62 protein-coding genes, 2 tRNA genes and 1 pseudogene (2 of these 65 only partly in view) are annotated in these 55,789 nt (G+C 59.9%); 11 read left to right on the top strand and 54 right to left on the bottom strand.

Annotation, left to right across the window (positions count from 1 at the left end):
- Positions 1-1,538 carry the 5' portion of a ComEC/Rec2 family competence protein gene (locus QMG56_RS15460; protein ID WP_375713708.1) on the bottom strand. Its footprint begins 616 nt before the window's first position, so the window shows 1,538 of its 2,154 coding nt (coding positions 1-1,538); it begins with the start codon at positions 1,536-1,538; its stop codon lies beyond the left edge, outside the window.
- A gap of 16 nt (positions 1,539-1,554) precedes the next feature.
- Between QMG56_RS15460 and gltX the strand changes: the two genes are divergently transcribed.
- Together gltX and QMG56_RS15450 are read left to right on the top strand one after the other, a co-directional pair.
- Complete coding sequence (gene gltX, locus QMG56_RS15455; RefSeq protein WP_281823164.1) at positions 1,555-3,009, top strand: glutamate--tRNA ligase; 1,455 nt, start codon at positions 1,555-1,557, stop codon at positions 3,007-3,009.
- Positions 3,010-3,030: 21 nt separating this feature from the next.
- Positions 3,031-4,317 (top strand): citrate synthase, encoded by a 1,287-nt coding sequence (locus QMG56_RS15450; RefSeq protein ID WP_230189331.1) that lies wholly within the window; start codon positions 3,031-3,033, stop codon positions 4,315-4,317.
- Positions 4,318-4,371: 54 nt separating this feature from the next.
- On the opposite strand, the gene QMG56_RS15445 is transcribed toward QMG56_RS15450, so the two are convergent.
- The 4 genes from QMG56_RS15445 to QMG56_RS15430 all read right to left on the bottom strand — a co-directional run bounded on the left by QMG56_RS15445 (position 4,372) and on the right by QMG56_RS15430 (position 8,486).
- Entirely contained in the window at positions 4,372-5,712 is a 1,341-nt protein-coding gene (locus QMG56_RS15445; RefSeq protein WP_281823163.1) for a sensor histidine kinase KdpD, read from the bottom strand.
- Positions 5,709-6,803, bottom strand: coding sequence for a DUF2336 domain-containing protein (locus QMG56_RS15440; protein WP_281823162.1), 1,095 nt, complete (start codon positions 6,801-6,803; stop codon positions 5,709-5,711). Before QMG56_RS15440 ends, QMG56_RS15445 begins: the two co-directional genes overlap by 4 nt.
- Before the next feature lie 80 nt (positions 6,804-6,883).
- Positions 6,884-8,080, bottom strand: a complete 1,197-nt coding sequence (locus QMG56_RS15435; protein WP_281823161.1) for a hypothetical protein — start codon at positions 8,078-8,080, stop codon at positions 6,884-6,886.
- A 97-nt stretch (positions 8,081-8,177) separates the two neighbouring features.
- Positions 8,178-8,486: an Hpt domain-containing protein gene (locus QMG56_RS15430; protein ID WP_230189274.1), complete on the bottom strand. Its 309-nt coding sequence runs from the start codon at positions 8,484-8,486 to the stop codon at positions 8,178-8,180.
- A gap of 83 nt (positions 8,487-8,569) precedes the next feature.
- Here QMG56_RS15430 and QMG56_RS15425 point away from each other — a divergent pair, with 83 nt between their 5' ends.
- Positions 8,570-10,885 (top strand): hypothetical protein, encoded by a 2,316-nt coding sequence (locus tag QMG56_RS15425; RefSeq protein ID WP_281823160.1) that lies wholly within the window; start codon positions 8,570-8,572, stop codon positions 10,883-10,885.
- On the opposite strand, the gene QMG56_RS15420 is transcribed toward QMG56_RS15425, so the two are convergent.
- From QMG56_RS15420 to QMG56_RS15285, 28 genes are all read right to left on the bottom strand, one after another.
- Positions 10,886-11,152, bottom strand: coding sequence for a DUF1467 family protein (locus QMG56_RS15420; RefSeq protein ID WP_230189272.1), 267 nt, complete (start codon positions 11,150-11,152; stop codon positions 10,886-10,888).
- Positions 11,153-11,161: 9 nt separating this feature from the next.
- Entirely contained in the window at positions 11,162-12,799 is a 1,638-nt protein-coding gene (locus QMG56_RS15415) for a ribonuclease J (RefSeq protein WP_230189271.1), read from the bottom strand.
- 79 nt (positions 12,800-12,878) lie between these two features.
- The gene (locus QMG56_RS15410; RefSeq protein ID WP_281823159.1) at positions 12,879-13,649 is read right to left on the bottom strand and encodes a type III pantothenate kinase; all 771 of its coding nucleotides are present in this window, start codon (positions 13,647-13,649) and stop codon (positions 12,879-12,881) included.
- 34 nt (positions 13,650-13,683) lie between these two features.
- The gene (locus QMG56_RS15405; protein ID WP_375713709.1) at positions 13,684-14,388 is read right to left on the bottom strand and encodes a biotin--[acetyl-CoA-carboxylase] ligase; all 705 of its coding nucleotides are present in this window, start codon (positions 14,386-14,388) and stop codon (positions 13,684-13,686) included.
- Positions 14,389-14,390: 2 nt separating this feature from the next.
- Positions 14,391-15,842 carry an NADH-quinone oxidoreductase subunit NuoN gene (gene nuoN, locus QMG56_RS15400; protein ID WP_281823158.1) on the bottom strand — a complete coding sequence of 484 codons (1,452 nt, stop codon included), beginning with the start codon at positions 15,840-15,842 and terminating at the stop codon, positions 14,391-14,393.
- Positions 15,842-17,401 (bottom strand): NADH-quinone oxidoreductase subunit M, encoded by a 1,560-nt coding sequence (locus tag QMG56_RS15395; RefSeq protein WP_281823157.1) that lies wholly within the window; start codon positions 17,399-17,401, stop codon positions 15,842-15,844. The genes nuoN and QMG56_RS15395 overlap by 1 nt, the downstream gene beginning before the upstream one ends.
- Positions 17,401-19,515, bottom strand: a complete 2,115-nt coding sequence (gene nuoL, locus QMG56_RS15390; protein WP_281823156.1) for an NADH-quinone oxidoreductase subunit L — start codon at positions 19,513-19,515, stop codon at positions 17,401-17,403. Before nuoL ends, QMG56_RS15395 begins: the two co-directional genes overlap by 1 nt.
- Before the next feature lie 10 nt (positions 19,516-19,525).
- A complete protein-coding gene (nuoK, locus tag QMG56_RS15385; RefSeq protein WP_104953388.1) occupies positions 19,526-19,831 on the bottom strand; it encodes an NADH-quinone oxidoreductase subunit NuoK in 306 nt (101 codons plus the stop codon).
- Positions 19,828-20,439, bottom strand: a complete 612-nt coding sequence (locus QMG56_RS15380) for an NADH-quinone oxidoreductase subunit J (protein WP_230189266.1) — start codon at positions 20,437-20,439, stop codon at positions 19,828-19,830. The genes nuoK and QMG56_RS15380 overlap by 4 nt, the downstream gene beginning before the upstream one ends.
- A 32-nt stretch (positions 20,440-20,471) precedes the next feature.
- On the bottom strand, positions 20,472-20,951 hold the full coding sequence (gene nuoI, locus QMG56_RS15375) for an NADH-quinone oxidoreductase subunit NuoI (RefSeq protein ID WP_230189265.1): 480 nt from the start codon (positions 20,949-20,951) through the stop codon (positions 20,472-20,474).
- The gene (gene nuoH, locus QMG56_RS15370; protein ID WP_281823155.1) at positions 20,948-22,003 is read right to left on the bottom strand and encodes an NADH-quinone oxidoreductase subunit NuoH; all 1,056 of its coding nucleotides are present in this window, start codon (positions 22,001-22,003) and stop codon (positions 20,948-20,950) included. The genes nuoI and nuoH overlap by 4 nt, the downstream gene beginning before the upstream one ends.
- A gap of 46 nt (positions 22,004-22,049) precedes the next feature.
- A complete protein-coding gene (gene nuoG, locus QMG56_RS15365; protein WP_281823154.1) occupies positions 22,050-24,062 on the bottom strand; it encodes an NADH-quinone oxidoreductase subunit NuoG in 2,013 nt (670 codons plus the stop codon).
- A gap of 1 nt (position 24,063) precedes the next feature.
- Positions 24,064-25,362 carry an NADH-quinone oxidoreductase subunit NuoF gene (gene nuoF / locus QMG56_RS15360; RefSeq protein WP_281823153.1) on the bottom strand — a complete coding sequence of 433 codons (1,299 nt, stop codon included), beginning with the start codon at positions 25,360-25,362 and terminating at the stop codon, positions 24,064-24,066.
- Between the two features lie 120 nt (positions 25,363-25,482).
- Positions 25,483-26,148 (bottom strand): NAD(P)H-dependent oxidoreductase subunit E, encoded by a 666-nt coding sequence (locus QMG56_RS15355; RefSeq protein ID WP_281823152.1) that lies wholly within the window; start codon positions 26,146-26,148, stop codon positions 25,483-25,485.
- 107 nt (positions 26,149-26,255) lie between these two features.
- A complete protein-coding gene (locus QMG56_RS15350; protein ID WP_281823151.1) occupies positions 26,256-27,491 on the bottom strand; it encodes an NADH-quinone oxidoreductase subunit D in 1,236 nt (411 codons plus the stop codon).
- Positions 27,491-28,378, bottom strand: coding sequence for an NADH-quinone oxidoreductase subunit C (locus QMG56_RS15345; protein WP_281823150.1), 888 nt, complete (start codon positions 28,376-28,378; stop codon positions 27,491-27,493). The genes QMG56_RS15350 and QMG56_RS15345 overlap by 1 nt, the downstream gene beginning before the upstream one ends.
- Before the next feature lies 1 nt (position 28,379).
- The gene (locus QMG56_RS15340) at positions 28,380-28,922 is read right to left on the bottom strand and encodes an NADH-quinone oxidoreductase subunit B family protein (RefSeq protein ID WP_230189259.1); all 543 of its coding nucleotides are present in this window, start codon (positions 28,920-28,922) and stop codon (positions 28,380-28,382) included.
- Positions 28,913-29,287: an NADH-quinone oxidoreductase subunit A gene (gene ndhC / locus QMG56_RS15335; RefSeq protein WP_281823178.1), complete on the bottom strand. Its 375-nt coding sequence runs from the start codon at positions 29,285-29,287 to the stop codon at positions 28,913-28,915. The genes QMG56_RS15340 and ndhC overlap by 10 nt, the downstream gene beginning before the upstream one ends.
- Positions 29,288-29,396: 109 nt before the next feature.
- Positions 29,397-30,209 carry an inositol monophosphatase family protein gene (locus QMG56_RS15330; protein ID WP_281823149.1) on the bottom strand — a complete coding sequence of 271 codons (813 nt, stop codon included), beginning with the start codon at positions 30,207-30,209 and terminating at the stop codon, positions 29,397-29,399.
- A 219-nt stretch (positions 30,210-30,428) separates the two neighbouring features.
- Entirely contained in the window at positions 30,429-30,995 is a 567-nt protein-coding gene (gene efp, locus QMG56_RS15325) for an elongation factor P (protein ID WP_230189256.1), read from the bottom strand.
- A 42-nt stretch (positions 30,996-31,037) separates the two neighbouring features.
- Positions 31,038-31,625 (bottom strand): M23 family metallopeptidase, encoded by a 588-nt coding sequence (locus tag QMG56_RS15320; RefSeq protein ID WP_281823148.1) that lies wholly within the window; start codon positions 31,623-31,625, stop codon positions 31,038-31,040.
- A 3-nt stretch (positions 31,626-31,628) separates the two neighbouring features.
- Positions 31,629-32,705 (bottom strand): L,D-transpeptidase, encoded by a 1,077-nt coding sequence (locus tag QMG56_RS15315; RefSeq protein ID WP_281823147.1) that lies wholly within the window; start codon positions 32,703-32,705, stop codon positions 31,629-31,631.
- A 74-nt stretch (positions 32,706-32,779) separates the two neighbouring features.
- Positions 32,780-33,478 carry a thiamine phosphate synthase gene (gene thiE / locus QMG56_RS15310; protein ID WP_281823146.1) on the bottom strand — a complete coding sequence of 233 codons (699 nt, stop codon included), beginning with the start codon at positions 33,476-33,478 and terminating at the stop codon, positions 32,780-32,782.
- A 63-nt stretch (positions 33,479-33,541) separates the two neighbouring features.
- Positions 33,542-34,435: a fructose bisphosphate aldolase gene (locus QMG56_RS15305; RefSeq protein ID WP_230189253.1), complete on the bottom strand. Its 894-nt coding sequence runs from the start codon at positions 34,433-34,435 to the stop codon at positions 33,542-33,544.
- An 82-nt stretch (positions 34,436-34,517) separates the two neighbouring features.
- The gene (locus QMG56_RS15300) at positions 34,518-35,723 is read right to left on the bottom strand and encodes a phosphoglycerate kinase (RefSeq protein ID WP_281823177.1); all 1,206 of its coding nucleotides are present in this window, start codon (positions 35,721-35,723) and stop codon (positions 34,518-34,520) included.
- A gap of 67 nt (positions 35,724-35,790) precedes the next feature.
- Entirely contained in the window at positions 35,791-36,801 is a 1,011-nt protein-coding gene (gap, locus tag QMG56_RS15295) for a type I glyceraldehyde-3-phosphate dehydrogenase (RefSeq protein ID WP_230189252.1), read from the bottom strand.
- An 18-nt stretch (positions 36,802-36,819) separates the two neighbouring features.
- Complete coding sequence (gene tkt / locus QMG56_RS15290; protein ID WP_281823145.1) at positions 36,820-38,787, bottom strand: transketolase; 1,968 nt, start codon at positions 38,785-38,787, stop codon at positions 36,820-36,822.
- Complete coding sequence (locus QMG56_RS15285) at positions 38,784-38,969, bottom strand: hypothetical protein (protein ID WP_281823144.1); 186 nt, start codon at positions 38,967-38,969, stop codon at positions 38,784-38,786. The genes tkt and QMG56_RS15285 overlap by 4 nt, the downstream gene beginning before the upstream one ends.
- A 55-nt stretch (positions 38,970-39,024) precedes the next feature.
- Here QMG56_RS15285 and QMG56_RS15280 point away from each other — a divergent pair, with 55 nt between their 5' ends.
- From QMG56_RS15280 to QMG56_RS15265, 4 genes are all read left to right on the top strand, one after another.
- Entirely contained in the window at positions 39,025-39,213 is a 189-nt protein-coding gene (locus QMG56_RS15280) for a hypothetical protein (RefSeq protein ID WP_281823143.1), read from the top strand.
- Positions 39,206-39,541 carry a cell division protein ZapA gene (locus tag QMG56_RS15275; RefSeq protein ID WP_281823142.1) on the top strand — a complete coding sequence of 112 codons (336 nt, stop codon included), beginning with the start codon at positions 39,206-39,208 and terminating at the stop codon, positions 39,539-39,541. Before QMG56_RS15280 ends, QMG56_RS15275 begins: the two co-directional genes overlap by 8 nt.
- 186 nt (positions 39,542-39,727) lie before the next feature.
- Positions 39,728-40,318 carry a 5-formyltetrahydrofolate cyclo-ligase gene (locus QMG56_RS15270; protein WP_281823141.1) on the top strand — a complete coding sequence of 197 codons (591 nt, stop codon included), beginning with the start codon at positions 39,728-39,730 and terminating at the stop codon, positions 40,316-40,318.
- The gene (locus QMG56_RS15265) at positions 40,315-40,551 is read left to right on the top strand and encodes a DUF2842 domain-containing protein (RefSeq protein ID WP_230189247.1); all 237 of its coding nucleotides are present in this window, start codon (positions 40,315-40,317) and stop codon (positions 40,549-40,551) included. Before QMG56_RS15270 ends, QMG56_RS15265 begins: the two co-directional genes overlap by 4 nt.
- Positions 40,552-40,627: 76 nt before the next feature.
- Here the strand turns inward: QMG56_RS15265 and QMG56_RS15260 are convergent.
- Together QMG56_RS15260 and QMG56_RS15255 are read right to left on the bottom strand one after the other, a co-directional pair.
- A tRNA-Asp gene (locus QMG56_RS15260) sits at positions 40,628-40,704 on the bottom strand.
- Between the two features lie 43 nt (positions 40,705-40,747).
- The gene (locus QMG56_RS15255) at positions 40,748-41,908 is read right to left on the bottom strand and encodes an AI-2E family transporter (RefSeq protein WP_230189246.1); all 1,161 of its coding nucleotides are present in this window, start codon (positions 41,906-41,908) and stop codon (positions 40,748-40,750) included.
- A 134-nt stretch (positions 41,909-42,042) separates the two neighbouring features.
- On the opposite strand from QMG56_RS15255, the gene QMG56_RS15250 reads away from it, so the two are divergent.
- Complete coding sequence (locus QMG56_RS15250; RefSeq protein WP_281823140.1) at positions 42,043-42,510, top strand: hypothetical protein; 468 nt, start codon at positions 42,043-42,045, stop codon at positions 42,508-42,510.
- 56 nt (positions 42,511-42,566) lie between these two features.
- Complete coding sequence (locus QMG56_RS15245; protein WP_281823139.1) at positions 42,567-43,346, top strand: SDR family oxidoreductase; 780 nt, start codon at positions 42,567-42,569, stop codon at positions 43,344-43,346.
- Between the two features lie 3 nt (positions 43,347-43,349).
- Here QMG56_RS15245 and QMG56_RS15240 read toward each other — a convergent pair whose 3' ends face one another.
- The 4 genes from QMG56_RS15240 to thyA form a co-directional block, all read right to left on the bottom strand.
- Positions 43,350-44,636: a dihydrolipoamide acetyltransferase family protein gene (locus QMG56_RS15240; protein ID WP_281823138.1), complete on the bottom strand. Its 1,287-nt coding sequence runs from the start codon at positions 44,634-44,636 to the stop codon at positions 43,350-43,352.
- A 6-nt stretch (positions 44,637-44,642) separates the two neighbouring features.
- On the bottom strand, positions 44,643-45,647 hold the full coding sequence (locus QMG56_RS15235; RefSeq protein WP_281823176.1) for an alpha-ketoacid dehydrogenase subunit beta: 1,005 nt from the start codon (positions 45,645-45,647) through the stop codon (positions 44,643-44,645).
- Positions 45,648-45,685: 38 nt separating this feature from the next.
- Complete coding sequence (locus tag QMG56_RS15230) at positions 45,686-46,960, bottom strand: 3-methyl-2-oxobutanoate dehydrogenase (2-methylpropanoyl-transferring) subunit alpha (RefSeq protein WP_281823137.1); 1,275 nt, start codon at positions 46,958-46,960, stop codon at positions 45,686-45,688.
- Positions 46,961-47,061: 101 nt separating this feature from the next.
- Complete coding sequence (gene thyA, locus QMG56_RS15225) at positions 47,062-47,994, bottom strand: thymidylate synthase (RefSeq protein WP_281823136.1); 933 nt, start codon at positions 47,992-47,994, stop codon at positions 47,062-47,064.
- A gap of 90 nt (positions 47,995-48,084) precedes the next feature.
- Between thyA and QMG56_RS15220 the strand changes: the two genes are divergently transcribed.
- Together QMG56_RS15220 and QMG56_RS15215 are read left to right on the top strand one after the other, a co-directional pair.
- Entirely contained in the window at positions 48,085-48,492 is a 408-nt protein-coding gene (locus QMG56_RS15220; RefSeq protein ID WP_281823135.1) for a JAB domain-containing protein, read from the top strand.
- Positions 48,493-48,608: 116 nt separating this feature from the next.
- Positions 48,609-48,685: transfer RNA gene (locus QMG56_RS15215), tRNA-Pro, on the top strand.
- 85 nt (positions 48,686-48,770) lie between these two features.
- Here QMG56_RS15215 and QMG56_RS15210 read toward each other — a convergent pair.
- From QMG56_RS15210 to QMG56_RS15145, 15 genes and pseudogenes are all read right to left on the bottom strand, one after another.
- Positions 48,771-49,751 (bottom strand): site-specific integrase, encoded by a 981-nt coding sequence (locus tag QMG56_RS15210; protein ID WP_281823134.1) that lies wholly within the window; start codon positions 49,749-49,751, stop codon positions 48,771-48,773.
- A gap of 14 nt (positions 49,752-49,765) precedes the next feature.
- Positions 49,766-49,912: pseudogene (locus QMG56_RS23505) on the bottom strand (excisionase family DNA-binding protein); the annotation flags it as partial.
- 5 nt (positions 49,913-49,917) lie between these two features.
- Positions 49,918-50,157 carry a hypothetical protein gene (locus tag QMG56_RS15205; RefSeq protein WP_281823133.1) on the bottom strand — a complete coding sequence of 80 codons (240 nt, stop codon included), beginning with the start codon at positions 50,155-50,157 and terminating at the stop codon, positions 49,918-49,920.
- On the bottom strand, positions 50,147-50,389 hold the full coding sequence (locus tag QMG56_RS15200) for a hypothetical protein (RefSeq protein WP_281823132.1): 243 nt from the start codon (positions 50,387-50,389) through the stop codon (positions 50,147-50,149). Before QMG56_RS15200 ends, QMG56_RS15205 begins: the two co-directional genes overlap by 11 nt.
- Positions 50,390-50,527: 138 nt before the next feature.
- Positions 50,528-50,812: a hypothetical protein gene (locus QMG56_RS15195; RefSeq protein WP_281823131.1), complete on the bottom strand. Its 285-nt coding sequence runs from the start codon at positions 50,810-50,812 to the stop codon at positions 50,528-50,530.
- Between the two features lie 192 nt (positions 50,813-51,004).
- Positions 51,005-51,241 (bottom strand): hypothetical protein, encoded by a 237-nt coding sequence (locus QMG56_RS15190; protein ID WP_281823130.1) that lies wholly within the window; start codon positions 51,239-51,241, stop codon positions 51,005-51,007.
- Between the two features lie 68 nt (positions 51,242-51,309).
- Positions 51,310-51,516 (bottom strand): hypothetical protein, encoded by a 207-nt coding sequence (locus QMG56_RS15185; RefSeq protein ID WP_281823129.1) that lies wholly within the window; start codon positions 51,514-51,516, stop codon positions 51,310-51,312.
- Positions 51,516-52,175, bottom strand: a complete 660-nt coding sequence (locus QMG56_RS15180) for a hypothetical protein (protein WP_281823128.1) — start codon at positions 52,173-52,175, stop codon at positions 51,516-51,518. Before QMG56_RS15180 ends, QMG56_RS15185 begins: the two co-directional genes overlap by 1 nt.
- Positions 52,172-52,873, bottom strand: a complete 702-nt coding sequence (locus QMG56_RS15175; RefSeq protein ID WP_281823127.1) for an exonuclease domain-containing protein — start codon at positions 52,871-52,873, stop codon at positions 52,172-52,174. The genes QMG56_RS15180 and QMG56_RS15175 overlap by 4 nt, the downstream gene beginning before the upstream one ends.
- Positions 52,870-53,643 carry a lambda exonuclease family protein gene (locus QMG56_RS15170; RefSeq protein ID WP_281823126.1) on the bottom strand — a complete coding sequence of 258 codons (774 nt, stop codon included), beginning with the start codon at positions 53,641-53,643 and terminating at the stop codon, positions 52,870-52,872. The genes QMG56_RS15175 and QMG56_RS15170 overlap by 4 nt, the downstream gene beginning before the upstream one ends.
- A gap of 3 nt (positions 53,644-53,646) precedes the next feature.
- Complete coding sequence (locus QMG56_RS15165; protein ID WP_281823125.1) at positions 53,647-54,732, bottom strand: hypothetical protein; 1,086 nt, start codon at positions 54,730-54,732, stop codon at positions 53,647-53,649.
- An 80-nt stretch (positions 54,733-54,812) separates the two neighbouring features.
- Positions 54,813-55,115 carry a hypothetical protein gene (locus QMG56_RS15160; RefSeq protein WP_281823124.1) on the bottom strand — a complete coding sequence of 101 codons (303 nt, stop codon included), beginning with the start codon at positions 55,113-55,115 and terminating at the stop codon, positions 54,813-54,815.
- A 112-nt stretch (positions 55,116-55,227) separates the two neighbouring features.
- Positions 55,228-55,524 carry a hypothetical protein gene (locus QMG56_RS15155; protein WP_281823123.1) on the bottom strand — a complete coding sequence of 99 codons (297 nt, stop codon included), beginning with the start codon at positions 55,522-55,524 and terminating at the stop codon, positions 55,228-55,230.
- Between the two features lie 5 nt (positions 55,525-55,529).
- Positions 55,530-55,784 (bottom strand): hypothetical protein, encoded by a 255-nt coding sequence (locus QMG56_RS15150; protein ID WP_281823122.1) that lies wholly within the window; start codon positions 55,782-55,784, stop codon positions 55,530-55,532.
- On the bottom strand, positions 55,777-55,789 hold the final stretch of the coding sequence (locus QMG56_RS15145; RefSeq protein ID WP_281823121.1) for a hypothetical protein. 260 nt of this gene lie beyond the right edge of the window; 13 of the gene's 273 nt are visible here — the last part of the coding sequence; its start codon lies off the right edge, out of view — the gene reads right to left on this strand; the stop codon is at positions 55,777-55,779. Before QMG56_RS15145 ends, QMG56_RS15150 begins: the two co-directional genes overlap by 8 nt.

Genomic DNA, 55,789 nt, shown 5'->3' with positions numbered 1-55,789 from the left:
GGTTGCGCGGCAACTGCATGCGCCACGAACAGCAACAGCCGAAGCGAATGTTCTACGACCCACCAGGCCGGGGCACCCAAGCCGAGACCGAATGCACGCCCCATGCCATCCATCAGCAGCGCCAGCGCCTCGAACGGCATGACGATGAATGTGGTCAGCGGAATGGCCACCAGATTGGCCAGCGACCCCAGCATCCCCGCCTGATGAAAATGGAACAGCGCTATCGGAGCAAGTACGATTTCCACTGCGATGCCGGTCAGGAACAACACCAACACGCCGCGCGCCAAACGCAGCGGCCAAGCTTCATCGCGGCCATGCGTAAGGGCACGAAAACGGGGATGCTCCGCCAACGCAACAATAGAGACAACGGCCGCAAAGCTCATTTGAAAACTCGGCCCCACCAATGATTCGGGCCAGAGCAGCAAAACGAATACCGCACCCGCCGCGATCAATCGCAAGGTCAACGCCTCGCGCCCGAGCGCAAGGCCACCCAGCACCAGCAATGCCGATACGCAGGACCGCACGGTCGGGACATCCGCGCCCGTCATCAGCGTATAGGCGATCCCGGCACCGGCCCCGCCCAGCGCAGCGATCAGCATCAGCGGCCACCGCGACGCGGCCCTCCGGCTCAGCGCCAGCAGCCGGAAAATCAGGAAAATCACTGCGCCAATAAAAGCCGTTACATGCAGACCGCTGATCGACAGGAGATGCGCCAATCCGCTGCGGCGCATCGCATCTGCATCGGCTTCGCTGATCGCCCCACGGTCACCAGTCGCCAGCGTGGCTGCGATTGCGCCAGCCCCGCCCGCCATCTGCGCCTGAATATGGCTCGACAGCCTTTGCCTGACAGGTGGCAAGGAGGAATCGCCAGCCTGCGCCACTGTTATCGGTGGAACGGCGCGCCCGGTCGCACCGATACCCTGAAAATAGGCTTTCTGTGCAAAGTCATAGGCTCCCGGCACGGCGGGCGGTGCCGGGGGCATCAGCCTTGCACGGAAACGGATTGTTGCCCCCGCGGCAATACCTTCACGCCAATCCTTGTTCACGACATTGATGCGGATCTTTGCAGGCAGATCGTCGCGCGCCAACGGCCGGAGAATCAGCCGCGTCATCTCCTGCGCCGGCAGTGGCTCCACGGACTGCACCTTCGCCGTAATCTCGACAAAGGCGGGACGGGCAATGGGTGGCGTCCCGGCGATCATGGCCTTTCCCCAAACGATCAGGCACCCGGCACAAGCCAGCAATCCGGCAGCGATAACGATCCGCCTGATCCTCCCTCCTTCCGGCAAGAAAGCGCCGCCCAACGCCACGGCCAGCGCCACGCAGCAAAACGCTGCCCATGCCATCGGATCGGGTAAAACGAACCATGCGGCGATCCCGCTGCCGAGCCCCACCGGCAGCCAGAGCGGGACATGCTCGCGCTCCTTTTCCAGCCAGCGCTCCATTGTATCGAGAACGGCTGTCCCATAGCGCTGCAATCCCGCGTCATCGCGGGTTTGTCCCGGCTCAAAAGCCATGCTAGGGGGCGTCGCAGTCATAGTTTGTACATCTGGAATGTCGGGGAATCATTGCGTGAGCGCAACTGCTGAAAATACTTCTGTCGTTACGCGCTTTGCTCCTTCTCCAACCGGATTCCTGCACATTGGCGGCGCCCGTACCGCACTGTTCAACTGGCTGTTCGCTCGGCATCATGGCGGCAAGTTCCTGCTGCGGATCGAAGACACCGACCGTGCGCGTTCGACCGAACCGGCGATTGCGGCCATTTTCGATGGTCTGGACTGGCTAGGCCTTGGCGGTGACGAGGAGCCGGTGTTCCAGTTCGCCCGCGCTGCCCGCCATGCCGAAGTGGCCCACGCGATGCTCGACGCCGGTCACGCCTATCGCTGCTACGCAACGCCCGAAGAGCTTGCTGAACTCAGGGAGCAGCAGCGCGCTGCCAAGCAGCCCATGCGCTACGATGGGCGCTGGCGCGATCGCGATCCGTCCGAAGCGCCTGCCGGTGCGCCTTATGTCGTGCGCATGAAAGCACCGCGCGAAGGCGAAACCGTTATAGAAGACGCAGTACAGGGTCGCGTCGTCGTTCAGAATGCCGAGCTGGACGACATGATCCTGCTGCGTTCGGATGGCACACCGACCTACATGCTGGCGGTCGTAGTGGACGACAACGACATGGGCGTCACTCATGTGATCCGTGGCGACGATCATCTGAACAACGCCTTCCGTCAGCTTTGCATCATTCGCGCAATGGGCTGGAAGGAACCGACCTACGCCCATATCCCGCTGATCCACGGCACCGATGGCGCGAAGCTGTCAAAGCGGCATGGCGCCCTGGGCGTCGACAGCTATCGCGATGAGATGGGGATGCTGCCCGAAGCGGTGCTCAATTATCTCCTGCGTCTGGGCTGGGGTCATGGCGATGAAGAGATCATCCCCATCGCGCGCGCCATCGAACTGTTCGATTTGGCCGGGGTCGGTCGCTCTCCTTCCCGTTTCGACATCAAGAAGCTGGAAAATCTGAACGGCCATTACATTCGCGAAGCCGACGATGCGTATCTTGCGGCGCTTGTCGCACCCCGCGTCGCTACGCTCACGGGCAACGAGTTGTCACCCGCCGATGTCAGGTTGTTGACGACGGCCATGGCGGCGCTGAAGCCGCGCGCAAAGACGCTGGATGAAATCGCCGATGGCGCGCTTTTCCTCTTCAAAAAACGCCCATTGGATTTTGACGAGAAGGCGCTGTCTCTGCTAGACGATGCCGCGCGCGTGCTCATAGGAACAACCGTCGACGCCCTTTCCCCCGTCCAGTCCTGGACGATAGACGCGATCGAAGAAGCAATAAGACATGTCGCAGAGGATGCCGGACTTGGTCTTGGTAAGGTAGCGCAGCCCCTGCGTGCCGCTTTAACGGGGCGTACTACTTCACCTGGCATATTCGACGTGCTCTTTCTTCTTGGGAAAGACGAAACCCTGTCACGACTTTCGGACGTACGGCAGTCCCCCGCGGGCTGACGCACAATATAGGAGAACACAATGGCCGACACCAAAGCCACCCTCACGATCGGAGACAATACGAAGGATTACGACATCCTCAGCGGTTCGGTCGGCCCGCAGGTCATCGACGTGCGCAAGCTGTACGCCAATACCGGCATGTTCACCTACGACCCCGGCTTTACATCGACGGCAAGCTGCGAATCCGCGCTGACCTACATCGATGGCGACGAAGGCATCCTGCTGCATCGCGGCTATCCCATCGAGCAACTGGCCGAACAGTCCAGCTTCATGGAAGTTTCGTACCTGATGCTGAACGGCGAACTGCCCGATGCCGCGACGCTGGAAAAGTTCACACACACCATCACGCGCCATACGATGGTCCATGAACAGCTCTCGACCTTCTATCGCGGCTTCCGTCGCGATGCGCACCCTATGGCGATCCTGTGCGGTGTCGTTGGTGCGCTGTCGTCCTTCTACCACGATTCCACGGACATCAACGATCCGCAGCAGCGCACCATCGCCAGCCATCGTCTGATCGCCAAAATGCCGACCATTGCGGCAATGGCATACAAATATTCCGTGGGTCAGCCTTTCGTTTATCCCCGGAACGACTTGTCTTACACCGGCAACTTCCTGCGTATGACCTTCGGCGTGCCAGCCGAAGAATATGAAGTTGATCCCATCATCGAATCGGCGATGGACAAGATATTCATCCTCCACGCCGACCATGAACAGAACGCCTCGACCTCAACCGTGCGCCTCGCGGGTTCGTCGGGCGCGAATCCCTTCGCTTGTATCGCCGCAGGCATCGCGTGCCTGTGGGGTCCGGCGCATGGCGGTGCCAACGAAGCGGCGCTCAACATGCTGCGCGAAATCGGCACGCCAGATCGCATTCCCGAATATATCGCCCGCGCCAAGAACAAGGACGATCCGTTCCGCCTGATGGGCTTTGGCCATCGCGTGTACAAGAATTTCGATCCGCGCGCGAAGGTGCTGTCAAAGGCTGCATCGGAAGTGCTCGACAAGCTGGGTATCAACGATCCCGTTCTGGATACGGCACGCGAACTGGAGCAGATTGCACTGAGCGATCCCTACTTCATCGACAAGAAGCTGTATCCCAACGTCGATTTCTACAGCGGCGTGATCCTGTCGGCGATTGGCTTCCCGACCGAGATGTTCACCGTGCTGTTCGCCCTTGCCCGCACCGTGGGTTGGGTGGCGCAGTGGAACGAAATGATCTCGGATCCAGCACAGAAGATCGGTCGTCCGCGCCAGCTTTACACTGGCCCGTCGCAGCGCGACTATGTGCCAGTAGCGCAGCGCTAATCGGCAAACGTTCAAAAGGGCGGCGTCTCCATCGAGACGCCGCCCTTTTTTTGCCTAGGCGCCGGGTAACCGCAGAACGAAACGGGCGCCCTGCCCCGGCGCACTGTCTACGGTGATGTCCCCGCCCATCGCGCGCGCCAATCGGCGGGAGATATAAAGGCCAAGGCCGCTGCCGCCCGCTTCATCGCGGCCCAGTCGTTCGAACTTGTCGAAAATGCGATCCTGATCGTCGTGGGCGATGCCTCGCCCCTGATCCGCAATCGTCACCTGCGCTACGCCGTCCATCGATTCCGCGCGCACCCATATCATCGAACCTTCGGGCGAATAGCGGATCGCATTGCCGATCAGGTTGACCAATATCTGCAAGGTCCGTCGAAATTCACCGACAGCGGGAACGATTTCGTCGCTCTGCGGCACGTCGACGCGGATGGTGCGATCCGCGGCCTTTACCGCGAGCAATCCTGCCGCACGGCGAGACAGATCGGCCAAATCGATATCTTCATGCGTCACCGTAAAATCGGGCCGGTCGATTGCCTGAAGATCGGCAAGATCGTCCACAAGCTCCATCAGATGGCGACCGGCCGTAGCGATATCCGCCGCATAGCTGGCATAGTCTTCGCGCAGCGGACCTTCCAGCTGGCTGCTGATCGTATCGGCATTGGCAATGATACGCCCCAGCGGCTGCCGCAACGCGCGGTCAAGCCGCCGCCCGAATAGTGGCGTTCCGGTCTCGGTCGGCGCAGCATGGCGTTCAACCTCGGCTACATCCAGCGATGCTTTGCCACGATATCCGCTTAGCCGTCCTGCTGCGTCGAACATCGGCATACCGGACAGGAGATATACACTGCCATCTTTGCCCGTGGCCTGCTGCGCCGAAAAGGATCGGCGTTCAGCAAAGGCATGGAGTATCGGCAACTGGCCATCCTCATCCGCTGTGATCCGAAACCATGCCGTCAACGGTGTGCCGACCTTCGGATAGTCGTTGGAGGCGTTGTCGGCATCGATCATGAGGATGCGCAATTGCGGATCGATCTGCCAGCTCCAGCCATCCTGCGTCGCGACGAGATCGGCCTCGCGGCCGGCAGAATCGTTGGCTACTTTGTGCGCGATACGTTCGCGCCATTCGACGACCGCCAATTCCACTTTGCCGTCGCGGGGCTTGGCCCGCACCCACATGTCGATATCTGCACTGCCACACGCTGCCACTATCGAGCGGGACAGCGGGATGTTCATACGAATGGACAGTCGGGCCAACGCTGCCAACTGCGGCACCGCCAAAGGCCCGCCAATCGCGCTACCCGCCTGCATTTGCAGCGTGGCAATCGGCGGATCGGCCGAGATCAGCGTTCCGTCGCCGTCCACAACGGCGCGAATGATATCCGAAGCCCCCGTCATGCAGCGCGCACCGTGGGAACTAGCGCCAGCTTGGCACGCAGTGGCGGGGGGCAGCGGAGCATATCGGCCTGCGCCATCGCATCTTCATCGCGCAGGTCGTCATAGCGTGCCGCCAGACGCACAAGCGTCGGATCGTCCCGCTCGCCGCGAACAATCCGCAAGTCGATCAGCAGGTGGCGATAATCGAAAGCAGTTCCACCCAACGTCTTGCACAATGCCGCCAGTTGCGCGTCACTGCCGTGCACCAGCACATCGAGCACGGTTTCCATCTCGATCCGCGTCACTTCCCCTGCCAACGCAGCAAAGAGCAGATAGCGGCGCTCTCCCAAAGCTTGCCCCAGTAATTCGGCATGGCGGTTTTGATGGCACAGGCTCCGCGCGAGCCGCTTGGCCAGTGCAAATGGCTCCGCGCCCTCATTATGGCGCGCCAGCAGAGCATAAGCGGCGGTCGCCATTGCCATCATGGCGGCGTTTTGCTCGGCCAGCCCAGCGCGATGCAGTTCCGTTCCCAGAACCGCAGCCGTCGTCCACACCAGTTCGGCGAAATGCTCCGCAGGCAAATCCGCTTGCATCGTGCGTACGCCTGCGTCTCTGGCCGACCAGCGCGCATCGGCCAACAACAGATTGGCTGCCATATCCGCAATCTCAGGGTCGGCATCGCCGATAAGCAGACCAGTACCAGAAACGGCATCTGCCGAAGGATCGCCGTCCACCCGCACCGACTGTCCGCCCAGCAGGCTGATGGCCGCACGAAGGCGCATGTGTGCCATCAGTTCGGGCGACAGCATGAACGGCATGCGCTGCACGGAAGACCATGATGCGGAGCTTTCAAGTCCCCCCAGAAGCCGCCCAATTTTCGTGTCGCGCGTCAGCAACGTCATGGCCGTTTCTACGGTATTCAGGCATCCCGCCAGATGTCGGCGTGCCTCGCTGGTCAGCGCATCGGGCCAGCGGCGCGCGTCGTTTCCGAAAAAATGATTGAAATCGATCAGGTGACGCACCGCTCCACCCACCGTGACGCTGTCAACGGTCGACGACGGCCAGAAGTCCGCAGGATTGGAGTCCGTAATAGTGAACGGAGGGGCGCTCATTTGGCCGCTATAAGCGCGTGTCGTTAATTTGCGATAAACCGAGAGATGACGTGAAAACTATATCACATGGCGAGGGGCGATCAGCTCTTTCGGTCAGTCAATACGATCGTTCCTATCGATCCGATGGCACACAGAGTGGCGACCGCCAATGCTGCATTGATGCCCGATAGAATGATCGCGATCAAAGCCACCAGCAATGCCGAGCCCGGAGTGAAAAGTGCCCAGGGCTTGGCGAAACTTGTGCGACGCCAACGCACCGCCAGCAGGATCACACCCACCAGTAACGACAGATACAGGCCATCCATCAGTGCGCCTGCTTCACTGCCGATCACTGTAAAGCCGATGAGCGCAATGATCCCGGGCGCCAGCGCCGCCCATCCGGTGTCGTGGCTACGTCGCGCCAAAAGTCCCAAACGGTCCGATGTCAGCGATAATATCAGACCGCCTAGCATCAACAGGATAGCGAATACCGGCCAGCCAAGTGCGGCTGCGATGACCCCTATAGTCGACAGCGCCATGCCGCCGATCCGGATTTGCGACGCGGGAACTTGCGTGCGCAGCAGCATGGGGGCCAGTCGCGTCGCAGCGTGAGACAGAATGTAATGCTCCGCCCCACCGTCGGTCGACAGAGCATCGGACCCTTTGCTCAACAGCCCCTGCGAGACGAGATCGGCCGACGCCTGATTGTCGATCAGCGCGACCCGGCCTTCCAGTATATCTTCTTGCAACACAATAAGCCGATGCGCGCCAGCCTGCACCACCGCGCGCATGAGCGTCAGTTCAAGATCCCAGTCCCCGAGCATATCGAGCGTACCGAACAGCACTTCCGGCGTAGCGCGCAGCAGCCCGGCCCATCTGTGCTGCCCATCTATCCGTTCGAACGGGGCACTTACCCTGCTGTCGTCTACGGCCAACAGGACGTTGCCAGATCGTTGCGATATCGAAACGAAGTGGTTCTGCGCGATGATCGCTCCATCGGCGATCAGCAGCATATCCCGGTCGCGCGGCGCTTCTCGCACCAGCGATACCATGTCACGGATCAGCGAGACGTTGATCTTGTCCGCTGTCAGTCGGTCAACGGCCTGCGAAAGAAAGGGCGTAACCGCGCTCACAAGGATCAGAATGTGGGTGGCCCCGGCGTCAGCGGCCTGGCGGACTTGATATTCGACCAGGCTATGCCCGGCGAAGTGCAACCCGGCACGCAACGCTCCACCTGGACCGGAAGAGGGCGCAAAGTTCGCGGAATGGCTGGCGCAAATGACGGCCGCAAATGACATGGATGAAGATGGACCCGGCTATGATGCTCTGAAACCATCTTCTCGCAACGCTAAGCCCGCGATGCAAGGTCTGCTTTTATCGATTTCACGTGTCGACTTATTGGCTGTCCAGTTCGAAGGTCGCCAGCGCCGCCTTTATACGGCGCACTATTTTGGGATCTCCGGGGGCCGACGTCGCCGCTTCCTCAGCCAAAGCCATCAGTCCCTCCACACCGAAGCTGGCGGCAAGCCCTTTGAGACGCCACGCAGCCAGTTGCCAGTTGGCATCGCACCGGGCGCGGCCCAACAGGTCGACATGATGATTCGCGCTTTCAAGGAAAACGCCACGCAGATCGCTGATCAGGGCAATGTCATCGCCCACTGCTGCGGCCAATGCCGCCTCCAAAGCTCCGGGATCATAAGACATGTGAGGGGAATACGCGCCAGACCGTTAAAGTTTGGTTGCAAATGGCCATTTCCGCGGCACGAAAACATGTTACAGAGGCTGTCATGAGCGGGGGCATTAAAATCGTCGATTTACGGCGCGGGAACAATCGCGCAGTGGCGCAGGACATTGAAACGGAAACGGAATTGCTGTTGGAAGACAGCGTGGCCGAAGAAGATCCGCTGGCCACTTTCTGGCCGGAGGAGGAACCTGCCCCGCCGCCAAAGCGATTTGCACGTATCGGCTTATTGTTTGCGGCACTCGCAGTCGCCTGGATCGGTTTTAACGGCTGGCTCCATTTCGGCCGTGGCATCCCCCTGCCTTCCATCGATTCGGTGCCTTATATCGTGACCACCATGGCCATGCCGTTGGTCCTGCTCATCACCGCCTACCTCCTCCTCATGCGCAACAGCCGTGCCGAAGCCCACCGCTTTGCCGATGTTGCTCGCATGCTCCGCGAAGAAAGCGTTGCGCTCGAAACACGGGTGTTGCGCCTTGGTCGGCAACTCGGCGCGGCACGCCAGACCATGGAGGAGCAGGCATCGCTGCTGGAAAGCTATGGCGCTGCCGCCAGCGCCAACATGGAAGCGTCGGCACAGATCATCGCCGCTCGCGCCGCCGAAGCCTCGACCAGTGCGGCCGCAGCCGATCTGGCCGGATCGCAGCTTGCAAGCCGCTTCGGGCTGCTGCTGCAATCCTTTCCGCAACTTGAAGATCGCGCAGACAGCATGACGGCGCGATTGGCGGATAGCGGCCATGCCCTGGCCGAACGGATCGATGCGCTCGAAACCCGGCTCCACGCCATCGCCGAACTGTCCGATGATGCGCGCAGCCGGACTCTGGCAGCCACCAAGAGCCTCACTAGCCAGCTTGGCCAGTTGCAGGACGCCACCCGCTCCACATCGGAAGAAGTGAGCGGCATGGCAGAGCTTGCAGCCAATCGTATCGACATAGCGCTGGATCGTGCGCGCGCCGCCCTGACCGAAACCTGCAACGGTCTGGACGCTCAAAGCGCCACGCTGACGACGCTTGTGGAGCGGGCGCGCGGCACTTTGAGCGAGATAGGGTCGGACACGATCCGCGACTTTGCCGACAATAGTGCGGAGATCGAATCGCGCCTGCATGATCTCAATCGTCTGATCGAGGGACAAAGCACGCTCGCCTCGGGCCTGAGCGAAGGCCTTGCGGACAAACTGACCTTGCTTGAGTCGCGTTTCGTTACGTTCGAGCAGGACGGGCTGGCGCGGAACGAACGCTTGTCACGCGCTCTTGCAACCCTGGCGACCGAAGCTGACCGTATGGATCAGGCACTGGGTAACGGCAATGCATCGGCAGAGCAGCTTATCGGCAAATCCGAAACACTGATGCTCGCCATCGATTCAAGCGTGCGCGAAGTCGATGAAACCTATCCCCTCGCCTTGGCGCGCCTGAATACACGGATTACGGAATCGCGCGGTTTGCTTGCCGCCGCCGCGCCCGAGATCGAAGCGCTGGAAGCAGTGGCCGATGCCATATTAGGACGTACCCAGGAAGCCGAGGAGTTGCTCCGCGGTCAAAGCCGTCGCCTGTCCGAATGGCTTGAAAGCACCGAGAGCGGGCTGCTGGCAAATCGCACACAAGTCGATGGATTGCAGGATGCACTGGATACCGCAGGCAGCACTGCGTCGCGCCTGACCGAAAGCGCCGGACCGCAATTGATCGCTGCCCTGCTTCGCGTGAAGGACACCGCCGATCAAGCAGCGGATCGTGCGCGTCAGGCACTCAGCCGGGCCATCCCCGAAGCTGCCCAAGCGCTTGGCGAAGCCAGCGAAGCGGCGATGCAGCACGCTATTGGTGACCGGGTGACGGCGCAGATAGCCGAAGTGGGTGAAGTCGCCGAACGCGCCGTAAAGGCCGCCCATCACGCATCGGACCGATTGATGCGCCAATTGCTTACCATTGCGGACACGAGCGCCAGCATCGAGCAACGCATCCAGCAGGCCGAGCAAGCTGCCGAAGATCGCGACCGCGACAACTTTGCACGTCGCTCCGCACTCCTCATCGAATCGCTCAACAGCACGGCGATCGATGTGTCGAAAATACTGGCCAACGATGTGTCCGACTCAGCCTGGGCGGCATACCTGAAGGGCGACCGAGGCGTCTTTACACGGCGGGCCGTCAAGCTGCTCGACGCTGGGCAGTCACGCGAGATTGCGCTTCACTACGACAACGATCCTGAATTCCGGGAACATGTTAATCGCTACATCCACGATTTCGAGGGGATGCTTAGGACGATCCTCTCGGCGCGCGACGGCAGTGCGCTGGCCGTCACCATATTGTCGTCGGATATGGGCAAGCTCTACGTTGCGCTGGCACAGGCGATCGAACGCCTGCGCCAGTGATCAACGGCGGGATATGTACGCCAGCGCGTTCAGGTTGACCCAGCCATTGACATAATTGGCATAGAACAACCCGAACAATACAGCCGATAAGACCGTGCTCAGCAGGACGACGCGCAACGGCCGGAAGTTCGTTGGCGCGCTGTCCGCATGACCCTTCGCAACAACCTCTCCTGTCTCATCAGGCGTCTTCAATCCAAAGGGCAGGATGATGAAGGCTGAGACGACCCAGAAGAGGAAGTATATCGCGGCAATCGCGTAACCGTTCATGGCCGCCCCCTATGCGTTGACGATCAGGACGTCGACGATCGGCTTCTTGCCTGTCCAGCGGGTCGCCGAGCGGCGCACGGCCAGACGGACACGCTCCCGCAACGCCTCTTCCTCTTTCGCACCTTTAGTCACAGCCTTGGCCGCTTCCTCGGACGCCTCGACGATGAACGCCTCCTTGTCTTCTTCGACCGGAACACCCTGTACGCGAACAGCGGGCGTGCCGATCAGGCCGCCTTTCCGATCGATGGCGACCGCGACACTGATCTGACCGTGCAGCGCTAACTTGCGCCGCTCGTTCATCGTCGATCCGTCCGCTGGAAGGATGACGTCGCCATCCAGAACCAGACGGCCCGCGGTCTCCTTGCCGATGATCTTGGGCGTGCCGGGCGCGAGGCGGACGATGTCGCCATTGCCCTGCACCACAGCATGTGGAATGCCTTCGCTTAAGCCCAGACGCGCCTGCTCAGCCATGTGCCGCATTTCGCCATGAACGGGCAGCAGTATTTCGGGACGAATCCATTTATACATAGCCTGCAGTTCCGGGCGGCCCGGATGGCCTGACACATGGACTTCGGCCTGACGGTCGGTGACCATCACCACGCCCTTGGTCGCCAGTGCATTCTGGATACGGCCGATGGCAATCTCATTGCCTGGAATCTGCTTCGACGAGAAGATGACCATGTCCTCTGCGTCCAGTTTGATGGGGTGACTATCGAACGCAACGCGCGCCAAAGCAGCCCTCGCCTCGCCCTGCCCGCCGGTGGCAATGATCATCACCTTGTTACGCGGCATTTTCATTGCCGTTTCCCAATCGACCATCTCGGGGAAGTCGCGCAAATATCCGGCACTTTTGGCGTTACCGATAATGCGATCCAGCGAGCGACCCGCAACGCAAACGGTACGCCCGGTCTCGCGTGCGACTTCGCCCAAAGTTTGCACACGCGCCGCATTGGACGCGAAAGTCGTGACCAGAACGCGCTTCTTCGCGCCCTTTACGACTTCCAGCAAGCCTGTGCGCACATCGCCTTCTGATCCACTGGCTTCGGGATTGAATACATTGGTGCTGTCACAAACGAGCGCGAGCACGCCCTTGTCGCCAACGGCGGTCAGCTGTTCGGGAGTGGAAGGCACTCCGAGCAACGGTCGGTCGTCCAGCTTCCAGTCGCCGGTATGGAATATGGTGCCATAAGGCGTATCGATAACCAGAGCATTGCCCTCAGGAATCGAATGAGCGAGCGGCATGTACCGGAAACCGAATGGCCCCAGTTGTACGCTTCCTTCATTGGGGATGATGTGCAGCTTGACCTGGCTCTTGATGCCTTCCTCTTCCAGCTTCATGCGAATGAGACCGGCTGTGAAAGGCGTGGCATAAAGCGGCACGCCCAGATCGGCGGCAAGATAGGGTATGGCGCCGATATGGTCCTCATGCCCGTGGGTCAGGACGATACCGAGCAGGTCGTCGCGGTTGTCCTCGATAAAGCTAAGGTCGGGAAGGATCAGGTCAACGCCGGGATAGCTGGGATCGGCAAAAGTAAGGCCCAGATCGACCATGACCCATTTGCCCTGGCAGCCATAAAGATTGACGTTCATGCCGATTTCCCCCGACCCGCCAAGGGCCAGGAAAAGCAATTCATTCTTGGGTGTCATTACGAAACAAAACTCCTGTGGCGCCGCGCCCATTCCCGGCACGGCGCAGTCTTCATTGTGCTGGAGAATGATCCAGCGGTCAGATTCTACCGTGCATCAGCGCCAGTCCCTGAATGGTCAGGTCCGGCGCAATCGCATCGAAAATATCGGTGTGCTCATCGAAGAGCACGGCGAGGCCGCCCGTCGAAATAACGCGGACCGGGCGACCGATTTCCGCGCGCATACGGGCGACCAGCCCCTCGATCATCGCAACATAACCCCAGAAAACGCCGATCTGCATCTGCGCTTCGGTGGTTCGACCGATCACGGAGCGATCGTCGGGTGCCGCAATGGCTATACGAGGCAGCTTTGCCGCAGCGCTGACCAATGCATCGAGCGAAAGATTGATGCCTGGCGCGATGATCCCGCCTTTGTAGGTACCGCCATAATCGACGACATCGAAAGTGGTTGCGGTACCGAAGTCTATAACGATTAAATCGCACTTATAGAGATGGTGCGCCGCGATAACATTTACAACGCGATCGGCACCAACCGATGCAGGCTCATCGACGTCCAGAGCAATGCCCCATGCCACGGGCGGCTGGCCGGCGATCAGCGGCTCAACTTTGAAATACTTGGTCGATAGAACTTCCAGATTATGGAGTGCACGCGGCACGACCGTGGCAATGATCACGGCATCGACGTCGCTCATGGCGAAGCCTTCGAGAGTCAGCAACTGGTTGAGCCAGACGGCATATTCATCGGCAGTGCGGCGCGGGTCGGTCGCGATGCGCCAACGCGCGCGGATGTTGCCAGCGTCAACCAGCGCAAAAACCACATTCGTGTTGCCCGCATCGACAGCGAGAAGCATCAGGTCATCCTCAATCGAAATAGATCGTGCCGGGTCATAGCAGGAATATGTCGCCGGCGTGAATGGTTCGGCGCGTTCCGTCCGCCAAGTCGAGAATGAGCGCGCCGCTGGCGTCCAAATCTGCGAAATGGCCGCTCAATTCCGTCCCGTCCGGCAAGTGCGCTCGAATGGCCGTGCCGGATGCGTGCGCGGCTTTCAGCCAGAGCGTCCGAATGGGATCGAGACCGTAGGTACGCCACTGGGACAGGCGCGCTGCGAATATTTCCGCCAGCGTGCTTAACATGCTCGTCGCATCGGTATCGACAGCGCCATGCGCCCAGAGACTCGTCGTCGCGCGGTCAGGTAGAACGGGGGGAGCCATGATGTTGAGGCCAATACCAAGTACGACTGCGTTCCCCGTACGCTCCAGCAACATGCCGGACAGTTTGGCGGGACCGACCAATATGTCGTTGGGCCATTTTATCCGTGCCTTTCCCGGTAGCACCATTTCCACGGCTTGCCAGACAGCAACCCCGGCGACCAGCGCAAGGGTCGGCGGCGGGGGATCGCCGGGCTGCAAGCGTATGAGCGTGGAGCAATACAGATTGCCGGGCGGGCTTTCCCATACGCGGTCAAGCCTCCCCCTTCCCCCGGCCTGCATTTCGGCACGAAGCCAGAGGCCTTCTGTTGCGCCGTCTGCGACCAATGCCAGAATGTCGGCATTGGTCGAGACGGATTGCGCAACCGTGCGGATCTCTATCGTCAGAAGAGCGCCGCCGCCGCTGCGGCGCTGGCGCTATCCAGCACGGGATTGAGGAGATAACCGAACACGATGACGGCTGCACAGAGCGCGATAACGGTGTTCTCGATGATCGGCGTACCGGTGGCATACTCGGCGGCTGGCTCATCGAAATACATCGTCTTGATGATCTTCAGATAGTAAAATGCGCCAATCACCGATGCTGCAATGCCGAAGGCTGCAAGGCCAAGGAGGCCAGCACCGACTGCGGCATCGAACACCAGGAACTTGGCCCAGAAACCGAAGAGCGGTGGAATACCGGCAAGGCTGAACATGAAGATCGCCAGCGCCGCCGCCAGCCCCTTGCGCGATTGCGAAAGTCCCGCAAGGCTTGCGATGGTTTCGATAGGATTACCGTCGCGGTCGCGCATCTGGATGACGCAGAAGAAGCTGCCGATGGTCATCACGACGTAGATTGTCATGTAGCTCATCGTGGCCGCGACACCGGCAGGCGTTCCGGCAGCAAGGCCAATGAGCGCAAATCCAACGTTGTTGATAGACGAATACGCGAGCAGACGCTTGATGTTCGTCTGACCGATGGCGGCGACGCCGCCGAACAGGATCGATGCCAAGGCGACGAAGATCACGATCTGCTGCCATGCCATACCGCCCGGACCAAGCGCCTCGATGGCAACGCGCACCGTCAGACCCATGGCGGCGACCTTCGGTGCACTCGCGAAGAAGGTCGTTACCGGCGTCGGCGCACCTTCGTACACATCGGGCGTCCACATGTGGAACGGGACGGCGCTGATCTTGAAAGCCAGACCCGCCAGCACAAACACCATGCCGAACAGCAAGCCATTGGAGAGCTTGTCCCCCATGGCTACCGCGATCCCATCGAAGCTCGTCGATCCAGAAAAGCCGTACAGCAGCGAAATGCCATAAAGGAGAATGCCGCTCGCCAGCGCGCCAAGGACGAAATATTTGAGCCCTGCTTCGGCCGAGCGCGTATCCTGCCGCATGAAGCTGGCGAGGACATAAGCCGCGAGGCTGTTGAGTTCGAGGCCGACATACAGCGTCATCATGTCGCCTGCCGACACCATCATGCCCATGCCGATGCAGGCCAGCAGGATCAGTATCGGATATTCGGCGCGGAGCGCGCCACTGGCATTGGCTGCCGTAGGGGCAAAGAACCTTGGGGCCACGAGTATAGAGGCAGCGGCAGCCGCATAGATCAGGACTTTGGCATAAGCCGCGAAGGCGTCGGCCCGATACAGGCCGTCGAACGCGTCCCCACCGTGACCGGGCAAGCCGAGCAACGTCAGGCCCGCAGCCACAAGAGTCGCGATGGACATCCAACTGACGACTTTAGCCATGCGGTCACCGGCATATGCGGCGACCATAAGCAAAACGAGTGCGCCCACGGTCAGCACCAGTTCGGGTGCAACCATTGCAAGAGATGCGGAATCGATCATCAGTGCGCCTCCGCTGGCGTTTCATGGGTTTCGACAGCATGCCCTTCGGCAGCGGCGGCAGGCTTTCCTGCAGTCAATTTGGCGTCGCCGACAGGCTTGGCACGGTCAACGCGCGCAACCAGCGATGCAACGTCGGCGCGCATCGGCGCGATGAAGCTTTCAGGATAGACACCCATCCACAATACCGCAGCCGCGATAGGTGCGAGCAGCCACATTTCGCGTCCCGACAGGTCCGGCATAGCGCGGACATCGTCATGAACAATCTCGCCATAGCAAACCCGGCGATAGAGATAGAGCATGTAGGCGGCGCCCAGAATGATGCCCGTCGTGCAAACGATGGCCACCCAACTGGAGGCTTCATAGACACCCATCAGTGCTAAGAACTCACCGACGAAGTTGCTGGTCCCCGGCAAGCCCACGGCTGCCATAGTGAAGAACAGGAACAATACCGCATATTTGGGCATGTTGATCGACAGTCCGCCGTAGCGGCTGATCTCTCTGGTATGCAGGCGGTCGTAAATCACGCCCACGCACAGGAAGAGCGCACTCGCGACAAGACCGTGGCCGAGCATAACCATGATCGCGCCTTCGATACCCTGCTGATTGAAGGCGAACAGCCCGACGGTCACGATGGCCATATGGGCGACCGAGGAATACGCGATCAGCTTCTTCATGTCGCTCTGCACCAGTGCAACGAGTGACGTGTAGACCACGGCCACCATCGACAGGCCGAAGATCAAAGGCGCGAACTGTGCGGAGGCCTCCGGGAACATCGGGAGCGAGAAACGCAAGAAGCCGTAGCCGCCCATCTTCAACAGCACGCCTGCCAGGATGACGGAACCGGCAGTCGGCGCCTGAACGTGCGCGTCCGGCAACCAAGTGTGCACCGGCCACATCGGCATCTTCACGGCAAAGCTAGCGAAGAAGGCGAGCCAGAGCCATGTCTGAGCCTGAGGCGCGAAGTCGTAGGCCATGAGCACAGGGATGCTGGTGGAACCGGCTTCCTGCACCATCCACATCATCGCGATCAGCATCAGAACCGATCCCAGCAACGTGTAGAGGAAGAACTTGTAGCTCGCGTAAATGCGTTCTGCGCCGCCCCAGATGCCGATGATCAGGTACATCGGGATCAGGCCTGCTTCGAACATGACGTAGAAGAGGAAGATGTCCTGCGCCGAGAAGACGCCGATCATCAGCACCTCCATGAGCAGGAAGGCCGCCATATACTCGCCGACGCGCTTGTTGATCGCCACCCAGCTTGCGCCGATGCAGATCGGCATCAGGAACACCGTCAGCATGATGAGCATCAGTGCGATGCCATCGATGCCGAGCGCCCATGCGAAGCGACCGAAGATCGGTGCGTATTCGGTGAACTGCCACTGCGCACCTTGGATCTTATCGAAGGTCGCCCATAGGACGACACCCAACGCGAGGTCGATCAACGTCGCGATGAGCGCGATGCTGCGCGCCGATTTGTCGTTCACGAACAGACAGGCGATGGCCCCCGCCATCGGAACAGCCATCATCAGCGTGAGAATGGGAAAGCCAAGCTGGTTCATTATCGTGCGATCGCCCAGGTTGCAGCCGCGGCGAGCCCAAGCAGCATCACCAGCGCGTAAGTGTAGAGATAGCCCGACTGGAGCCGCCGTGTCAGCTTGCCCCCCTGCACCACCAGAGCGGCAAGGCCGTTGGGGCCAAAGCGGTCGATGATGCCAATATCGCCGACCTTCCAGAAGACCCGGCCAATGGCGAAGGCAGGCTTTACGAACAGGACGTTGTAAAGCTCGTCGAAATACCATTTGTTGAGCAGGAAGGTGTAGAGAACGCCGAACTGTCCGACGAACTGGCGCGGCCAGTCGGTGTAACGGATGTAGGAAAGCCAGGCGATTGCAAGGCCCGTGAGCATCACGGCAGCAGGCGCCAATTTCACCCACAACGGAACCTCATGCATTGCGTGCATCAGATGGGTGTTGAAGGCGATAGCACCCTGCCAGAACTCGGCGCCATGTTCGGCGTCGACGAAGCTGTGATGGAACAGAAAGCCGGCGAAGACTGCGCCAAAGCTGAGGACGATCAGCGGGATCAGCATGACCCAAGGACTTTCATGCGGGTGATAGCCGCCAGTACCAGCCAAAGCCGTACCGGTCGCGGGAGCACGATGCGCATGGGCATCATGGCCGTGCCCGGCATTTTCCTGCGCCGGTGCGTTGGCTTCCTCGCTGCCATGACCGTGCGCGGCATGGTCGTCGTGGCCGTGACTGTCGTGTAGCGCATGTTGGATATGTTCCGATGCGGCCCAGCGAGGCTTGCCGAAGAAGGTCAGGAACACCAGACGCCAGCTATAGAAGCTGGTGAGCAGCGCGGCAAAAATGCCGACGAAGAACGCGAGTTGACCGCGACCGCCGAACGCATAAGCCGCTTCGAGGATCGCATCCTTGGAATAGAAGCCTGCAAAGCCGAAGCCTGCGAATGAAGCAAATGGAAGCAAACCAACGCCGGTGATCGCAAGCGTACCGGCGGTCATCGCCCAGAAGGTAATCGGGATTTCCTTACGCAGCGCACCATAATAGCGCATGTCCTGTTCATGGTGCATCGCATGGATGACCGAGCCTGCGCCCAGGAACAGCAGCGCCTTGAAGAAGGCGTGGGTGAACAAGTGGAACATCGACGCCCCATAGGCACCGACGCCTGCCGCGAAGAACATGTAACCGAGCTGCGAACAGGTCGAATAAGCGATCACGCGCTTGATGTCGTTTTGCACCGTGCCGACGGTCGCAGCGAAGAGGCAGGTTGCGGCACCCACGAACGTCACTACGCCCAATGCTGTCGGGCTGGTTTCGAACATGGGCGAGAGGCGGCAAACCATGAACACGCCTGCGGTCACCATCGTCGCGGCATGGATCAGCGCCGACACCGGGGTCGGCCCTTCCATAGCGTCCGGCAACCATGTGTGGAGGCCAAGCTGCGCCGATTTACCCATCGCGCCGATAAACAGCAGCAGGCAGAGGACCGTCATCGTGTCGAAGCGGGCACCCAGGAAACCGATGGTCGAACCGGCCATTGACGGCGCGGCGGCGAGGATTTCAGGGATCGAAATGGTGTTGAACACCAGATAGGTGCCGAAAATACCCATCATGAAGCCAAGATCGCCGACGCGGTTGACCACGAAAGCCTTGATTGCCGCCGCGTTGGCCGAGGGCTTACGGAACCAGAAGCCGATGAGCAGATAGGAAGCGAGACCGACGCCTTCCCAACCGAAGAACATCTGAAGCAGGTTGTTTGCCGTTACCAGCATCAACATCGCAAAGGTAAAGAGCGAGAGATAGGCGAAGAAGCGCGGCTGATCGGGATCCTCGTCCATATAGCCCCAGCTATACAGGTGGACGAGCGCCGAAACGGTGGTGACCACGACGAGCATCACTGCCGTCATCGTATCGACGCGCAAAGCCCAGGCCGCGTTGAAATCGCCCGAACGGATCCAGGTGAACAGCGGCTCGACATGCGGCGTTGCGTCACCGCCGACGAACGACAGGAAGATCGGCCAGCTCAGCGCGCAGGAAGCGAACAGTGCGCCGGTTGTGACGATCTTTGCCGGCACATTGCCGATGATGCGATTGCCAAGGCCCGCGATGATCGCGGCAAGCAACGGGAAAAGGACGATAAGCTGGATCATGTCGAGGTCTTCAGCCCTTCATCCGGTTGGCATCATCGACGGCGATGGTGCCGCGACCGCGGAAATAGATGACGAGGATCGCAAGCCCGATGGCCGCTTCACCCGCCGCGACGGTAAGCACGAACATCGAGAACACCTGCCCCACCAGATCGCCCAGAAAGGCGCTGAAGGCGACGAGGTTGATGTTCACCGCTAGCAGGATGAGCTCGATCGCCATCAGGATGATGATCACGTTCTTGCGATTGATGAAAATGCCAAGCACGCCCATCACGAACAGGATGGCGCTGACGACCAGATAATGTTGCAGGCCGATCACAATTCCACCCCCTGCCCGACGGGCTGATTGACGTTGCGTACGGCATCCTGCGGACGGCGACGGTTCTGCTTGTCGATATTCTGGCCGCGAACGCCGCCACGAGCGCGGTGGGTCAGGACAATCGCACCGACCATCGCCACCAGCAGGACAAGCCCGGCGGCTTCGAACAGGAAGATGTAGCGTGTGTAAAGCAAAGCACCGATGGCCTGAATGTTCGATACATCGGCTGTGGCAGGCGCCGCGCGCTGCGCCAATTCTACCGGCCCCGCGCTCCATATGCCCACGCCCAACACGATTTCAGCCAGCAGGATCACCGCGATGGCCAGGCCGAAGGGCAGGTAATTGACGAAACCGGCGCGCAATTCGGCAAAGTCGATGTCGAGCATCATCACGACGAACATGAACAGCACCGCGACGGCGCCGACATACACGATCACCAGCAGCATCGCGATGAATTCCGCCCCCAGCAGGATCATCAGACCCGCTGCATTGAAGAAGGCAAGGATCAGCCAGAGCACCGAATGCACCGGGTTGCGCGAGAATATGGTCATCGCACCACTGGCGATCACCACCGTCGCAAACAGGTAAAAGGCTAGCACGTGAATCACTGGATCAATATCCCCCTGCGGTCGCGCAGCGCTTAACGATAGGGTGCATCGGCGGCAAGGTTCGCGGCCAAAGCACGCTCCCACTTGTCACCATTTTCAAGGAGCTTGGCCTTGTCGTAGATAAGCTCCTCACGGGTTTCGGTCGAAAATTCGAAATTCGGACCTTCGACGACGGCATCCACAGGGCAGGCTTCCTGACACAGGCCGCAGTAAATGCACTTGGTCATGTCGATGTCGTAGCGGGTCGTGCGGCGGCTGCCATCTTCGCGCGGTTGCGCTTCGATGGTGATCGCCTGCGCGGGGCAAACGGCCTCGCACAGCTTGCATGCGATGCAGCGTTCCTCGCCATTGGGATAGCGCCGCAGAGCGTGCTCGCCCCGGAAGCGCGGGCTGATCGGGTTCTTCTCATAGGGGTAGTTGATGGTCGCCTTGGGCTTGAAGAAATACTTCAAGGTCAGCCAATGCGCCTTCAAAAACTCGACGAGGAAGAAGGATTTGATCGCGTGGATCATGCTGCGCCTCCATAGCGCGTGAACATCAGGAAGCCGCTCACCAGCACGACCCAACCCAGCGACAGCGGCAGGAAGACTTTCCAGCCCAGACGCATAAGCTGATCGTAGCGGTAACGCGGTACGGTCGCCTTCACCCATGAGAAGATGAAGAAGAAGACGAGAATCTTGCCGAAGAGCCAGATGATGCCGGGGATATCGAACCACGGGATCAGGTCGATATCGAGCGGCGGGAGATAACCGCCCCAGAACAGGATCGCATTGAGCGCACACATCAGGATGACGTTAGCATATTCGCCAAGCCAGTAGAGCGCGAAGGCCATCGAGCTATATTCGGTCTGATAACCGGCGACGAGTTCGCTTTCCGCTTCTGTCAGATCGAAGGGCGCGCGGGCAGTTTCCGCCATCGACGAAATCAGGAACACAACCGCCATCGGGAACAGCAGCGGGTTGAAGCCATTGCCGTTGAGGAAACCATAATAGCCCTTCTGGCTCTCCACGATGGTTGTGAGGTTGAACGATCCTGCCCACAGCACCACGGAGATCAACACGAAACCGATGGAGACTTCGTAGGAAATCATTTGTGCCGATGCGCGCATCGCGGAGAAGAAGGGGTATTTCGAGTTGGAAGCCCAGCCCGCAATGACGACGCCATAGACGCCCAGCGAACTGATCGCGAGGATGTAGAGCAAGCCGACATTGATGTTCGACAGCACCACTTCGGCCTGAAACGGGATCACGGCCCAGGCCATCAGCGCGACAGTGAAGGTGATGATCGGTGCGATCAGGAACAGGCCGCGATTGGCCGCCGAAGGAATGATCGTTTCCTGCAGGAATACCTTCAGACCATCGGCGAAGGATTGCAGCAAGCCGAAAGGTCCAACGACGTTCGGTCCCTTTCGCAGCGCCATTGCTGCCCAAATCTTGCGATCGGCGTAGATGATCATGGCGACGGCCAGCATGACTGGAAGCGCGATGAGCAGGATGCCTGCGATGGTCGAGGTGAACCATGCGGCGCCATAGGACATGCCGAGATTTTGGAAGAAGGCGGTCATGACAGAGCGATTCCCCAAAGCCCGTTTGATGTTCGATTAGCGCGCATCACTCTGCCGCCTCCGCGAAATCTTCGCCCTGGATCAGTTCGGCCGAGCAGCGTTGCATTGTCGGGCTGGCGCGGCAGATGGCGTTGGTGAGGTAGAAATCCTTGATCGGCGAGGCAAATTCGCCTGTTGCGCCGGTGGGCAAGGACGGCGGTGCCCAATCGTAGGACGCCAGACCTTCGACACCGAGCGCCGGAACCGCATTCGCCATCTCAGCGCGCAGGGCGTTGAAGCTGTCGAACGGCAGGGTTGCGCCCAGCACATCGGACAGTGCGCGCAGGATCGACCAGTCTTCGCGCGCGTCGCCGGGCGCAAACACCGCCTTCTCGCTCCGCTGAACGCGGCCTTCCAGATTGACGTAAGTGCCAGCCTTCTCGGCGTAGGTCGCACCGGGCAGGATGACGTCGGCATGATGCGCGCCATTGTCGCCATGGTGACCGATGAACACCTTGAAGCTGTCCGAGAACAGATCGTAGTTCACTTCGTCGGCACCCAGTGCGAACAGAAGTTTGGGCTTGGCCGCCGCAATAGCCTTGATCCCGCCATCGGTGGCATAGCCGAGCATCAGCCCGCCCATGCGCGCCGCAGCGAAGTGCAAGACGTTGAAGCCATTCCAGCCTTCGCGCACGACATTGAGTGACTTGGCCAGCGCCAGTGCCGCACCATGCGCGCCATCCTTGGCCAGCGCACCGCCGCCCACAATGATCGCGGGACGCTCGGCCTTGCCGAAGGCTTCGGTCACGGCAGCGGGCAGCTTGGCAAGGAGGCTGGCATCGTTACCGAGCCATTCGACCTTGTACGTCAGATCAAATTCCGGCCCGACGGCAAAGACCTTCGCGCCCTTCTTGATCGCCTTGCGGATGCGCGTGTTGATCAGCGGCGCTTCCCAGCGGAGATTGCTGTTGATCAGCAGGATCGCGTCCGCATTCTCGATATTGGCGATGCCGGTGTTGAAATTGACGGCGGCAAGGCTCGACACGTCATAGGCAAGGCCGGTCTGACGCCCTTCGAGCATCGTGCCACCCAGCTTCCGCACCAGCAACTTGGCCGCGAACATCGTTTCGCAATCGAGCATGTCGCCAGCGACAGCAGCCACCGAACCGTTCGCGGTAGCGGCCACTGTGGCGATCGCCTGAAACGCTTCAGCCCATGTCGCTTCGACGAGCTTGCCGCCTTTGCGCACATAAGGCTTGTCGAGGCGGCGGCGGACGAGACCGTCGACATGATGACGGGTTTTGTCCGTAATCCACTCTTCATTCACGTCGTCATTGATACGTGGCAAAGCGCGCAAGACCTGACGGCCCCGGCTGTCGAGGCGGATATTCGCGCCCAGCGCGTCCATCACATCGATGGCGAAGTTCTTCTTGAGTTCCCAGGGACGCGCTTCGAACGCATAAGGCTTGGCGGTCAGCGCTCCGACCGGGCAGAGATCGACCACATTGCCGGACAGCTCACTCTTGGCGGCATGTTCCAGATAGGTGGTGATCTGCATATTCTCGCCGCGATAGATCGCACCGATTTCCGGCACGCCAGCGACTTCCTCGGCAAAGCGCACGCAGCGGGTGCACTGGATACACCGGGTCATCACCGTCTTGACGATGGGGCCCATATATTTCTCGGTGACGGCGCGCTTGGTTTCGTCATAGCGCGATGCACCGCGCCCGTAGGCGACGGACTGATCCTGCAAGTCGCATTCGCCGCCCTGATCGCAGATCGGGCAATCCAGCGGATGGTTGATCAGGAGAAACTCCATCACGCCTTCGCGCGCCTTTTTGACCATCAGGCTGTCGGTGCGGATTTCCTGCCCCTCTGCGGCGGGCAGCGCGCAGCTTGCCTGCGGCTTGGGTGGGCCGGGCTTCACTTCGACCAGGCACATGCGGCAATTGCCAGCGATGCTCAGGCGTTCATGATAGCAGAAACGCGGAATTTCCTTCCCCGCCATCTCACATGCCTGCAGGACGGTCGCGCCTGCAGGGACTTCAATCTCTACGCCGTCTACGGTTAGCTTGGGCATATTACTCCGCTGCCTCCATCACTGGCGCAGGTCCGTGATTTTCATTGATCCGCCGTTCGATCTCGGGACGGAAATGCTTGATGAGCCCTTGGATCGGCCATGCCGCTGCGTCGCCGAGCGCGCAGATCGTGTGGCCTTCGACTTGCTTGGTCAGTTCCTGCAGCATGTCGATTTCGGAAAGTTCTGCTTCGCCGGTGCGCAGGCGTTCCATTACGCGCCACATCCAGCCCGTGCCTTCGCGGCAGGGCGTGCACTGGCCGCAACTCTCATGCTTGTAGAAGTAGCTGAGGCGGCTGATGGCGCGGACGATGTCGGTAGACTTGTCCATGACGATGACGGCGGCGGTGCCAAGGCCGGAGCCGACTGCCTTCAACCCGTCGAAATCCATCGGCGCGTCCATGATCTGCGCGGCGGGGACGAGTGGGACCGAGGAACCGCCGGGGATCACCGCCAGCAAATTGTCCCAACCGCCACGAATACCGCCGCAATGCGTATCGATCAGATCCTTGAAGGAAATGCCCATTTCCTCCTCGACGACGCAGGGTTTGTTCACATGGCCGCTGATCTGATAGAGCTTCGTGCCCTTGTTGCCATCGCGACCGAAGCTGGAGAACCACGCCGCGCCGCGTCGCAGGATCGTGGGGACGACCGCGATGCTCTCGACATTGTTGACGGTGGTGGGGCAGCCATAAAGGCCTGCGCCTGCCGGGAATGGCGGCTTGAGCCGTGGCTGGCCCTTCTTGCCTTCCAGGCTTTCGATCATCGCGGTTTCTTCGCCGCAGATATAGGCGCCCGCGCCGCGATGGACAAAGACGTCGAAGTCGTAGCCAGAACCCGAAGCGTTCTTGCCGAGAAAGCCCTTTTCATAGGCTTGCGCGACGGCACCCTCCAGCACCTTGGCTTCGTAGATATATTCGCCGCGAATGTAGATATAGGCCGCGCGGGCACGCATCGCGAAACCCGCGATCAGAGCGCCTTCGACCAGCTTGTGCGGATCGTGGCGGATGATTTCGCGGTCCTTGCAGGAACCGGGTTCGGATTCATCGGCATTGATGACGAGGAAGCTGGGACGGCCATCCTTGCTTTCCTTGGGCATGAACGACCATTTCATGCCGGTTGGGAAGCCAGCACCACCACGACCGCGGAGGCCGGACGCCTTGATTTCCTCGATGATCGCGTCCTGTCCGCGGGCCATCAGGTCTTTCGTATTGTCCCAGTCGCCACGCTTCTGCGCGCCTTCCAGACCCCAGTCCTGAAAGCCGTAGAGGTTGGTGAAGATGCGATCCTTGTCAGCTAACATGACGAGCGACCTCCATCTCAAATCCGTTCGTCCCGAGCGAAGTCGAGGGACATGATCCAGGCGCAGCGCAGCGTGTCTCGACTTCGCTCGACACGAACGGGGTTGGTGGGAATGCGCGCATCACCACTGCCCCCGATAATCATGATTTTCCGAGACCATTTCCTTCAGGCTCGTCGGACCGCCTTCGGGGCAACTGGTCTGACGGTCGATCTGCGGACCGATCTTCGGCTGTTCGCCCGCGGCCAGCGCATCAAGGACGGCGATAGTCTTGTCGTAATCGAGGTCTTCGTAATTGTCGTCGTTGATCTGGACCATCGGCGCGTTGGCGCAGGCCCCCAGACATTCGACTTCGGTCAGCGTGAACAGACCGTCAGGTGTGGTATGGCCTTTGATCAGCCCCTTGTTCTTGCACGCCGCCAGCACATCGTCCGATCCACGCAACATGCACGGCGTCGTCCCGCACACCTGCACATGATAGCGGCCGACCGGCGCGAGATTGTACATGGTGTAGAAGGTCACGACTTCATAGGCGCGCATATAGGGCATACCGAGTTCGGCGGCGACATATTCGATCACCGGAACCGGGAGCCAGCCCTGCGTATGCGTCTCCGCGCCGACCTGCCGCTGGGCAAGATCGAGCAGCGCCATCACAGCGGACTGTTGGCGCCCGTCCGGATAGCGCGCGACATAGGCCTTCGCCTTGATCGCGTTCGCAGGCGTCCACTCGAAATCGCCCCAGCGGGCGCGGACTTCGGTTTCGTCGGGGATCTGGGGTGCGTCAGCCATTTAGTTCACCGTCATCCCAGCGAACGCTGGGATCTCACTGCCTGTAAGGCTGTGACATGAGGAAAGCGGGATTCCAGCTTTCGCTGGAATGACGAGGGAGAGAGCGATCACCGGTCACACTCCCCGAACACGATGTCCATCGCGCCCAATACGGCGGTGACGTCGGCGAGCATGTGGCCCTTCATCATGAAGTCCATCGCCTGCAAGTGGCTGAATGCGGTCGGGCGAATCTTGCAGCGATAGGGTTTGTTGGTCCCATCGCTGACCAGATAGACGCCGAACTCGCCCTTGGGGCTTTCGGTGGCGACATAGACTTCGCCGGCCGGAACATGGAAGCCCTCGGTATAGAGTTTGAAGTGGTGGATGAGCGCTTCCATCGACCGCTTCATTTCAGCGCGGCGTGGCGGCGCGACCTTGCGGTCGTCGGTCAGCACCGGACCTTCGGGCATTTCCAGCAAACACTGCTTCATGATGCGTGCGGACTGGCGGACTTCCTCGACACGGACCATGAAACGATCGTAGCAATCGCCGCTGGTGCCGACGGGAACGTCGAATTCCATGCGATCATAGACGTCGTAAGGTTGCGACTTGCGGATGTCCCACGGGATGCCGGAGCCGCGGATCATCGGGCCGGAGAAGCCCCATTTGATCGCGTCTTCCTTGCTCACCGTGGCGATATCGACATTGCGCTGCTTGAAGATGCGGTTGTCCGCAACCAAGCTGATCGCGTCTTCGAACAGGCGCGGCAGGCGCGTGTCGAGCCAGTCGCCGATGTCGGTCAGCAGCTTCAGCGGCACGTCCTGATGGACGCCGCCGGGGCGGAACCATGCAGCGTGCATGCGCGCGCCGGACGCGCGCTCATAGAAGTTCATGCAGTCTTCGCGGATTTCGAACATCCACAGGTTCGGCGTCATCGCGCCGACGTCCATCACATGCGAACCGAGATTGAGCATGTGGTTGGAAATGCGGGTCAGTTCGGCGAAGAACACGCGCAGATATTGCGCACGCAACGGAACTTCGAGGTTCAGCAGCTTCTCGATCGCCAGCACATAGCTATGCTCCATGCACAACGGCGAACAGTAATCGAGGCGGTCGAAATAGGGGAGCGCCTGAAGGTAGGTCTTGTACTCGATCAGCTTTTCGGTGCCGCGATGGAGCAGGCCGACATGCGGATCGACACGCTCGACGATTTCACCATCGAGTTCCAGGACGAGCCGCAAAACGCCGTGCGCTGCGGGATGCTGCGGGCCGAAGTTGATTGTGTAGTTCTGGATTTCCGTATCGCCGAGTGACGGGTCCGCCGCGTCGGTGAGGTGATCCAGCTTTTCGAGATAATCAGCCATCAGCTTTCACCCTTGGGTGCTTTGGGCTTGCGCACGGTTTTGGGCTTGGCGGCGGCATCGCCGGATTCGGCTGCCTTGGCAGTGGTCGCACGCGGCTTTTTCGCGGGCGGCGTTTTAACGGATTCGGCGTTAGCCCCCTCGCCTGCGCCTGTTTTTCCCGCGTGATCTGTGGTCTTGGGCGTATCGGCGGCCGGCGCACCCTTGGGCGCAGCTTCCGGAGCAGCCGTCGCAGGAGTTGGCGTAGCGGCGGGCGCGGGCGTTGGCGCGCCGGGTGCCTGGCCCACCTTCTCATCGCCGGGCAGCACATATTGCGCGCCTTCCCATGGCGACATGAAGTCGAAACTGCGGAAGTCCTGGGCCAGCTTCACTGGCTCATAAACCACGCGCTTTTCTTCTTCCGAATAGCGCAGTTCGACATGCCCGGTCAGCGGAAAATCCTTACGCTGGGGATGCCCCTTGAACCCATAATCGGTCAGGATGCGGCGCAGGTCGCCATTGCCGGAGAATATCACGCCGTACATGTCGAACACTTCGCGTTCCAGCCAGCCTGCGACCGGCCAAAGTCCGGTGACCGACGGAACCGGCGTATCTTCGTCAGCCGAGACCTTCACGCGGATGCGGTGATTCCGGGTCAGGCTGAGCAAGTGATAGACGACTTCGAAACGCTCCAGGCGTTCGGGGTAATCGACACCGGCCACTTCCATAAGCTGCTGATAGTGCGCGTGATCGCGCAATGCCGTCATCGCCTCGACCAGACGGTCGCGGTCGACGGTGAAGCTCAATTCATCGGCATGATCGACAGTGTCGAGCAGCATCGAGCCGAGCAGCGCAGCGATTTCTTCGGCGATGCCGTCGATGACAGCGATCTTGGGTGCGGAATGGCCCATCTTAACGCTCTATCGTGCCGATGCGGCGGATTTTCCGCTGCAGTTGCATGACGCCGTACAGCAACGCTTCGGCGGTTGGCGGACAACCGGGGACGTAAATGTCCACCGGAACGATCCGGTCGCAGCCGCGAACGACGCTGTAGCTGTAGTGATAATAACCGCCACCATTGGCGCAGCTACCCATGGAAATGACGTATTTCGGCTCTGACATCTGATCGTACACACGGCGCAGCGCCGGTGCCATCTTGTTACACAGCGTACCAGCAACGATCATGACGTCCGACTGGCGCGGAGACGCGCGCGGGGCCGCGCCAAAGCGCTCCATGTCATAACGCGGCATGTTCACGTGGATCATCTCTACCGCGCAGCAAGCGAGGCCGAAGGTCATCCACCACAACGAACCCGTGCGCGCCCAGGTGAACAGGTCTTCGGTCGAAGTGACAAGGAAACCCTTGTCATTCACTTCGGCATTCAGATCGTTGAAAAAAGCGGCATCCGGAAGCGTCCCCTGCGGCGGAACGGCCGGGCTGAGTTCTACTCCCAATCGAGTGCTCCCTTTTTCCAGGCGTATACAAGGCCAAGAACGAGTTCAAAGATGAAAACCATCATCGTCGCCCATCCCGCCCAACCGATCTGATCCAGGCTGACGGCCCAGGGAAACAGAAACGCTGCTTCCAGATCGAAGATGATGAAGAGGATTGCCACGAGGTAGAAACGCACGTCGAACTGGCTGCGCGGTTCCTCGAACGCGGGGAAACCGCATTCATATTCGCTGAGCTTGGCCGCATCGGGCTGATGCGCGCCGGTCAGGCGAGACACTGCCATCGGCAGGAACACGAAGGCGCAGGACAGCGCAAGTGCGACGGCCAGAAATAGCAGGATCGGCAGATATTGGGCGAGATCGACCAACGGAATCCCCAAGGCAAAAGTGGCGTGTTGGAGCGGCTTTAGGGCTGCTGCACCCGCGAAGCAAGTGCGCGAAGGCGTGAGAATGATTCTCAATTAGTACCGGTTGAACCTAACGCAATGATCCTGCAACAAGCTTGTGCAACTTGCTGTGGATGACGTTGTTACCCGCGAGCACCTCACGCCGTTCGATCACCTGATCGCCGCCACGGAAATCGGTCACGAAGCCGCCCGCTTCCCGCACCAGCAACATGCCCGCTGCCACGTCCCATGTGGAAAGACCGCTTTCCCAAAAGCCGTCGTAGCGACCGGATGCAACATGCGCCAAATCCAGCGTCGCGGCACCGAACCGGCGGATGCCCGCAACAGAAGGCGCGACCGCGCCGAAGATACGGCTCCATTGCGCGACATCGCCATGCCCGAAGAAGGGGATGCCGGTGGAAATCAGCGCATCGGCCAGATCGCGCCGCGCAGAAACGCGCAGGCGACGGTCGTGTAGCCACGCACCGCGATTTTTTTCCGCCCAATAGCTTTCGTCTGTGATCGGCTGATAGACGAGGCCGGTGGTGATTTCCCGCTTGCCGTTGGGCATTGGCTCCTCAACCGCAATCGCAATCGCGAAATGCGGTATGCCGTGGAGGAAGTTGGTCGTACCGTCGAGCGGATCGATGATCCAGCGGGGCTTGGTGGGATCGCCGGGGATTTCGCCGCCCTCTTCCGCCAATATGCCCCAATCGGGCCGCGCCTTGCGCAATTCCTCGACCACGGTTTCTTCGGCGCGCTTGTCCGCGATGCTAACGAAGTCCGCTGGCCCCTTGCGGGACACTTGCAGATGTTCGACTTCGCCGAAATCGCGACGCAGACGCGGCGCAGCCTTGCGCGCAGCGCGTTCCATGACGGTAAGAAGACCAGAATGGGATACCATGACTTAAACTCCCCCCTCCCTTTCAAGGGAGGGGCAGGGGGTGGGTGCGATTGCCGTGCAATCGCTGGCGTAGCCAAACGGGCTAGATCGGACGCTCGCTGCGCTCGCGATCCACCCATCTTAGGGTGAACAGCACCCCGTGCTGTTCAGGTCAAGTCCGGGAGACTTAACCGACCCAAAGATGCCCCTACCTTGAAAGGGAGGGGTCTATTAGACCAGTCAGCCTTCGGCGCGCTTTACATATTCACGCGCATAGACGTCCACGACGATGCGCGTGCCAGCAACGATATGCGGCGGCACCATGACGCGGACGCCATTGTCGAGAATCGCAGGCTTGTAGGATGCAGAGGCAGTCTGCCCCTTCACCACTGCGTCGGCCTCCACGACCGTTGCTTCGATGGTATCGGGAAGCTGCACCGAGATCGGGCGCTCGTCATACATTTCCAGCGTCACTTCCATGCCATCCTGCAGGAACTCGGCCGCATCGCCGATCAGGTCTGCCGCCAGATTGATCTGCTCGTAATTTTCCTTATCCATGAAGACCAGCATGTCGCCTTCGGCATACAGATACTGGAAATCCTTGGTATCGAGGCGGATGCGCTCGACGCTTTCGGCGGAGCGGAAACGGACGTTGTTCTTGCGTCCGTCGATCAAGTTCTTGAGTTCCACCTGCATATAGGCTCCGCCCTTGCCGGGCTGCGTATGCTGGATCTTCACGGCGCGCCACAGGCCGCCTTCATATTCGATATTGTTACCGGGACGAATGTCCACGCCGCTGATCTTCATCGCGCTTCTGCCTATTGAAATTGGAAAGAGCCGGCGGGCGCTTTAGCGGGAAGCGACGGGCTGCGCAACTGCCAGCAAGGGATAGGGATTGATGGGTGTTCCCTGCCACCAGCGGTCATGCGGGTTCATGGCATTGATCGCAAAGTGGAGATGCGGTCCGGACGGATCGGCATTGCCTGTCGCTCCCACAGTGCCAAGCGTAGCCCCCTGCCCCACCGGCCGACCTTCGCGGAGGCCAGCAGCATAGCGATCAAGATGCGCATAATAATAGCTCCATCGTCGATCGGCGGAGCGAATATAGACGGTGTTGCCCCCTTGCTCGCTTACGAACAGCTTCTCGACACGCCCGCTGGCGGCAGCCACAACCGGGGTTCCCGATAGCGCTGGAATATCGATGGCATCATGGCGGCGCTCCCCCTCGTCGCGCGCTTGCGTGAACGTATCGGTCAGTTTGTCAGGCGACACCCCGAGCACAGGGACAATCAAGCCCGCTGTATGGCGCGCTGGAGACGCCCGTTCAGGCTGACCGCCTACAGGAGCGTCCGGCGGGACGATCACAACGCAAAAGCGGAGGAAAAGCGTTGTCGCCAGTGCGGCTCCGACCAGCCACAATGCCGTCTTGCGGCGCACGACCTAGTTCTGGAAAATCGCAGGAATACCCGGTTTGACCATTTGCGCCAGTCTCGCTGCATCCCAATTGGTCAGCCTGACGCACCCATGGCTTTCGGCACGACCGATCGTGTGGGGTTCAGGGGTTCCATGAATCCCGTAATGCGGCTTGGAAAGGTCGATCCACACGACTCCCACCGAGCCGTTCGGTCCGGGCGGCAATAACTGCGCTTCCTTGTTGTCGCTCACATCCCAGAACAACTTGGGATTATAGTGAAATTCAGGGTTCTTGCTTACACCCTTTATTTTCCAGGTTCCGATCGGCAGCGGATCATGGCTGCTGCCCATCGTAGCGGGAAACTGCGCGACCAGTTTGTCATCGCTATCGTAAGCACGTAACACGCCTTCCGACTTATCGACGACGACCTTGGCGACGTCAGGCTGGTCCGGCGCGACCGCCAGCATTTCCAGAGTACGGTTCCATCCGCGCACATCTTCTCCGAGCGACGTCGGGTCGATATTCGGAACGTTCGGCACGCGAATGACCTGATTGGCGCCAATCTGTGCCTTTGGCCCATTGAGTGCAACGAGCGTTTCTGGCGTCGTGTGGAATCGCTCGGCCAGCGCTTCAATCAGATTGCGATAGCCCAGGGCGGGCAACTTCGCCTGCTCGGCTGGTTCTTTGGGCAAGGCCGGAAAAAACGGACCCTTTGCGAAACCGGCGGGAATGCGGACGAGGCGAGTGGCCTTCATATCTGGCCATTTCTCGAGCGCTTTGATGGTGGCTTGATCGGGTTTACCCGTGTCAGGAAGGTCGTGCGCAATCTGAAAGCCGCGCAGGGCGAGCGTGAAGGACTGCCCTTCCTTGCCGTCGATAACGCCGGGGGAGAAGCCAGATCGGTCCAGCAAAACCTGCGCACGCATCAAGGGGTTAGGGTTCTTCTCCGGATTTGTCCGTTCATCGACATCTTCGAATAGGAAGCTGTTTGGATCGGCAACGGATGCAGCTGCAGATCCGCCTACGTTGGTCGTCGAAGAAGAACCGTTATCGGCTTGCTCGATGCTGATGTTGCATCCTGCCAGCAAAGCAACGCTTGCCATCAGCCAGATTGATTTCACAATTTTCCCTTTCGGCCATCCCTGAGCGTAACAAACGCTTCGGGCGCGGAAAGGGTTCAGCCGCGGGGTGCCAATGCGTCGGCAAAAACCCGCACGCCTGCTGCCGGACCTTCGGGATGCTGCCATACGGCGCTGGAGACCGCGATGAAATCCGCACCGGCTTCCACCAGTGGACGGGCATTATCCGCCGTGATGCCGCCAATCGCGACACAGGGCAGTTCGAATACCGTCGTCCACCAGCCCAACAATGCCGGATCGGCGAAGTGCGTTACGTCTTTGGTGGTCGTGGGATAAAAGGCGCCGAAAGCGACATAGTCTGCGCCCGCCTCGCCTGCTTCCATCGCAAGATGGCGGCTGTCGTGGCAGGTCACACCGATCTGAACCTTCGGCCCAAGTTGCGCCCTGGCATCGCGCGCATCGCCATCACCCTGCCCCAGATGTACACCATCCGCGCCAAGGCGTTTGGCAAGCCCGATGCTGTCGTTGACGATGAAGGCGACTTCGCGGTCCACACATATCTTTTGCAGCGGCTCGGCCAGCGCCGCAATCGCGTGATCGTCTATGCCTTTCAACCGAAGCTGAAACGCAGCCACCTTGCCCGCGTCGAGCGCAGCGGCGAGCGCGTCGGGGAAGCCCTCATCGATGGTCGGCGGCGATATCAGATAAAGCTGACAGGCGGGCCGGAATCCCGGCTGGCCGAACTGCGCGGCAAATTCCGGAGAGAGCTTGAGGTCGTCGTCGGTAAAATCGGTCATCGCACGCCCCTAGCCCAACCGTCATCCCTGCGAAAGCAGGGATGACGAGGGATGGGAGAACATTCAGACCTTGACGGTCGAAGCGGTGTAGATTTCGTCGATTGCGCCGCCCAACGAAGCGTCGAACTCCGCGTCGGTCATCTGGAAGCGCAAATCTTCCAGCAAGGCCCGACTGAAGCTCGCGATCATACCGCGATTCTTGGCAAGTTCGGCGCAGGCTTCGGGACGGACGAAACCGCCCGACAATGCCACGACGCGCAATACGCGGGGATGATCGACCAGCGGATCGAACAGGCCGGCCTTGGCAGGAATCGACAGCTTCAGCATGACCTTGTCGGTGCCGGGCATCGCATCGAGCGCCTTGAGCAATTCGTCGAGCAGGATCACTTCTGCTTCGGCGCGCTCGGGGCTTTTGATGTTCAGTTCCGGCTCCAGCATCGGCATCAGGCCACCGGCCAGAACCTGCTGACCGACTTCGAACTGTTGCTTCACGATGGCAGCGATGCCTTCGCGATTGGCAAGGTTGATGACCGAGCGCTCCTTGGTGCCGAATACGCCGAGCGCTTTGGCGCGGGCGAGCAGCGCATCGAGTTCTGGCATCGGCTTCATAAGCTGAACGCCGTTGGCTTCGTCCTCAAGGCCCTTGTCGATTTTGATGAACGGCACGACACCCCGGTCGCGCAGCGCCTGCGGCACGGGCTTGCCGCCCGCTTCGCCGTCCATGGTGCGTTCGAAAAGAATCGCGCCGATTACTTTATCGCCGGTGAAGACAGGCGACGTGATGATGCGGCTGCGCATCTGGTGGATGAGGCCGAACATTTCCTCATCGGTCGACCAAGCGCCTTCTTCAACCCCATAGCCTTTCAGCGCCTTGGGCGTAGAACCGCCGCTCTGGTCGAGGGCCGCAATGAAACCTTTGCCTGCGGCAATCTTGTCGGTCATTTCCTGATCGAGCATCTGCACATACTCCTGTTAGATTTTTGATTTTGCGCGGAATGCGCGATGAATTCGAACCCCATGCCGCAGTGCAGCATGAATCTCAAGCGGTCATCAACGCTTTCACGCCCGGCAATTCCTTGCCTTCCATCCATTCGAGGAAAGCTCCCCCTGCTGTCGATACGAAGGTGAAGTCGGCGGCAACGCCTGCGTGATTGAGCGCCGCGACAGTGTCACCGCCGCCAGCCACCGACACCAGCGAACCTTCTCGGGTTAGCGCCGCAGCGGTTTGTGCCAGCGCGACGGTGGCCTTGTCGAAAGGCGCCATTTCGAACGCGCCCAGCGGGCCGTTCCATACCAGCGTCTTGCATGTTTTCAGCACATCGGCGAGCGCCTCCACAGCGGCAGGCCCGACATCGAGGATCATTTCGTCGGCAGCGACTTCATGGACGTTGCATGTACGGACCGAAGGCGGATTGGCTGCGAATTCCTTGGCCACCACGACATCATACGGAAGATGGATCGTGCAACCGGCAGCGTCGGCGGCATCGAGAATGCCTTCGGCGGTAGCGGCCAGATCATGCTCGCAGAGCGACTTGCCGACATCGACACCGCGCGCGGCGAGGAAGGTGTTTGCCATGCCCCCACCTATGATCAGGTGATCGACTTTGGTCACCAGATGGGTCAGCACATCGAGCTTGGACGACACCTTGGCGCCGCCGACGACGGCTGCGACCGGCTTTTCAGGCGTACCGAGTGCCTTCTGCAAGGCATCGAGTTCCGCTTCCATCGCACGACCGGCAAACGCAGGCAATTTGTGCGCCAAACCTTCGGTCGAGACGTGGGCACGATGCGCGGCGGAGAAGGCATCGTTGACATAGTAATCGGCCAGTGCCGCCATCGCGTCGATCAGCGCGGGATCGTTCTTTTCTTCACCGGCATGAAAGCGTGTGTTCTCAAGGATCGCAATGTCCCCGCCCCGCATCACGGCAATGCCGTCGGCGGCGGCCTGCCCCTGACAATCGGGGATGAATTGCACATCACGGCCCAGCACATGGCCGAGCGCACGGGTGACGAGGCTGAGCGACATGTCGGGCGATTTCTGCCCCTTGGGACGACCGAAATGCGCGAGGATAAGCACCTTTGCACCGCGATCGGCCAGTTCGAGTACAGTGGGCATCGCTGATCGCAGACGGGTGTCGTCCGTGATCGCGCCGTCCTGCATCGGGACGTTGAGATCCTCGCGCACCAGCACGGCTTTGCCAGTGAGATCACCCATGTCGTCGAGCGTTTTGAACGGCTTTGCCAATGTCATCCCCATGTCGAATTATATGAAACCGCCCGCCAATCGGATGATTGGCGGGCGGCAGAAAGTTTTAGAGCAGGCCGACAACCACGCCGGTCGTGTCGATCATGCGGTTGGAGAAACCCCATTCATTGTCATACCAGCTCAGCACACGAACCAGCTTGCCATCGATGACGGCAGTTTCGAGGCTGTCCACGGTCGAGCTTGCCGGATCGCCATTGAAGTCGATCGAGACCAGCGGTTCGTCGGTGTAGGCGAGCACGCCCTTGAGCGGACCGGATTCAGAGGCTGCCTTGAGCAAGCTGTTCACTTCTTCGACGGTCGTGTCGCGCTTAGGCGTGAAGGTGAGGTCGACGACCGAGACATTCGGGGTCGGCACACGGATCGACGAACCGTCCAGCTTACCTTTCAGTTCGGGCATGACTTCGCCAACGGCGCGGGCAGCGCCCGTGGTCGTCGGGATCATCGACATGGCCGCAGCGCGTGCGCGGCGCGGGTCGCTGTGGATCTGATCCAGGATTTTCTGGTCGTTGGTGTAGCTGTGGATCGTGGTCATCAGGCCGCGTTCGATGCCGATGTTGTCGTTCAGCACCTTCGCCAGCGGCGCGAGGCAGTTGGTCGTGCAGCTTGCGTTAGAAATGACGATGTCATCCGCCGTCAGCGTTTCATGGTTGACGCCAAACACGATGGTCTTGTCGACATTCTTGGCCGGAGCCGAGATGACGACGCGCTTCGCGCCTGCTTCCAGATGCTTCGAGGCAGATGCCTTGTCCGCAAAGAAGCCGGTGCATTCCAGAGCGATGACGACGCCCTGCGCTGCATGCGGCAGCTTGGCGGGGTCGCGTTCTGCGGTAACCGCAATACGCTTGCCGTTGACGATCATGTCGTTGCCGTCGACTTCGACCGTACCGGCAAACGGGCCGTGGACGCTGTCGCGCTTGAAGAGGAGCGCATTTGCCTTCGCATCGCCCAGATCGTTGATGCTGACCAGTTCGAGGTCATGATCGGTACGCTCCAGGATCGCACGCGCGACTAGGCGACCGATACGTCCGAAACCGTTGATTGCTACTTTAACAGCCATCTGCACTAGCTCCTGTTCTTAGGTGTCGAGAGCCGCAACGATTTGCGGCGTGATCTTTGCGGCGGTGAGGCCGAAATGGTCGTAGAGAGCGTCGATAGGGGCGGACGCGCCGAAGCTGTCTATGCCGAAGCGAAGGCCGCCGATACCGGTGTAGCGTTCCCACCCAAAGGTGACGCCCGCCTCGATCGATACGCGCAACACGCCTTCTGGAAGGATGTCATCGCGATAGGCTGCGGTCTGCGCATCGAACCGCGCCCAGTTCGGCATGGAGACGACATCTGCGCCTAAACCAGACGCTTCGAGAGCCTCGGCAACCTGAACGGCAATCTCGACTTCCGAACCGGTCGCCATCAAAACAACGCGCCGTTCGGCCTTTGCGGCACGAAGGCGATAGGCGCCCTTTGCCGAGAGATTTTCGCTCTTCTCGGTGCGAAGCTGCGGCAAGTTCTGGCGCGTCAGCGCAAGAAGCGACGGGCCGGTCGCATCCTGCAGCGACAACTCCCAGCATTCCGCTGTCTCGACGATGTCGCACGGGCGATACACGTCGAGATTGGGGATCATACGCAGGCTCATCACATGCTCGATGGGCTGATGCGTCGGACCGTCTTCGCCAAGACCGATGCTGTCATGCGTCATCACATAGATCACGCGCGCGCGCTGCAAGGCGGAGAGGCGAATGGCCGAGCGGCAATAATCCGAGAAAACAAGGAACGTGCCGCCATAGGGAATGACGCCACCGTGCAAGGCCATGCCATTCATCGCCGCCGCCATGCCGAATTCGCGAATGCCATAATAGACATAGCGGCCGGAATAATCGTCCTTCGTCAGCGGCGTGGTCGATTTGGTCTTGGTGTTGTTCGACCCGGTAAGGTCAGCCGATCCGCCAAGCGTTTCCGGCAGCAGATCGTTAATTGCGCCCAGCGTCAGTTCGCTCGCGCGACGGGTGGCGACTTTTTGCGGATTGGCGATCAGGCTGTCGATATAGGCTTCAAGGCTGAAGTCGGCAGGCAAATCACCGGCCATCCGGCGCTCAAATTCTGAGGCACTGGCGTTGTTTGCGAGGCGTTCTTCCCAAGCTGTGCGAACGTCCGCGCTGCGTGTACCAGCCTTGTGCCATTCGGCGGCGACATCGGCAGGAATGACGAACGGTTCCGAGTCCCAACCCAGAAACGCCCGCGATGCCGTGACTTCATCCGCACCCAAGGGCGAACCGTGCACGCCGGAGGTGCCGCTCTTGTTGGGCGAACCGTAGCCGATTTTGGTGGCGCAAGCGATAAGCGACGGACGAGGATCGGCGACTGCTTCGGCAATCGCCCGGCGAATGTCGGCCGGGTTGTGACCGTCGCACGACACGACATGCCAGCCCGTTGCAGTGTAACGCGCGCCGATATCTTCGCTGCTCGACATGCTGACTGCGCCGTCGATCGTAATCTTGTTGTCATCCCACAGGACGATCAGGCGACCAAGACCCAGATGTCCAGCAAGGCCGATGGCTTCATGGTTGATGCCTTCCATCAGGCAGCCGTCGCCTGCGATCACCCATGTGCGATGATCGACGAGATCGTCGCCAAAGGTCGCGTTCAGATGCCGTTCGGCAATGGCCATACCGACAGCCGTCGCAAGCCCCTGCCCCAACGGGCCGGTGGTCGTTTCGATGCCAGCAAGTTCGAAATTCTCAGGATGCCCGGCACAAGGGCTGTGCAACTGCCGAAAATTGCGAATGTCCTCAATGGTCGGACGTGCGTAGCCGGTGAGATGCAGCAAGCTGTAGATCAGCATGGAGCCATGGCCCGCAGACAGCACGAAACGGTCGCGGTCGGCCCATTTAGGCGCCGATGGATCGAACTTCAGATATTCCCGAAACAGGACCGTCGCAACATCTGCCATGCCCATCGGCATTCCCGGATGACCGCTGTTTGCGGCCTGAACCGCGTCCATGGACAGCGCCCTGATGGCGTTGGCGAGCATCGTTTCGGAAACGGTCATCGGCTTTTCTGTTCTTCCCGGTCGAAGTTGCGCCAGCGGAACGCCTTGACGGCGGTGGATGCGGCGAGTCGTAATTTGGCCCCCATTTGTCGCCAGAAGACACAGGCGTCAACCGCGGCAACCATTTGAAAGGCCGCGACAGGACATAGCGCCCGATAACCGGCATGAGCTTTATGCTGCATCGCACAGTGATATCAGCACTTTCGCTCGGGGCGCTCTTGCTGCTATGTATGTTTCATGTCGAGTGATCGCATGATGCAGGCCATCGGCCGAATGGAGCGCGCACTGTCCCAGATCGAGCGGACAGTGGAGCAGCGGGCCGATGCAACGTCGAAATCCCCCCCCGTCAATCATGCCGAAGCGACTGCCGCGCTACGATCGCTGGATGTCCTTATCGCCGAATTGAAGGCAGCATCCCATGGCTGAAGTCACTGTGAGCATTGGCGGGCGACAATATGCCATTCATTGTCGTGATGGCGAGGAAGTGCATCTCGATACGCTGGCCGGTTTGGTGGACGCTAAGGCTTATGTGGCACGACAATCGACGCCGGGTCTCACCGAAGTACGGCAATTGCTTTTCGCCGCGCTGTTTCTGGCCGATGAAATCAACGATCTGAAACGCGAACTGGCCGGTCGGCAAGGCAGCCTCGCGCTGCCGGAAAACGACGATAGTGCTGCGGTTATGATCGAAAGCCTGGCTGGGCGCCTCGAAAGCCTTGCGGAAAGGCTTGCCCCTGCCCCGGCGGCACCCTAGATACATTGGTGGCGGGCACTGCCTGGTACGAGCTTTAGCGAACATCCCTGAGGCGATAATCACATCCAAGGGGGCTGTCCCTGACCGGGCCTCGGCCCGACTTACATGGTCCCCACCTGACGTTGAGGCGTCAGAGGATATTCCAGCAAACGGCCGAGGCGGTCCCGCCACCCTTCCACGGCCCAGATGCGACGGGACAATTTTTCATTGAGCGACAAGCAGACTTTGCGCGACGAGGCACGGAATCGACGCCGTACCTTCGTAGCTGGCCTAGACCCCCTCGCCCATCGGCTGGCGTTCAAGGTGCTGCCATCGCCCTTGGCCGACCGGATCGGCGCCCACGATACGATCGCACTATACGTCGCGATGGATGACGAAGCGCCGGCGCAAAGGCTGGCGCACGCTTTGATCGCCCGCGGCAAGACAGTCGCTTTGCCTCGCGCGCTCGACCGGCTCGGGAGTATGGAGTTTTGCCGCTGGACGCCTGAGGATGCTTTGGTGTCCGGGCCATTTGGCACCAGTCATCCGGCATCCGGCAGCCAAATAGTGGCGCCTGATGTGATCATTGCACCTTTACTGGCGTTCGATCTGGCCATGGGGCGGCTTGGTCAGGGCGGCGGATATTATGACCGTGCCTTTGCGCGCCATCCCGATTCCTTGCGGATTGGAATTGCATGGTCCGTACAACAATTGGCGCATGTTCCGATGGACCCGTGGGATCTCCCGCTGGACGCGGTATTGACGGAAACCAGCTTCATCGAAGGGGCGCAGGCATGAACAGCTATCCGACACCGCCGCAACCAAGCTGGCGCAAGCCGGTCGGCATGTTGCTCATCCTTGGCATAATCACCGTCTGGGCGGTCATCGTGGGTAGCTGTTCGCCGTGGATCGGGCAGTTGCCCATGATCGCGCAGATCCCGATCTATGTCGTTGCGGGAATCGTCTGGATATTACCGCTCAAGCCGCTGCTCGCATGGATGGAAACCGGTCGTTTTCGCTGGCGCGCTTAGCGCGTTCGCGATCAACAAAAAGGTGGGTTATACCAAGTGGAACGCGGTGCCATTTTCACCTTATTTACAGGGAAAATGGCGCGAGTGACGGGACTTGAACCCGCGACCTCCGGCGTGACAGGCCGGCGCTCTAACCAACTGAGCTACACCCGCGTTCGGTGTGGAGGGGGCCAACTATAAGAGCGGGCCTGACCTGTCAACCGTCCTGCGCATCCTCTTTTAGATTATCGTGATTTTCATGGCGTGGCGTTGCCGTCAGCGTGCCAGCTTCGAACAGGAAACCAGCAATATCGGGCTTTCCAGCCGCAGCGGCGACAGTCTGAATAATGATCAGCAACGGCACCGCCAACAGCGCGCCAGGCGTGCCCCACACCCATCCCCAGAAGCTGAGCGATACGAGAATCAGCAGCGGGTTCATCGTGAGGCGGCGGCCCAGCACCAGCGGCGTAATCACGTTCGCTTCAACCAGATGAAAACCGATCTGAATTGCGGCCGGGAGCAATGCGATCCACACGTCGTTGAAGACCATCAGGCCGCCCAGAGCGAGCAGCACGGCGGCAAGGATCGGTCCGAAATAGGGCACGAAGTTGAGCAGCGCGACGATACCGCCCCACATCAAAGGCGATGGCATCCCCACCAGATAGAGCGAAAGAGCTACTGCGGCCCCGAGGCTCAAGTTGATCGTCGCGATGGTGAGCACATAAGCCGATGTCGAATCGACGACGTTCTGGATCACGCGTGCAATCGCCAACGCGCCGTCATAGCTATCGCGGCTACTGATGGTTTTCTTGCGCAGCTTGGTCCAGCCCGCTAGAAAGAAGTAAATCGCCAGCAAAGCGAAAAATGTCTGGATAAGCGCTGACGGCGCCGACGTCGCCGCAAATTGAAGCAGCGACCGGGGCGCGGCAAATGCAGCGGTCTGCGCTGCTGCGACGGGCCCGGTGGCGAGCATCTGCACCGTTTCATCAAGAAATTTTTCGAGTTGAGAGTAAATGTCGATCACGGGGGCCAGATTGGATTGAATCTGCCCGATGCGTGACGGCAGGATGCCAAACCAATCCGTTGCCGGGACGACGATCAGCACGAGCGCCGTATTCGCGACGATCAGGAACACGATCACCGCGATCAGTGCGGCCAGAGCGGATGGAAAACGACGCCGTTCCATCCATTCGAGCAACGGGACCAGCGCAATCGCGATCACCAGCGCGGCTGTCAGCGGGAGAAAGAACTCCGCCCCTGCCCGAAGCGCGAAAGGGATCGCCAGCATCAGGCCGACGCCGGCGATCAGCGCCAGCGAAGCAAGTAGGCGATCCCGCCTGCGGTCGATTTCCGCCCTGTCATTCGGTTTTTGGGACACAACGGCTCCGGCAATATGGCTTTGTTCTCTATGCACTACACCATGTCCGCCTCCAATGCGCGCAATCAGCATTAACCATATTTTTGGAAGCCGCTTGCTACACCCATGCCTGCCATCAAAAATGCAAGGTACTCATGCTCCGCTTCGCTGCCTTTTCCGTCATAGCTTCGCTCGCCACCGGTCCCGCCTTTGCAGGAAAACCCGCTGTCACGCTGGCCGCGCAGACATTTGTCGAGAAAGTGACGACCGACGTAAACGGCAATGCGCGGCGGGTGCTTGCGGCTCCGGGTCAGATCAGTAGAGGCGACCGACTCGTGTTCGTGGTACGCTATCGCAACAACAGTGCCGCGCCAGTCGACGGCTTTGCCGTCACCAATCCCATACCGGCGTCTTTGCGCGTAGATCCCAACCATCCCGACATGCAGGTGTCGATAGACAATGGCCGCAATTGGGGCCGATTGACGGGGATGACAGTCGCAACGCCCCTGGGCGGCGTTCGCCGTGCCACCGCCGATGACGTCACACATGTCCGCTGGACCGCGCCGCAAGCCATCCGTCCCGGCGACGAAGGCCGCATCAGCTATCGTGCAACCGTACGGTAGCTTTCCCGACCGGACAAAAACCCCTATGACGCAGCTTCGCGGATAGGGGAACGCACATGCTGCCTTACGCACTTGTTACCGGTGCCTCTGCCGGACTAGGCACGTTGTTCGCCGAAGCCCTGGCAGCAGAAGGACGCCCGCTGGTTATCGTCGCGCGGCGTAGAGACAGGCTGGACGCCATCGCGGCAGATTTGCGATCCCGATTCGGAACCCAGGTGCTGCCGATTGCTCTCGATCTGGCTGCTGCCGATGCGCCTGAAATGCTGTTTGCCCAACTCGAGCAGCAGGGCATCGTCATCGACACTTTAATCAATAATGCCGGTTTCGGCGCGCGCGGCGCATTTGCCGAGCTTGATCTGACTATGCAGTCAGAGATGGTCGACCTCAATTGCCGGACTTTGATGGCCCTGTGCCATCGCGCTTTGCCCGCCATGATCGCGCAGAAGAATGGTGCGATCCTCAACCTGGCTTCGGTCGCCGGATTTTTACCCGGACCGTATATGAGCACCTATTACGCGACGAAGGCGTTCGTGCTCAGCCTGTCCCAGGCGCTGCACGAAGAGGTGAAGGACAGAGGCGTTCGTGTGAGCGCACTGTGCCCCGGCCCGACCGATACCGAATTTGCCGCCGTTGCCGGACTGACCAACAGTCGCCTCTTCCAGATGAACGTATCCACCGCCAAAGACGTCGTGCGTGACGGCATGGCAGCACTGCGTGACAACAAAGCCGTCGCCGTGGCCGGCCTGTCGAACAAGCTGATGGTCGCCGGACTTCGCTTCATTCCCAGAGGCTTGGCGCGCGGCATGGCCGCGCGATTGCAAAAGGGCCGCGGTTAACCCCTAGTTATCGAATAGCAGCACCGGCGTTTCGAGCAGCTTGCGTAGCGCCTGCACGTAACTGGCCGCATCCCAGCCATCGACGACGCGATGATCGCAACTGATCGACAGGTTCATCAGCTTCGCTGCGACGATTTCACCATCGCGGATGACAGGACGTTCGATCACGCGATTGGGACCGATAATCGCGACTTCGGGGCGATTAATGACCGGCGTGGTCGCAATGCCGCCCAGCGGGCCAAGCGAAGTCAGGGTTAGCGTCGATCCGGAGAGTTCCTCCGACTTGGCCTTGCCACTGCGCGCAGCGTCCGACAGGCGACGGATTTCGCTCGCCAACTGCCATACATTGCGGTCCTGCGCGTCACGGATGACAGGGACCATCAGGCCCGCATCGGTCTGCGTCGCCATACCGAGATGGACCGACCCATGCCGCGTCACGATCCCCGCCTCGTCGTCATAACGCGCGTTGATCATCGGGAAATCGGGGATAGCCTTGCACACCGCCACTATGATGAGCGGCAAAAGCGTCAGCTTCGGGCGGTCGCCGCGATTGGCGTTAAGGTCCGCGCGCATCGCTTCCAGCAAGGTGACGTCGATTTCCTCGACATAAGTGAAATGCGGGATGTTGCGCTTGGATGCCGCCATATTCTCGGCAATCCGGCGGCGCATCCCGATAACCTTGATGGGCTCATCCGGACGCTTGCGTGAGGCACCGGCAGGACGGTAGCCATCACCCTGCCCATAGAGCAGAAACGCATCGAGATCGCTGTGGCGGATGCGGTCAGCCGTCGTGCGGACCTGCGACAGATCGACGCCCAGTTCCTTGGCGCGTGCGCGCACGGCGGGCGACGCGAGGACAGTCACAGCCTTGCTTTCTGGCATGACGTGCTCCTGCGTAAGCAGGAGCCCCGGGTTCGAGGGTTCAACTTTGTCGCTCTGTACCCCTGCTTCCGTAGGAGCACTGTCTTCGCCCGCTGGGGCAACTTCCTCAACGCCGGGATTCTCAGCCTCGACGATCTCCTCCGACGGCGTTTCAATCTCGACCTCACCTTCGGTCTCGATCACCACCAGCATCGCACCGATGGACACCTGATCCCCCGGTTCGCCTGCCAGTTCGACAACAGTTCCCGCCACCGGAGATTCCAGTTCGACCGTCGCCTTGTCCGTCATCATGTCGGCGAGACCCTGATCTTCCTCGACCCGGTCGCCCACCGCCACATGCCATGCAACGATCTCTGCTTCGGAAATGCCTTCGCCAATGTCGGGAAGCGTGAATGTGAAACGTGCCATGGCCCGTTAGTCCTTCATGATCTTGTTGATGGCATCGCGAATGCGGATCGGTCCGGGGAAATAAGCCCACTCCAGACTGTGCGGATAAGGCGTGTCGAAACCGGTGACCCGTTCAATCGGTGCTTCGAGGTGATAGAAGCACCGCTCCTGCACCAAGGCCGAAAGCTCCGCGCCAAAGCCACTGGTGCGCGTTGCTTCATGCACGATCAGGCAATGGCCGGTTTTCTTTACCGAGGCTTCAATCGCTTCGATATCCAGCGGTACGAGCGTACGCAGATCGATGATTTCCGCGTCGATGCCCATTTCCTCGACCGTGCTGGCAACCACATGCACCATAGTGCCGTAGCACAGGATCGTCAGCGCCTCGCCAGCGCGTGCGATCCGCGCCTTGCCCAGCGGGATTTTGTAATAGCCTTCCGGCACCTGCGCGTCGGGATGGCCGCCCCAGTTGCGCGAAGGACGGTCATAATGCCCATCGAACGGGCCGTTATAGATGCGCTTGGGTTCGAAGAAGATCGTCGGATCATTATCCTCGATTGCTGCGATCAGCAGTCCCTTGGCGTCATAAGGCGTCGCGGGAATGACTGTCTTGATGCCCGACACATGGGTAAAGATACCTTCGGGGGACTGACTATGCGTCTGGCCGCCAAAAATGCCCCCGCCAAAGGGGGAGCGAACCGTCATCGGCGCGATAAATTCGCCTGCCGAACGATAGCGCAATCGCGCCGCCTCCGACACCAACTGATCGAGCGCAGGGTAAATATAGTCCGCGAACTGTATCTCAGGCACCGGACGCAGACCATAGGCGCCCATGCCCACCGCGACGCCGATGATGCCGCATTCGGTGATCGGCGTATCAAACACCCGGTTCTTGCCATATTTCTTCTGAAGGCCCGCCGTCGCGCGGAACACCCCGCCGAAAAAGCCGACATCCTCGCCCATCACGACGACATCAGGATCGCGATCCATCATGACGTCGAGCGCGCTGTTGATCGCTTGGATCATGTTCATCTGCGTGGCGTCGGCCACGGTTTCGGTGATGACCTCGCTCACAGTCCAGCCGCCTTTTTCTCGCCCAGCGCCATGTCGAGCTGTTCCTTCAGATGCCATGGCATGTCTTCGAACACGTCCTCGAACATCGTTTCGAAAGGCTGGTGCATGCCGTGACCGAGAATTCCGTTCTTTTCCGCTTCGCGCGCCGCGTCCTTCACAATGGATGCTAACTCCAGATCCATCGCAGCGTGGCGTTCGTCATCCCAGACACCCAGCCCGATGACATGCGCCTTCAGCCGTGCGATCGGATCGCCCAGCGGCCAGGCACTGCCTTCGTCGGCGGAGCGGTATTGGCCGGGATCGTCAGAGGTGCTGTGTCCTTCTGCGCGATAGGTGAAATGTTCGATCAGCGTCGGCCCTGCGTTGCTGCGCGCGCGATCCGCTGCCCAGCGGGTGGCGGCATAGACGGCCAGCGCATCATTGCCATCCACGCGCAGGCTGGCGATGCCATAGCCTACGCCGCGCGCGGCGAAGGTGGTATTCTCACCACCCGCAAATCCTGAGAAGCTGCTGATAGCCCACTGATTATTCACGATATTCAAGATGACGGGCGCTCGATACACGCTGGCAAACGTGCATGCCGAATGGAAGTCGCCTTCCGCGGTCGATCCCTCACCACACCACGTCGCGGCAATGCGCGTGTCACCCCGTGCCGCACTCGCCATCGCCCAGCCGACCGCTTGCGGCCATTGCGTGGTCAAATTGCCGGAAATCGAAAAGAATCCCGCGTCGCGCACCGAGTACATGATCGGCAATTGCCTGCCCTTCATGCGGTCGGCGCGATTCGAGTAGATCTGGTTCATCATGTCGACCAGCGACCAGTCGCGGGCGATCAACAGCCCCTGCTGACGATAGCTGGGGAAACACATGTCGTCGCTGGCCAGCGCGTGCGCAGCAGCTACGGCCACGGCCTCTTCGCCCGTGCACTTCATATAAAAGCTGGTTTTGCCCTGCCGCTGCGCACGGAACATGCGCTCGTCGAAGGCGCGGGTCAGCGCCATCGAGCGCAGGATCTTCAGCGCCACATCCGGGCTGAGATTGGGGTTCCACGGTCCTACAGCGCGCGCCTCGTCGTCCAGCACCCTAACCAGTCCATAGGCAAGATCACGCATCGATCCTGCTGCGGCGGTTTCGTCGGGCCGGGGCGTTACACCGGCGGCCGGAACGTCGATATCGCTAAAGTCTGCGACGTCGCCCGGCCGAAACTTCGGCTCTGGAACGTGCAGCGTCAAAGGCGGCATGTTACGCTGATTGTCGCGGTGATCGGTCATCGCTGCTCCACGCGCCATTCTATTGCGGCGCAACATTGTTGCTCTATGACGCTATAATATTACGACCTGCAAAAAAGGCAAGTGTTCCTGACCTAAAATTTCTAGACGGCAACCGGAGCCGACAGGGCCGCCTGAGGGGCATACTCAGACACGACAAAGTCCTCGATTTTATAGTCAAATATGTTTTTCGCGTGTCGACTTATTGTGAGTTTGGGTGCGCCTGTCGGCTTGCGGGCCAGTTGCGCTTCGACAAGGTCGGCATGGTTGAGGTACAAGTGCACGTCGCCTCCCGACCAAACGACCTCGCCGGGTTCAAGGTCGGTTTGTTGCGCCAGCATCCGCGTCAACATCGACAAGCCAAAGATGTTGAACGCAAAGCCCAACCCCAAATCGCAACTGCGCTGAAACAGCAGGCCTGACAGCTTCCCATTTGCGACATGGAATTGATAGGTCATGTGGCACGGAGGAAGCGCCATGTTGGGCACTTCCGCCACGTTCCAGCCCGTAAACAGAAGGCGGCGTGAACCGGGCGTTTTACGGATCGAATCGACCAGTTCCGCTATCTGATTATGGCCCCGCTCTGCCCGCCGAAACATATTGTCGCCCGCAGGCTCATAGAGCGGCCAGTTCGTCCACTGCGCACCATAGACTGGCCCCAGATCGCCCCATTGGGCGGCAAAAGCGTCATCCGCGATAATGCGCGCTTCGAAGGCGTCGCGATCGATATCCTCGCCTGTCGCCTTACGATAGCTGTCGAGCGGCCAGTCGGTCCAGATATGTACCCCCTGCTCCACCAAAGAACGAATGTTGGTATCGCCGGTCAGGAACCAGAGCATCTCCCGCGCCGCTACTTTCCAGTAAACGCGCTTCGTCGTCAGCAAGGGAATGGCGTTATCGGCCAGGCTGAACCGCATGGTCGCACCGAAAACAGATCGCGTACCCACCCCCGTCCGATCGACACGCTCATCGCCCTGCGTCCAGATATGGCGCATCAGGTCGAGATATTGTTGTTCGTAATGCGGCGTATCGGACAAAGGCGTGCTTTCGAATCTGCGTATGCCGCATGTCTAACGCACCGGCGGCGCGTATCCAACCGAACACACCGTTCATCTTACTGATCCATAATGGATGTGTTACCTCTGGCGAATGCGTTGCAGTGGCTGCACCGTCCTGGAATGCGATATAATGGCAAGCCAATCCGGCCTAAACACACGACCGATACCGTCGAAACGGCGATTATCCTGTTGCTGGACGCCAAGGGCCATACTCTGGACCGGCTCGAATATGCGGGCGGGACAGATCAGTTGCGCTTGCCGTGGCGGGACATCGTTCTGCAGGCGCTTATAGCAGATTGTCGCGGCGCCGTGCTGATGCACAACCATCCATCGGGCGATCCCAACCCCAGCGACGCGGATATTCAGGTAACGCGTATGCTATGTCGGATGCTGCGGATGCTCGAAATGAAACTGCTCGATCACATTATCGTGACCACGGAAACAAGCTTCAGCTTCCGCGAGAATGGTCTCCTGTAAAGCCAATGTTCGCACGTCGGAAAAAAGGCACCACGGGCGCTTGCCACAGGGGCTACCCACAACTATAGACCGCCGCCTGCCTTGTCGGGATCGCTTCGTCGCGGTTCCGCATCGGTCGGGGAATAGCTCAGCCTGGTAGAGCACTGTCTTCGGGAGGCAGGGGCCGGAGGTTCGAATCCTCTTTCCCCGACCAACAAATTCTAGTGAAACCGCCTGTTTTCCGTCTACTTGTGTAGCACGGGAGACAGGGGTTGTCGCCACAAATTGAACCTTGGGGTTCATATTTTCCTCCTTTGAACCGCATTCGCGACCTTCACCAGATAGCCGGGACTGAACCTGCTGTAGTGGCGTTGCGTGGTCGAATCGTCATCGTGTCCCATGTACTGCGCCAGTTCGGGCATGCTGATCCCGCCCTCCGCTGCCCAGACCGCGCCGGTGTGGCGAAGGGTGTAGGGCGTGACATAGATACCGCTTCGTTCGCTTGCCGCCTGAAACGCCTTCTTGATGTTGGCGACAGGCTTTCCACCCCGCTCGATCACGTTGGCGATCTGCCGCGCCTTGAAGGCAGCTTGCAGGGCTTCGCGCAGTTCTTCGTTCATGGATATGACCGGGCGACGCTTCGCCGTCTGGCGTCGGCCATCTGCGTTGAGGTCGATCAGGCCGCGATCAAAGTCGACGCGATCCCATGTCAGTTCCAGGATGGCCGATGGCCGCGCCATAGTGAAGAGGCCAAGCAGCACATAGAGACGAGCATGCGGTGCGCGCACGGCGGAATAAAATGTTTCGAATTGCGCATGCGATAGGTGGCGCACCTTACGCTCTGCGGTAGGCGGCAACCACATTTCAGGCCGCGCCTCGGTAAACTTCGCTTTGCGCGCCCAGCCTATAGCGGTCGACAGCATCAGCAGTTCATAGCGCACCGTCGACGGGCCAGCCTTGCGCTGTGCTGCATAGCCGCGACACATTTGCTGGTCGACCAGATCCGGGTTGCCGCGCTCAAAGAACAGCCGCATCGCCTTCCACGCATCCTTGCGGCGCTGCGTCGACGGCTTGTGGTCAAGTTCAAGAGAGGCAATATAGGCTTCCACTATGCGTCCGATGGTCCACGGCTCGTCGCTTCCGGCCTGCCATTCACGACGCGCTTCCGCCTCCGCGCTCTGGCGATCCTCGGCGCAGAGTTGCTTTCTCCGACGCTTGCCGTCGACGTGCCAGACAAGTGCGTATCCCCCTCGGAATCGCTGGACGGTGTATTCTGACATTCGATTTTCTCGACCTCTTCGGCGGGTATGCGGATCAGGATGCCAAGCCGGAACGCCCGCAGTTGTTTCCGGTCGATCATCTTGCGGATCAACCCTTCGCTGCATCCCCAGCGTGCTGCAAGGTTTGGGACCGTGTATGGTGTCGCCAGGTTGCGCGCCACAGCCGTCACCGCCCCTCTCCATGAAGTGCTGCTTGGATCATGGCACGGTAAATCTGCCCGCCATCGCCGCCAAGCGCCTCACATTGCTGGCCTGCTGCAATCATCTCCGGCGTCGGGGTAAGTAATTCTTTCAGCGCGGCGCGGGCACAGTCGTGCAACTCTTTTGCTGTCAGCCATGTGGACACGATATCATCGCGACCTGGCCCGGTCTCTCCCATAGCCCTCGCGATCTTTTCAATCATCATGGCTGGGTTGCTCCGGTGCGAGTGGGGGCAACACGGCGATGCGAAACTCGACAACGCCATTGCTTGCCACTTCAATTTCATTGCCGATGCCAACCTTGTCGCGGATGGCTTGCAGAACATCGCTGGTCACATCGTAGCGCGGCTCTTTGAAGCCCCTACCATCCTTGGTTGGACGACCGGCGAAGATGCGCTCCGATAGCACTGCTGTTGCGACACGAATAGGACTACTCATCTTCCCCCTCCCTCCCCACATCATCGACAAGGCGTTCGTCCGCGTATTGCGGGAGGAGGGCGCAATCCTGGCACAAGCCTTTCGCGTTCGATTCTGGCTTCTCGCATTCGGCGCAACTGGTGAAGTAGTGGTGCTTGCTCATTTGCGCCTCACTTTGACTTTAGCGCCTATCTCGGCAGCGATGCTTTCAATGATCGGCACGGCGGGGAAATAAGCGACGACATCGAACTTGCCGTCGCGTTCTTTAACGGTCGCGACACGGCCACGCGGACCAGTTCGTCCATAGAGCGTTATCGTATCGCCACGCGGGCAAGTGGCTTTGGGCACGACCAGCATCACAAAAGGCTTGTCAGCAATCATCTCGCCTTTGTTGAAGCGCTCGATGGCATCCATGCACAGGTCGAACAGTTCGGTAGGCTTCACCTCCCCATCCTCCTAACGCTAACCGGGCAGGACCATTGCCTGTGTCCCGGCGCTGCTTCGACATGCGGCTTGGGTGGCTTGCTCATCAAGGCAAGGGCTGTCGCGCGACGGGCGGCGCGGATGGGGTCGGGGGTAAGCATCTGTATCTGCGCCGGGTCTTGTTAGGTTCCCGGCGCTCCCTTGGTGGAAAATCTAGGTGGTGATGTGCTTCACGCCCCACATGACCGCTTCTTCGATCTTGGTCTTGGCAATCGACAATTCGCGCGATCCAAGACCCTGCCCGATGTCCGTCAGCATGTTATGAAATGACAGACCGGCATCCTTGATCGCCTGCATCTGCGCCTTCTCGTCATCGGACAGGACGCGATATGCGTGGCGCATCACGTTGTTAACCGTCCGTTCGTCGCTCGTTGAATCTACCGTATTCATCTTCTCTACCTTTCCCCCACAGCTTCCAGCCTCTGTGGGGATGATTTGCCGGGATGGCGGCGGGGGAGTTATTGCGACAGCCGATAGCCCTTAGACTTAGGCCCGACGTGATCGCCCTCGATGTCGTATCCCTGTTCGCGCAATGCCTGGATCTGCACCCGGATATTGGCCAGCGAACCGGACGGCGCCGCAACCTTGTGCAGTTCGCGGCCTGTTACCCAATCGCCATGTTGCAGGCGCGCTAGGATGCGTTTGCGGGTGCCGGATGGGGGCATTAGAAGTCTACCCCATCAGCATCATTGTGTGCCTCGCCCATATCCGTCTCAGGCTTGCCCTCTGCCGGGGTGAGCATGTCGCGGCGTAGGTCGTAGGCGGCGATGACCTTGGTGTGCAGTTCGGGGCGGTTTGCCTTTAGACGTGCAACTGCCTTTTCACCGGCAGCAATGTGATTGTTGAGCGCGTCCAGATCGTCTTGCTGGCCAAGTTCGCTAATGTGCTTTGCGGCCCATTCTGCTGCGGCGTCGGCTTTTTGCTCCATGATGAGGGGCAGGATTTTGACGCCATCCTTCTTGCCCTTCGACTTCATGACGACGACGACCGTCTCCTTTTCGATGTGGCTCATGTGGCTGATGCGAATACCGCCTGTTGCAAGCCCGCCGAATGTCACGCTGTCGTCGCGGTAGATCGTCATCGACTTGCCGACATACTCACTGGCATAGCGGCCCCAGACGCCCATCAAGATGCGGCGGATAGTCTTGCAGGGCTTGAACGGCTTGTTGTTGTCGCCATCATAGAAGATCGAAACAGGCTGATCGCCGTCATTGCCTGTCACGCGCCGGATGGTGATTGTGCGGGGTGCACCGATCAGATCATCTGCATTCAGTTGGTCCGATTTCGCTTCTACGAATTGGGCCATATCTACCATATCGTTCATGCTCTTACTCCTTCATCGCGGCGCGCAATTTCGCGTCTCGCATTCCATTTCAAATCTTCTTCCATGCCTTCCTGACGCAGCATCCAGCCAAGGAAACCGCCTTCGACTTCCGACCAAGGTTTGCCGCGAAACTTGCCAATCGGGCATGTCGGCAACAGGCGCGGCTCTTTGGTCCACGCGATCATGTCGCGGCCCGTTGCGCCTGCATCAAAGAGGGCAAGCAGAATGTGCGCGGTCACGTAGGCGTCTGGACCGGCGCGGTGCGCGGGTTGCGTCATGACATGATTAGGCGCGATCTTGTCTTGGTCTTGCAGCCAGTACCGCAGCACGCCATTGCTATGGCTAGGGGCGTCGGGCCAGACCCTGAGCGCGGCCTTGTAAGTGCAGATGACGGGAACCGGAGAGGTGAAAAACTTGGTTTCAAACTCCGCGTTGTGTGCCGCTATGGCATCCGCGACATTAGACCGCGCAAACATCGTGTCGGAGTTGAAGGCGTCCCAGCCTTCACATTCTGCAAGACTGATATGGTGGACCGCGCGCACCTCTGGAGGCATGGACTTGACGCCACACATCCATGTAGCTGGGATTTCGATTTCCCGTTTTTCAAGATGCAGATCGCACGTTCCGACCTCGCAAACCTCCGCTTCTGGCGGCTCCGTCCCGGTCGTTTCAAAGTCAATGACGCGAATGATAGTCATAAGATTATCTCCATCGATTCACGGCGCTCGGTTGGAATGAACTTCTGCCCGAGCAGTGTGGCACGGTACTCTGTGCGTTTTTGGCTTACGCGGGCTTCAAAATCTGAACAGGCGGCAAGGATTGCGCCTTGAATTAGGGGATCAGCCTCAACCCGCTTGACGAACATCGGCAAGCCGCCTGAATATGAAATAAAGTCGATCCATTTGCGCTCACTGACCAGAAGCCCGGTCTGCAACTGGAGGATATAATCCTCCGGGACCTCATTCTCCGCGATAGTCTGAACCTGATACTTCCCAGCGCGCGACTTCACCTCGATCAGGCCGTCATCGCCGACCAGACCATCAGGGCTGTACCCAATGGTGAAGCCCCATTTGTCGTTGGTAATGAACCCCGTTTCCACGACTGGCGCGTAATGTTCCTCGTATGCAGCGCGGGCGTATATCTCATCCTCTTGGCCGCGAAGCATTGCGTCGGACACATATTGAGGCTCGACAAATCCGGTTTCGCGCTGAAAAAGAATCTCATAAACGTGCTGTCGCGTCTTATCGTTGTCCGACTTCCTGAGTGACTTGACTGTAAGCAGATGCTTCATTTCTGAGGCAGTGATCACGCCACATCGCGCCGCCAGCCATTCATCACTGCCTTGGATCAGATCATCGTGGTAGATGGCGTGGCCGTTAGCTTTAACTGGCGGCGCAGTATCGGCTTCATAATCGAGCGCGGCAGATTGCGGCTCAACATAATCGAGCGAAAAGGGATTGTTCGTCATGGCTCAAAACCTCAGCGTTACGTTGGGGACATCGCCGCTACGGATCAGCAGCACGATCTTCTTGGCGGTTTCTTCGTCGGCTCCACACGTCATTATCGACTCTTTTGCGGCGCGCATGACGGCGGTCTTGTGCTTCTGATCACGGTCGCGCTTAGCTTGTTCGTCGGCTTCTTTGGCTAAGCGATCCCGCTCAACCTGTGCCGCGCGCTCAATCTCAGCGGCCCGGTCACGTTCTGCCTGCAAAGCCTTTTCATGCTCTGCCTGCATAGCTGCGCGGGCTTCGTCGGCTTTGCGCTGGACTTCCTGTTGCGCGGCCTGTGCGGCCATTTCCTTGGCGCGCTCAATGCGTTCAGCCTCGGCCTTTTCCTCAGCGGCAACGCGGGCTTTCTGGCGTTCAATTTCAGCCGCCTCAGCAGCTTCTCGCGCGACCTTCTCGCGCGCCGCGGCTTCCGCACGTTCGCGCTCGGCAGCTTCCGCCCGCAGCTTTTCCAGTTCCGCGCGTTCTTCCTCTTCACGGGTCAGACGCGCCAGCGCAGTCTTAAGCGTCGCAATGGCGTGGGCCTTGGCAGCTTCCGCGACGGTGGCCTGATCACCAAACAACTCAGGATCGATCTGGGTATTCCAAACAGCTTCACCGCGCGTCCGGACATCGGCGGCACTATCGTCCAGCGATACCATGCCATCCAGTGCCAGCCTGTTGATGATGGCGTCGCACTTGGTTTTGCGATCAGCCTCAGCCTGTTCCCATTCGGTCAGCGGCTTGCGGGCTTCGATGGCCAGCGCATCCATGCGGGTTTCAATGCCCTTCCAGGCACCGTTGACCTTGGCCGTATTATCGCGCCATTCCTTGGTCAGCCGTAGCCGATCCTTGTCGATGCTGGCTTTTTCGGTGCGCACCTTTGCCGCCGCCGATGCAATGGCTTTGCGGCCCTTGTCCGTGGTCAGATCGACTGGCGTAGCTTCGACATCCGCTTTTAGCTTGGCATAGAAGGCATCGAACTTGTCCGCGTCGAACAGAACGGCGACTGCGGTATTGGCGTTGGCAGGAACAACGTCCGTGCCAGTTTCGAATAGGGGTTGCGTGGCCATGGTGGCTCCTTCGTGTTCCGCCTTTGCGTTTTCAGCTTGGGTCAGAAGGGTGTCTAGGGGGGTGGGGATGGTTAGAGTGGTCACTTGTGCAACTCCTGCTTTTGCGCCCATGCAAGCTGATGGCGCTCGTTCATGGTCATCGGAGGTTCGCCTTCGCACATGTCGGAAAAAGCATCCGCCGCAGCGTCGTCAATTTCCTCTTGCGTCATCGGGACGTATCCAGTGCCAGCGCAGGCTTGGCATTCGACTGTAAAATCACCTGGCGAAAGATCATCATATCCGACAAAGCGCGAACGATGGTTGGGATTGACGCCGCAGACTTCGCCATGCCCGTTGCAGGCGTCACATTCGCGGTCAGGAACAAAGCCGTTGAAATAATGCATTGTCACTCTCCCATCCCCAGCGCGCCAATCAGCAGCGCAAGGACGATTAAGGTTGCGGGTAACGCCGGGGTAAGGGCGTTGCGGATAAGGTGGAGGGCGTATTGATTGCGGGTCATCCGTATGGACCCCCGCCCATTTCGTCCTCGTCGAGTTGACGTTTCCATTCGTCCCAAGCGGTGTAGGTCGGGTTTCCGCGTGAACGTGTCTGAGAACGCCCTTCGTCAGTTAGGCGTATCCTGTTGCGACCTGCGCTGGATACATGCTCGGTCGTGAACAGCCGAAGCCACACTGGCGCGGAACCTGCCGACATACGTTCGCCTTGCGCTACTATCGCGCCGTATTGGTCGATAACGCCCTCGCCTCCGCGATCTGCAAGCCATTGCAGCGCATTGATATGAGTGTCAGGCATGTCACTCACTTCCCCGCCTCCTGACCGAGAGCCTTGGCCACTGCCGTTTCTGCTTTCCTGATCACTTCCGGTGTTAGGTCTACACAGCTATCCAGCGCGTTCAGCAGCCCTTGCAGCGCAGCCAGAAGGTCAGGCGCGGCCAAAAACAGATCGCGCTCTGCCATCATCTGCTTACGGTTGTGGTTCGTGATAATCATCTGCGCCACAGTCCGCGCGCCGGACATGATCTGGCCGCGTTCGCCAATCGTAAACTCACCCACGACCA

Source organism: Sphingobium sp. BS19, from assembly GCF_027925545.1.
Lineage (GTDB): Bacteria > Pseudomonadota > Alphaproteobacteria > Sphingomonadales > Sphingomonadaceae > Sphingobium.
The sequence above is the reverse complement of the archived record's forward strand: the minus strand, read 5'-3'. Positions and strand labels throughout refer to the sequence as shown.

Excerpts from the sequence above, each read along its gene's own strand:
- gltX (WP_281823164.1), top strand. The coding sequence starts at position 1,555 with ATGTCGGGGAATCATTGCGTGAGCGCAACTGCTGAAAATACTTCTGTC.
- QMG56_RS15450 (WP_230189331.1), top strand. The coding sequence starts at position 3,031 with ATGGCCGACACCAAAGCCACCCTCACGATCGGAGACAATACGAAGGAT.
- QMG56_RS15445 (WP_281823163.1), bottom strand. The coding sequence starts at position 5,712 with ATGACGGGGGCTTCGGATATCATTCGCGCCGTTGTGGACGGCGACGGA.
- QMG56_RS15440 (WP_281823162.1), bottom strand. The coding sequence starts at position 6,803 with ATGAGCGCCCCTCCGTTCACTATTACGGACTCCAATCCTGCGGACTTC.
- QMG56_RS15435 (WP_281823161.1), bottom strand. The coding sequence starts at position 8,080 with ATGTCATTTGCGGCCGTCATTTGCGCCAGCCATTCCGCGAACTTTGCG.
- QMG56_RS15430 (WP_230189274.1), bottom strand. The coding sequence starts at position 8,486 with ATGTCTTATGATCCCGGAGCTTTGGAGGCGGCATTGGCCGCAGCAGTG.
- QMG56_RS15425 (WP_281823160.1), top strand. The coding sequence starts at position 8,570 with ATGAGCGGGGGCATTAAAATCGTCGATTTACGGCGCGGGAACAATCGC.
- QMG56_RS15420 (WP_230189272.1), bottom strand. The coding sequence starts at position 11,152 with ATGAACGGTTACGCGATTGCCGCGATATACTTCCTCTTCTGGGTCGTC.
- QMG56_RS15415 (WP_230189271.1), bottom strand. The coding sequence starts at position 12,799 with ATGACACCCAAGAATGAATTGCTTTTCCTGGCCCTTGGCGGGTCGGGG.
- QMG56_RS15410 (WP_281823159.1), bottom strand. The coding sequence starts at position 13,649 with ATGCTTCTCGCTGTCGATGCGGGCAACACGAATGTGGTTTTTGCGCTG.
- nuoN (WP_281823158.1), bottom strand. The coding sequence starts at position 15,842 with ATGATCGATTCCGCATCTCTTGCAATGGTTGCACCCGAACTGGTGCTG.
- QMG56_RS15395 (WP_281823157.1), bottom strand. The coding sequence starts at position 17,401 with ATGAACCAGCTTGGCTTTCCCATTCTCACGCTGATGATGGCTGTTCCG.
- nuoL (WP_281823156.1), bottom strand. The coding sequence starts at position 19,515 with ATGATCCAGCTTATCGTCCTTTTCCCGTTGCTTGCCGCGATCATCGCG.
- nuoI (WP_230189265.1), bottom strand. The coding sequence starts at position 20,951 with ATGATCCACGCGATCAAATCCTTCTTCCTCGTCGAGTTTTTGAAGGCG.
- nuoH (WP_281823155.1), bottom strand. The coding sequence starts at position 22,003 with ATGACCGCCTTCTTCCAAAATCTCGGCATGTCCTATGGCGCCGCATGG.
- nuoG (WP_281823154.1), bottom strand. The coding sequence starts at position 24,062 with ATGCCCAAGCTAACCGTAGACGGCGTAGAGATTGAAGTCCCTGCAGGC.
- nuoF (WP_281823153.1), bottom strand. The coding sequence starts at position 25,362 with ATGTTAGCTGACAAGGATCGCATCTTCACCAACCTCTACGGCTTTCAG.
- QMG56_RS15355 (WP_281823152.1), bottom strand. The coding sequence starts at position 26,148 with ATGGCTGACGCACCCCAGATCCCCGACGAAACCGAAGTCCGCGCCCGC.
- QMG56_RS15350 (WP_281823151.1), bottom strand. The coding sequence starts at position 27,491 with ATGGCTGATTATCTCGAAAAGCTGGATCACCTCACCGACGCGGCGGAC.
- QMG56_RS15345 (WP_281823150.1), bottom strand. The coding sequence starts at position 28,378 with ATGGGCCATTCCGCACCCAAGATCGCTGTCATCGACGGCATCGCCGAA.
- QMG56_RS15330 (WP_281823149.1), bottom strand. The coding sequence starts at position 30,209 with ATGGTATCCCATTCTGGTCTTCTTACCGTCATGGAACGCGCTGCGCGC.
- efp (WP_230189256.1), bottom strand. The coding sequence starts at position 30,995 with ATGAAGATCAGCGGCGTGGACATTCGTCCCGGTAACAATATCGAATAT.
- QMG56_RS15315 (WP_281823147.1), bottom strand. The coding sequence starts at position 32,705 with ATGGCAAGCGTTGCTTTGCTGGCAGGATGCAACATCAGCATCGAGCAA.
- thiE (WP_281823146.1), bottom strand. The coding sequence starts at position 33,478 with ATGACCGATTTTACCGACGACGACCTCAAGCTCTCTCCGGAATTTGCC.
- QMG56_RS15305 (WP_230189253.1), bottom strand. The coding sequence starts at position 34,435 with ATGCTCGATCAGGAAATGACCGACAAGATTGCCGCAGGCAAAGGTTTC.
- gap (WP_230189252.1), bottom strand. The coding sequence starts at position 36,801 with ATGGCTGTTAAAGTAGCAATCAACGGTTTCGGACGTATCGGTCGCCTA.
- tkt (WP_281823145.1), bottom strand. The coding sequence starts at position 38,787 with ATGACCGTTTCCGAAACGATGCTCGCCAACGCCATCAGGGCGCTGTCC.
- QMG56_RS15285 (WP_281823144.1), bottom strand. The coding sequence starts at position 38,969 with ATGCAGCATAAAGCTCATGCCGGTTATCGGGCGCTATGTCCTGTCGCG.
- QMG56_RS15280 (WP_281823143.1), top strand. The coding sequence starts at position 39,025 with ATGTCGAGTGATCGCATGATGCAGGCCATCGGCCGAATGGAGCGCGCA.
- QMG56_RS15275 (WP_281823142.1), top strand. The coding sequence starts at position 39,206 with ATGGCTGAAGTCACTGTGAGCATTGGCGGGCGACAATATGCCATTCAT.
- QMG56_RS15270 (WP_281823141.1), top strand. The coding sequence starts at position 39,728 with ATGCGACGGGACAATTTTTCATTGAGCGACAAGCAGACTTTGCGCGAC.
- QMG56_RS15265 (WP_230189247.1), top strand. The coding sequence starts at position 40,315 with ATGAACAGCTATCCGACACCGCCGCAACCAAGCTGGCGCAAGCCGGTC.
- QMG56_RS15250 (WP_281823140.1), top strand. The coding sequence starts at position 42,043 with ATGCTCCGCTTCGCTGCCTTTTCCGTCATAGCTTCGCTCGCCACCGGT.
- QMG56_RS15245 (WP_281823139.1), top strand. The coding sequence starts at position 42,567 with ATGCTGCCTTACGCACTTGTTACCGGTGCCTCTGCCGGACTAGGCACG.
- QMG56_RS15240 (WP_281823138.1), bottom strand. The coding sequence starts at position 44,636 with ATGGCACGTTTCACATTCACGCTTCCCGACATTGGCGAAGGCATTTCC.
- QMG56_RS15235 (WP_281823176.1), bottom strand. The coding sequence starts at position 45,647 with ATGAACATGATCCAAGCGATCAACAGCGCGCTCGACGTCATGATGGAT.
- QMG56_RS15230 (WP_281823137.1), bottom strand. The coding sequence starts at position 46,960 with ATGACCGATCACCGCGACAATCAGCGTAACATGCCGCCTTTGACGCTG.
- QMG56_RS15220 (WP_281823135.1), top strand. The coding sequence starts at position 48,085 with ATGGATGTGTTACCTCTGGCGAATGCGTTGCAGTGGCTGCACCGTCCT.
- QMG56_RS15210 (WP_281823134.1), bottom strand. The coding sequence starts at position 49,751 with ATGTCAGAATACACCGTCCAGCGATTCCGAGGGGGATACGCACTTGTC.
- QMG56_RS15205 (WP_281823133.1), bottom strand. The coding sequence starts at position 50,157 with ATGATGATTGAAAAGATCGCGAGGGCTATGGGAGAGACCGGGCCAGGT.
- QMG56_RS15200 (WP_281823132.1), bottom strand. The coding sequence starts at position 50,389 with ATGAGTAGTCCTATTCGTGTCGCAACAGCAGTGCTATCGGAGCGCATC.
- QMG56_RS15190 (WP_281823130.1), bottom strand. The coding sequence starts at position 51,241 with ATGAATACGGTAGATTCAACGAGCGACGAACGGACGGTTAACAACGTG.
- QMG56_RS15185 (WP_281823129.1), bottom strand. The coding sequence starts at position 51,516 with ATGCCCCCATCCGGCACCCGCAAACGCATCCTAGCGCGCCTGCAACAT.
- QMG56_RS15180 (WP_281823128.1), bottom strand. The coding sequence starts at position 52,175 with ATGAACGATATGGTAGATATGGCCCAATTCGTAGAAGCGAAATCGGAC.
- QMG56_RS15175 (WP_281823127.1), bottom strand. The coding sequence starts at position 52,873 with ATGACTATCATTCGCGTCATTGACTTTGAAACGACCGGGACGGAGCCG.
- QMG56_RS15170 (WP_281823126.1), bottom strand. The coding sequence starts at position 53,643 with ATGACGAACAATCCCTTTTCGCTCGATTATGTTGAGCCGCAATCTGCC.
- QMG56_RS15165 (WP_281823125.1), bottom strand. The coding sequence starts at position 54,732 with ATGGCCACGCAACCCCTATTCGAAACTGGCACGGACGTTGTTCCTGCC.
- QMG56_RS15160 (WP_281823124.1), bottom strand. The coding sequence starts at position 55,115 with ATGCATTATTTCAACGGCTTTGTTCCTGACCGCGAATGTGACGCCTGC.
- QMG56_RS15155 (WP_281823123.1), bottom strand. The coding sequence starts at position 55,524 with ATGCCTGACACTCATATCAATGCGCTGCAATGGCTTGCAGATCGCGGA.